Raw genomic sequence first — 57671 nt, forward strand, 5'->3', positions numbered from 1 at the left:
GTTCGGATCCGTGCCGGCGGCGATCCGGGTGATCCCGGTGCCATCCGGATTCATCACGAAGATCGACTTCGAGTCGTCGAAGGCGATCTTGGCCGGCCACGCCGGCTGTGCGTTCTTCGCCGGTTCCGGCGGTTGTTCGGACCCGGACCCGCAGCCCGCGGTCAGCCCCGCCACCACAAGGATGATCGCGGCGCCCCGCAACACACGGCTTCGTCTCTGACGCATGCCGCCCAACCTATCCGTTCCACCGAACAGCCGCCCCGCGCAACCTGTCAGAGGCCCAGGGCATCATCACAACCACCCAGACCGCTGCGGTCGTCTCGATACGTGGGACATGACCGAGGCGAAACGGCAGAAGGCGCCACGGTGGTGTCCCACTTGTCGGCCCGGAACGGAAAGGTGAACGCGCGGCGACGGTGATGTTGACTACCTGAGTCCGGAGTGGCCGCTCGGTGTGTCGGTCGTGTCTGTTGCAATAGCCCGCGTGGTGCGATCGGATAGCGCGGTGCGACTTGTTCGCCGGAACGCAGCGGCACCCGGGGCGCGGCTCTGGGGCGCTGAGGTGCGCGCGCTGTTCGAAGCCCATGCGGCCGAGGCGGCGGCGCGTCCGGGGTGGCGCCCGTGGCAGGTGCTCGGCGGGCCGGGCACCGGCAAGACCTCGCTGTTGATCGACTTGGCCGCCGAACGGATCGCGGCCGGCGCGGATCCGGAATCGGTGCTGCTCCTGACCCATTCCAAGCAGGCGGCGCGCGGCGTGCGCGACGCCATCACCGCCCGGCTGTCCGGGCCGGACGGGCTGGACGGCGGGGTGCCCGGCGCCACTCGGGAACCGCTGGTGCGGACGCTGCACTCCTACGCGTTCTCGGTGCTGCGACGGCACGCGCTGGTGCACGGCAACCCGCCGCCGCGTTTGCTGACCGGTGCCGAGCAGGATGCCGTGCTGCGCGAAATGCTGCGCGGGGACTTGACGGACATCGCCGACGGAAACGACGCGCTGTGGCCGCAGCGGCTGCAACCCGCGCTCGCCCTCGGCGGGTTCGCCGAACAGTTGCGGGATTTGATGTTGCGGGCCACCGAACGCGGCATCGGGCCCGAGGATCTGATCAAGCTCGGCCGGGAACACGGCAAGTCCGAATGGGTCGCGGCGGGCCGGTTCGCGGTGCGCTACGAGCAGGCGATGCTGCTGCGCTGGTCGGTCGGCGTGGAGGCCCCCGAGGCCACCGCCCCGGCGCTGGACGCCGCCGAACTCATCGGCGCCGCCCTCGACGCTCTCGCCGCCGACGCGAGTCTGCTGGCCGCCGAACGCAACCGCATCCGGTACCTGCTGGTAGACGACGCGCAGCACCTCGACCCGCAGGCCGCGCTGCTGGTCCGGGTGATCGGCACCGCCGCGCGCACCGCCGTCGTCGCCGGCGACCCCGACCAGGCCATCTTCACCTTCCGCGGCGCCGACTCCAGCTTCGTCGCCGATCTGGACGTCCCCGCCGAACGCCGAATCATCCTGCGCCGCAACCAAAGATCCGGAGCCACCGTGCACCTGGCGCTCGCCCGGGTCGCCGCCAAGTTGCCCGCCAGCGCCCCCCAGCGCTTCACCCTGCCCAACCGCGCCGACGAACCAGACGACGACGGCGCCACCGTCCGAGTCCGCGTCCTGGCCACCCCGGCCAAGGAAGCCGCACTGATCGCTGACCATTTGCGGCGCGCCCACCTCACGCACGGCGTGCCGTGGTCGAACATGGCCGTGATCGTCCGCTCGGTCCCCCTCTCCCTCGCCCCGCTCCGCCGCGCCCTGCTCGCCGCCGGCGTCCCGGTCCAGCAGCCCGCCCTCGACGTACCACTGGCCCGGCGGCGCGGCGCGGCCTGGATGCTGCTCGCGTTGCGCGCCCTGCTCGCCGCGGAACGGTCGCGCCGCGTGGCGACGGAGCTGTTCACCGCCGACGATGCACTGGACCTCCTCGGCGGTCCGCTGGGTGGCGCTGATCAGATCACCTTGCGCCGCCTCCGCCGCGGTATCCGCCGCAGCGTGCTGGAGTCGCAGCGCAAACCGCGCAACGGCGCGGGAAACGACGACCCGGAGAGGTCGGACGCCGATCTCCCGGACGCCGACCTGGTCGGTTCGGGGGATGACCGGTTTATCGCCGAGACCGATTGGCTCCGAGCCGACGATGATTGGACAGAGGAATCCGAGGGCGATGTAGCGCTGGACGGTTCTGAAGGCGATGCCGCGGCCGAAGGCGTCGCGGCGGCACCGCTGGATCGCGCGATTGCACGATCCGACACCGCTGAGACGGCGTCGGCACCGGACGGCGGTGGCAGTGCCGAGCCGACGGACGATACCGGCGACCGGTTGTCCGTGGATACCGGGCGCGATCCGGACGATGACGAGCCGGTCCGCGAGCCTGATTGGTTGCGAGTCGATTTCGAGGACGCCGCGGAATCGGGCTCGGCTCTGGAAAGCGCCGCGTCGGCGGATGATCGAGGCGGCCGAGGGGGTGAACCTGCGGCTGAGGTCGAGGACCCGGACTGGGGTTCCTATGATCCGGAGCAGTGGGTCAGTGAATCCGATTGGTACGGCGATGATTCGGACTGGGGTCTGGAGGTTGCCGAGCATGCTGACGACAGCAGGCGGGGGCGGCCGCCGGTGGTGCCGAGCGAGCCTGAGCGGCGTGCGGTCGAGATCGCCGAGGTTTCCGGGGTTGCGGCCGGGCTGACGTTGGATCCGGCCGCGCTGATCGAGTTGTCGTCGGCGGAAGTGCTGCGCGGCTTGCTGATCGGTGAGATCGATCGCGTCATCATGGACAAGCTGACCGATGTCGAGGCTCGGCCGTTGCGCCGGGTGCTCGACGCGCTCGATCGCGCGGCGAAGGCGCGCAAGGGCGGGTCGGGGCTCGAAGACGTGATGTGGGCGCTGTGGATCAGCTCGCAGTTGGAGCGGCGCTGGGTGTCGCAGTCCGAGCGCGGCGGTGCGGTGGGTATGCAGGCCGATCGCGATCTCGACGCCGCGGTCGGATTGTTCGACACCGCCGCCGCCTATGTGGACCGGTTGCCGCGGGCAAGTATCGAGGGATTCGTCGAATACCTTGTGCAGCAGGAGATCCCACAAGATACCGCCCCGTTGACCGCGCCGGGTGAAGCCGTGGCGCTGCTCAGCGCGCATGCCGCGGCGGGCCGGGAATGGGACGTGGTCGCGGTCGCCGCGGTGCAGGAGGGCATCTGGCCGAATACCCGCCCGCGCGGGACGCTGCTGCACACCGAGGATCTGGTCGATCTCACGGCGGGCATCGACCTGGGCGAACAGGTGAGCCGCGCCGCGCCGATCCTCGCCGAGGAACGCAGGTTGCTGCTCGTCGCTTGCAGTCGGGCTCGGCGGTCGCTACTGGTCACCGCGGTCGAATCCGTCTCGGGTGAACGGGATCTCGTACCCTCCCGCTTCCTGGCCGAACTGCTCGGCCACGACGACGACAGCGAACCCGGCGTACTCCCCATCGCGGATCCGGGACGCGCCTTGGTCATGCACTCCCTGGTCGCCGAATTGCGCGGTGTGGTCTGCGATCCCGAGTCCGACCCGGAGCGCCGCGCCCGCGCCGCGCACCAGCTGGCCCGGCTCGCGCAAGCCGGAGTGCCCGGAACCCACCCCGAAGACTGGTACGGCACAAGCGCTCTGAGCTCCGACGACTCCCTGTGGGCCGACGACGAGAGCGCCGTCGCCCTGTCCCCGTCCACCGTGGAATTGCTGCGCACCTGCCCGCTGCGCTGGGCGCTGGAACGGCACGGCGGCACCGACGGCGACAACCCGCACGCCGTCAAAGGCAACCTGGTCCACACCCTGGTCCAAGCCCTGGCGGGCCGCGTCCCCGAATCCCAGGTACGTGCCGCCCTCGACAAGGCCTGGCGCGCTATCGATCCCGGCACCGGCTGGCACTCCCGCCAGGAACTCCGCCGCACCGAAGCCATGCTGGAAACCTTCATGGCCTGGGTGCACAACACTCGCGGCGAACTCACCCAGGCCGGCATCGAAATCCCGGTCGACTGCGAACTCCCCGCCCGCTCCGCCGACGAACGCGGCGTCCGCATCCGCGGCCGCGTCGACCGCCTGGAACGCGACGCCCTGGGCCGCTTCGTCATCGTCGACGTCAAAACCGGCAAATCCCCGATCACCAAACAAGCCGCGGTCGACCACGCCCAACTCGCCACCTACCAGGTCGCCGCCGCCATGGGCGCCCTCGACGCCGCCCTCGGCGAAAGCGACAGCACCACAAACGATCCCAGCACAGCCAACGCCGATGCCGATGCTTCCGCCGCGCCCGCCGAAGCCGTCGCGACCGCTGAGGCCGCTGAGGCCGTCGCGACCGTCGATGCAGGCGCTCCTGCGGATCCCGCCGCCGCGACCCTCGACGCCGCCGCGACCCTCGACGCCAACGCGACCCTCGACGCCAACGCGACCGTCGATGCCGGCGCCGGCGCAACGCCTGATGCCGCCGCCGATGCCATCGAATCCGCTGACGTGCCAGTTGAGTCTGCGCCTGCCGATGGGCCGGAGGCCCAGCTGACCGCTGAACCCGGCGGTGCCCGCCTTGTCTACGTCGCCAAACCCAGCGCCAAAGAAGGCGCCACCCAACGCCTGCAACCCCCGTTGGACGCGGAAGCCCTCGACCAGTGGCGCACAACCATCCACGACGCGGCCGCATCAACGCGCGGCCCCAGCTACCTCGCTATGCGCAATGACGGCTGTCGCCACTGCGCCGTAGCGGGCTCCTGCCCCGTCCAAGACACTGGGCGGCAGGTGACCGACGAATGACCACGGTGACCCCGCGGCAGTTGGCCGAGGCGCTCGGGCTGCCGCCGCCGACGGATGAGCAGGCGGCGGTGATCGCCGCGCCGGCGGGGCCGACGTTGGTGGTGGCCGGGGCCGGGGCCGGGAAAACCGAGACCATGGCCGCTCGCGTGGTGTGGATGGTGGCCAATCGGCTGGTGCTGCCGGATCAGGTGCTGGGGCTGACATTTACCCGAAAAGCCGCACAGCAGTTGACTTCTCGTATCCGGACCCGGCTCGCACGCCTGGCGGGCGCGCCGCTGCTGCGGGAGCTGGATTCGACCGGGGACCTGCGGGCTCAGCTGGCGGGTGCCGAGCCGGAGATCAGCACCTATCACTCCTACGCGGGGAGGCTGCTGACCGAGCACGGGTTGCTGCTGCCCGTGGAGCCGTCGGCGACGCTGCTCACCCAGACACAGCTGTGGCAGCTCGCCCACCAGGTCGTTCGCAACTGGGATGGCGATCTCGACACCGACCGCACCCCGGTGTCGGTGACCGAAGCGGTGCTCGCGCTGTCCGGGCAGCTCGCCGAACACCTGGTGGAGGCAGAACAACTGGCCGAAGCGCACACCGAGCTGGAAAAGCTGGTCTACACGCTCCCGCCGGGCCCGCGCCAGCGCGGTGGACCCAGCCAAACCCTGCGCGGCATCCTCGACGTCCAGAAGGAACGCGTCGCCCTGCTGCCCTTGGTGCAGCAACTCGCGGACGCCTTGCGCCGCCGCGGCGCCCTGGATTTCGGCGCCCAGATGTCCCTCGCCGCCCGCCTCGCCGCCGAACACCACGAGGTCGCCGCCGCCGAACGCGCCCGCTTCCGCCTCGTTCTGCTCGACGAATACCAGGACACCGGCCACGCCCAACGTGTGCTGCTCGCTTCCCTTTTCGGCGGCCTTGGACCGCAAGCCGAAGGCGGACAACAACGGCTGGCGGTCACTGCGGTGGGCGACCCGATGCAGTCCATCTACGGCTGGCGCGGTGCCTCCGCCGCGAACCTGCCGCGCTTCGCCACCGACTTCCCGAGTGCACCCGGGATTCCCGCGCCCACGTTGCCGCTGCTCACCAGCTGGCGCAATCCGCCGGAGGCGCTCGCCGTCGCCAACCTGGTGGCGGATCCGCTGCGCCGCAGTGCGATCGACAAGGGCGGTGTGACTGTTGATGCCCTGCGGGCCAAACCTGATGCGGGCCAAGGCGTCGTCGAACTGGCATTGACCGAAACCGTTGCCGAGGAGCGGCAGTGGCTGGCGGAGAAGATCGCGGCGGAGTGGGCGGCACGGCGGGCGGCCGAAGAGCCGCCGCCGACCTCCGCGGTCCTCGTCCGCCGGAATGCCGATGCGTCACCGCTCGCGGAAGCGCTACGCGCACAAGGGCTTCCGGTGGAGATCGTCGGCCTCGGCGGCTTGCTCGCCACCCCGGAGGTCGCCGATATCGTCGCGACACTGCGCTTGATCGCCGAACCCGCGGCGGGCAGCGCCGCGATGCGCATCCTCACCGGCGCACGCTGGCGCATCGGTGTCGCCGATATCGCCGCGCTGGCCCGGCGCGCTCGCGATCTGTCGATCAGCCGGTTATCCGGCGGTGACTCGGGGGAGATCACCGACAGCGCCACGCTGGCGGAAGCGCTGCGTGAGGTCGCGCCCGAGCCCACCGAGCAGGCCGGTCTCGCCGACGCTATCGCCGATCCCGGTGACGAGGAGAACTATTCGGACTCCGGCTTCGCCCGTATCGAAGCCCTCGGTCGCGAACTCGGCGCGCTGCGGGAACGCAGCGGCCAGCCCTTGGCCGAACTCGTCGCCGACGTCGAACGCACTATCGGCGTGGGTGTGGAGACCCAGGCCCGCCGCGCGATGGCCGGAACCGGCGCGGGCCGCGAGCATTTGGACGCTTTCGCCGAGGTGGTCGCGGGCTACGCCGCCGATTCCGGCGCCTCACTAACCGGTCTGCTGTCCTTCTTCGCCGCCGCCGAATCCGTCGAAAACGGTTTGGAGCCAGGCGAAGTCGAAGTCGCGAAAGACCGCGTTCAGGTTCTGACCGTGCACGCCGCCAAAGGCCTGGAGTGGGAGATCGTCGCGGTGCCGCACGTGGTGCGCGGCGTGTTCCCCTCCGGCGCCGCGTCCGGCACCTGGCTCGGCGCGCTGGCCGAACTCCCGACGACGTTGCGCGGCGACCGCATTCAGGAAGACGCCGCCGAGGGCGTCCCGGTCCTCGACCTCGCCGACCTCTACGACCGCGCCGACCTGGAACGCGCCATCAAGTCACACAAGGAGGCGCTGGATCGCCGCCGCCTCGACGAGGACCGCCGCCTCTTCTACGTCGCGCTCACCAGAACCGAACGCGTACTCCTGGTTTCGGCACACCACTGGGCCGAAACCGGCTCGTCCCCCAAGGGCCCCTCCGACTTTCTCCTGGAACTGAAGCACGCCGCCGACACCGACGGCGGCCTCGACCTCGCACGCTGGGACGATCCCCCCGAACCCGACGCCGTCAACCCCTTCACCGACAACCCCGCCACCGCCGAATGGCCCCGCGACCCCCTCGGCAACCGCCGCGACCCCATCGAACAAGGCGCCGCCATGGTCCGCGCCGCCTTGGCCGAACTCCGCGCCCAAGCCACCCGCCCCCCGATCCCCGACACCACCGGCGACGTCGAAATACCCTCTGCACCAGCTGCACTCGCGGACCCCACGCGCACCGAGGCGGGGGGACCCGTAACTGGACCTACAGCCCCACAGAGCGCCCCGTGGAACGACAAAACCCCACGCCCCAGCCCAGCTACGCCCTGGGAGCGTGCCGAGCGCACCACTGTCTCGGTCCCGTTGCCCCCGAATTTCGTGCGCCCCGACGCACAAGCCACCGACCAGCCCTCTGCCTCAGGCGAACTCGCCACGCCGGTAGATCGCGATGACCTGCCCGCTCCACCAGAGGATTCCGAAGGTGCGCCGTGGGCGGATGTTCCTCCTCCGCCGGACGAGCTACTGCCGCCCCCGGACGATTTCGCGCACCCACTGGTCGAATTCGCGGCCTTCGACGACGTCCCGCCCCTGCTGGACGAATTCGCCCCGCTCCCGGACGATTTCATCCCTCCGCCGGACGACTACACCCCGCCCTCCGACCCGGATGACCCGGATGGCTGGGCCGCCGACGTCGACGCACTGCTCGCCGAATTCGAAGCCGATCAGGCGGCGGCGGAGGAAGTCGAACTGCCGGGGCAGATTCCGGCGACCGCGCTGGTGGAGATGCGGGCGGATCCGGCGAAACTCGCTCGCCGGCTGCGGCGTCCGCTGCCATTCCCGCCGAATCCGCTGGCGCGGCGCGGCACTGCCTTCCATGCCTGGGTGCAGCGCTGGTTCAGTGACAGCCGGCTGGTCGGGTTGGATCAGCTGCCCGGCGTCGGTGAGCTCGAAACCGCGGACGGGGGTGTGGATGCCGAGCTCACCCGGATGCAAGACGCGTTCCTGAACTCGCCGTGGGCGAACCGGAGTCCGGTCGAGGTGGAGATCCCGTTCGAAACCTCCATCGCGGGCACCGTCATCCGCGGTCGCATGGACGCGGTCTTCGCCGAGCCGGGCGGCGGCTGGGTCGTCGTCGACTGGAAGACCGGCGCGGTGCCGACACCCAGCGACGAACCGGCCGTCGCCATGCAGCTGGCGATCTATCGCCTGGCCTGGGCGCGCCTGATGGCCGCCCGCACCGGCGCGACCGAGGCCGCGATGCTGGAGAAGATCAGCGCTGCTTTCCATTACGTCCGCACCGGCCGCACCGTCGCCCCCGGCTACCTGCCCGGCCAGGCCGAACTCGCCGATCTCATTCGCGTCTCGGCGCCACCGCCCGCCCGATAGAACGCGGTGTCGTTTTCCCGCCGGATCCCGCACGCTGATTGCGTGAACCTGGGGGCATGACCGATTTCCGGATCCATCCGATCACCGAGCCCGGCGTCGACCCGGTCGCGATGCGGGCGAACGGCGGTGAACCCTTGCGCTGCTGCCTGCGCGACGCCCGCGCACAGGAAGACATCGTGCTGTTCAACTACGAACCGCCGCTGCCGGACAACCCCTACCGGGAGAGAGGCGCGGTGTTCACGCACGCGGCGACCTGCCCAGGTCCGGACTCGCGTTCCAGCTACCCGGCCGCTTGGCTAGACCGTCCACAAGTGTTGCGCGCCTACGATTCCCGCGGCTGGATCCGACCCGCGACCCGCGTCCACGACGGCACCGACGCGGAGGCGCAGCTGACCGCGGTGCTCGCCGAGCCGGGAGTCGTGGAAGTCCACAGCCGCAATGTCGCCTACGGCTGTTTCATGTTCCGCGTCACCGCGCCCGGCGACTCACCTTCAATGCCTGCGTGATCAACGGGATCTGTAGCGGAAGCCGCAGTACCGAGCCGACTTTCACCGCCCGCGGCGCCTTCTTGCTGTTCAGCATGTCCACTGTCATCTGGACGTTCGCCGGGAACACTGCGACGAAAAGCAGCGCCGCCAGCCGTCCGCCGAGGCTGCGGGTACGCGGGAGCGCGAGCGCGGTCGCCACACCGAGTTCGGCCACGCCAGAGGCATAGGTGTAGTTGCGTGCCTGCCCAGGCAGCTGCCGCGGCACTATCGAGTCGAACGGCTTGGGCATGACGAAGTGCAGCACCCCGCTCCCGAACAGCAGGGCGGCCAGGGCTAGCGCGGGACGTCGCCCGTTGTCGGTTTCGATCAGAGCCATGCCTCACCCTGACATTCGCGAGTGCTTCCCGTCGAGCCGCCTGCCCGCCTAGCCTCGAATCCATGCCACTCGGACATCTCGGCGTGAATGTCAGCGATCTGGACAAGGCCCGCTCCTACTATGACGAACTCCTGCCCAAACTGGGTTTCGAACCGTTCGTTTCCGGCCCGTCGGAATTCTCGTACCGGCCCGCCGACGGGAAGGTCGGCACCGTCCTCTTCTTCTATCAGGCCCTCGAGCCGGCCGACTACTCCCGGCACCGGGTCGGCTTGCAGCACATGGCCTTCATGGTGCCAACCCGGGACGAGGTAGCGGCGATCCACGACTGGGCCCGGGCCCGCGGCGACGAGATCATCGAGCCGCCACAGGAATTCCCGCAGTACCACCCGGGCTACTACGCGGTCTTCTTTCGCGGCCCGGACGGCTTCGTGCTCGAGGTCGTCTGCCACAAGGGCTGACACCCGCGCCACGGGGTATCGCGCCTCGACCGGGCATCTCGCCGTTCGCGCGGTAGGCTCCCGTGTCGTGCCGGAGCGAGATGTCAGGCCGGAGTTCGTCGGGAGCAGCGTCAGGGGTGGTGAGACCGGTGTTGAGTGAGTTCGAGGAGAACGCGAACAAGCGCGGTGTGTCGGCCCGCCCGCATTTCGCGCTGGTCGGTCTGCTGCGGATTCCCGAGGTACAGACCAGTCCGTGGACGCAGCTGATCCGCCGGGTGCTGTTCGCGATCGCGCTGCTGTTCACCGCGGCGACGGTCGTCTACATCGGACGGCACGGCTATCGCGACGTGTCCGAGGACGAGCTGTCGTTCCTGGACGCGTTCTACTACGCGACGGTGTCGCTGTCGACCACCGGTTACGGCGATATCTCCCCGGTGTCGCCGGCCGCGCGTCTGGCAAACATCGTCATCATCACGCCGCTGCGCGTGCTGTTCCTCATCGTGCTCGTCGGTACCACTCTCGGCGTGCTCACCGAACGTTCCCGGCAGGCATTCAAGATTCAGCGTTGGAGGCGCAGCGTGCGTAATCACACCGTGGTCGTCGGATACGGCACGAAGGGGCGGACCGCAATCGACGCCATGCTCGGCGACGCCGTGCAGCCGGCCGACATCGTGGTGGTCGACACCGATCCCGAGGTCTTGGACGCCGCCGCCAACGCGGGCCTGGTGACCGTGCACGGTTCGGCCACCCGCTCGGATGTGCTGCGGCTGGCCGGCGTGCAGAACGCGTCCTCGGTGGTCGTGGCCGCCAACCGTGACGACACCGCCGTGCTGATCACCCTGACCGCCCGCGAGCTGAACAAGGCCGCGAAGATCGTGGTCGCGGTGCGCGAGGCCGAGAACACCCACCTGCTGCGGCAATCCGGCGCGGATTCGGTCGTGGTGTCCTCCGAGACCGCGGGCCGGCTGCTCGGCGTCGCCACCACCACACCGAACGTCGTGGAGATCATGGAGGACCTGCTCACCCCGGAGCAAGGTTTCGCGGTCGCCGAGCGCGAGGTGGAGGCCTCCGAAATCGGCGGCTCACCAAGGCATCTCAGCGATATCGTGCTCGGCGTGGTGCGCGGCGGCACGCTGGTGCGGGTCGGTGAGCCCGAGGTCGACGCCATCGAGGCGGGCGACAAGCTGCTCTACATTCGCCGCACGCAGAAGTGATCACCCAGGGGTCTACCCTCGAAGCGTGTCGTTTCAGCTGAATGGTGTCCCCCTGCTCTCACGTTCCGTCGTCGATCGGGCCGAGGAGATCCGCGCCGACGAGCAAGCGCTGAAGGAAGGCTGGGCCCAGGCCCGGTTGCTGCGGGTGAACAAACGCGGCCAGGTCCGATTCCAGGACAGCGCGCTGGTGCTGGACGCGGCCACCGACCTGTCCGCCGAGCCCAGCCCGGCCGGGGTCTTCCTGGGGCTCGGGGACGGCAAGCACGTCTGGGCCGTCCGGGACAACGAGATCACCGGCACCCTGATGGACCTGCGGGTCGCCGCGAACGAGGTCGACGACTACACCGCGGGCCTGCTGTCCACCGCGATAGCCCTGCTGAACTGGCACGACAAGGCCGGCTTCAACGCTGCCGACGGCAGCGCCACGGTCGCGGCCAAGGGCGGCTGGTCCCGGGTCACCGAGGGCGGTTACGAGGAGTTCCCGCGCATCGATCCCGCGGTGATCTGCCTGATCCACGATGGCGGCGACCGCGTACTGCTGGCCCGCCAGCACACCTGGCCGAAGACGCTGTTCTCACTGCTGGCCGGTTTCGTGGAAGCGGGCGAATCGCTGGAGCGCTGTGTGGAGCGCGAGGTGAAGGAGGAGGTCGGCGTCGATGTGCGCGACATCCGCTACCTGGGCAGCCAGCCGTGGCCGTTCCCGCGCTCGCTGATGCTCGGTTTCGCCGCGGTCGGCGATCCCGAGCAGACGCTGGCGTTCTCCGACGGTGAGATCGCCGAGGCGTACTGGTTCACCCGCGCGGAGGTGCGCGAAGCGCTGGCGCTGGGCGACTGGTCCGCGCAGCAGGAGGGCACCCGCCTGCTGCTGCCCGGGTCCATTTCCATCGCCCGCACCATCGTCGAATCCTGGGCCGAACTCGATTCCTAGGACAGCGTCGCGAGATGCTGTTTGACGGCGGCCAGCGACGGGTTGGTCGCCGTGGAGCCGTCGGCGAACTGCACCGTCGGGACCACGTGGTTGCCGTTGTTGACGCTGCCGACGAACTCGGCCGAGGCCGGGTCCTGCTCGATATCGATCTCGACGTAGCTGATGCCCGACTCGTCCAGCTGCTTCTTCAGCCGCCGGCAGTAGCCGCACCAGGTGGTCGAGTACATCGTCAGATCAACCTTTGCGTCAGTCACGGACCCTTCAACGCTTTGTCTCGCCATCCTGTTCCTGGGTGCGGCCGGCCCGGTACTCCGTCACCAGCGGCCACAGGATCAGCGCGGCCAGCCCGCAGACCAGGCCGAGCGCGCCGATGCGCGGCGCGAAGACGCCGAGTCCCACGGCGGCCAGCGCGCACGGTATCGGCCAGGTCAGACTCCACCGCCAGCTCCGGGTCGTCCGCAGGCCGACGAAGGCGTTGATCGCGAAGTACGCGGCCGCGCCGCCGCACAGGGCCCAGCCGATGCCCGCGGTCAGATGTCCGGCGGAGTGGTCGATGGTGAGCCCGAGCCCGCCCGCGATGGTCGCGATCGCCCCGGTCAGGAAGCAGTGCATGACCATCACATGCCGACGCGGCACGCCGGTCTCGGCGCCGTTCAGCAACCGGCTGACAACGCCGTACAGCAGCGTCAACGCCCACAACCCCGCCAGGATCACGAAGGCCGCGAAGCCCAGCGCCAGCACCCGGACCGACCACGCGCCCGCGCCGACCGCGGCGATGACCGCGATCACGCCCTCGCCGAGCACGATGATCACGTACAGGCCGAGGCGCTCGCCGAGATGCACCGGGTCGGCGTGCAGCGCTTCGAGTTTCGGCACCAGGGACTCGTCGAAGTCCCGGACGCGGCGCATCCGCTTCAGGCGGCGGTCGAACTGATCCTGCACGCCCGCCAGCAGCCGTTCCCCGCTGATGACGAACATCACCACCAGGTCGATGGTCAGCCCGACCGCCCAGCACCAGTACTTCCACGGCTCCGGCACCCACAGCGAGACAACCCACGGCAACACTCCCGCGCCCATCTCGATGACCGGCCAGTCGACCACGACTTTGCCGCGCCCCCACAGCCACCCCGACCCGATCCGCACCACCACATAGACCGCTGCGAACGCGGTCGCGTGCCGCTCCGGCAGTCCCGCCACCGCCGCGGCCATCACCCCCAGCCCGAGCATCGCCGCCAGCATGAGCGGCACCCGGGTGTGATCCCGAGCGATGTTGCCGTACAGCATGATCACCGCCCACACCATCCAAAACGCAAGGTAGAGCACCGTATACAGCCCGAAATCCCCAAGCGTCGGGCCATGGTGCAACAGGTGCGTGAGCTGCTGGATCCCCGCCACGGCCACCAGATCGAAGAACAACTCCATCCAGGAGGCGTGCCGCTCCCGCGTGTCGTCCGCTTCCCGCGGCGTCTCGGTGCTCACACAGGTCAGTAAAGTCCCGGCCGGTCGGCTGCACCCGCCCGCCACGCCGGACGCCCGGACACCGATCTGTCCGGTGCGAAAAGGTCGACTCCACCTGCGCCGATAGGTAGAGTGAAGTGGTCACGCGAGTGATGCCGAGGGTGGTGGGACGCCGTTCCCTTTAAACGACGCCCCACCAGGTTGGGGATTTACCTAGTCAGCCCTCGGCGGACCAAGTGGTAAATGAGCGCCCCGGCGATTACGGCAGCCCCTGTGAGACAGAAGCAAACGCCGTAGTCGACCGGGGTATCACTCTTCACCCGGCGATGTTTCGCCATTCCCCACCACCTCCCTCCTGGGCGCGGCGTGGACCATGCTTGGCGTCTGCCCAGCTGGTGGACAACTCCAAGCCACCGCCCCTCGGGTGGAGGTGACGCCACTCTACGCAGATCAACCGACAGAATGCGTTGAAATACAGGCACTTTCGCGCGCAGCAGCAAACGGCTGGCGTGTCGCGGCTCCGGTGTGGCGCCGGCCGGTCTGTGGTGACGCGTCCAGCTGTCGGACCCGGCTGTCATGATGGTGCGCGTGCCACTCGACCTCGCTGCCCTGGATCCCGAGCAGGCCGCCGCCGTGAAGGCGCCGCGGGGGCCGGTATGCGTGCTTGCGGGGGCGGGGACGGGGAAGACGAGGACTATTACGCATCGGATCGCGCATCTGGTGTCGGCGGGGCATGTGAAGGCCGATCAGGTGCTGGCGGTGACCTTCACCGCGCGGGCGGCGGGGGAGATGCGCGGCCGGTTGCGCGAGTTGGGGCTCGGCGGAGACGCCAATCAGGTGCAGGCCAGGACATTTCACGCGGCGGCGCTGCGGCAGCTCAAGTATTTCTGGCCGCAGGTCGTGGGGGAGGTGCCGTGGCGGTTGCTCGACGGCAAGTTCCCGATCGTGGCGCAGGCCGCGCATCGGGCCGGGCTGTCGGGGGCGACCGAGAGCGTGCGCGACCTGCTCGGTGAGATCGAGTGGGCGAAGGGCACGCTGATCGCGCCGGAGGATTATCCGGCGGCGGTGGCCAAGCATCGGCGGGAGACACCGTTCGACCCGGCCCGGATCGCCGAAGTGTATTCGGCCTACGAGAGTTTGAAGACCTCGTCGGAGGGCCTGCTGCTGGACTTCGACGACCTGCTGCTGCACACCGCCGCGGCCTTGGAGGATTATCCAGCCGTTGCGGACGAATTCCGCAGCCGCTACCGCAGTTTCGTGGTCGACGAGTATCAGGACGTCACCCCGCTGCAGCAGCGGGTGCTCGACGCGTGGCTCGGCGATCGCGACGACCTGACAGTGGTCGGCGACGCGAACCAGACCATCTACTCCTTCACCGGGGCGACCCCGTCCTACCTGCTCGACTTCTCACGCCGCTTCCCCGAGGCGACGGTAGTCCGGCTGGAACGCGACTACCGCTCGACTCCGCAGGTGGTCTCGCTGGCCAACCGGGTGATCGGAGCCGCCTGCGGCCGGATCGCCGGCACCAGGTTGCAGCTGATCGGGCAGCGACCCGACGGCCCAGAACCGTTGTTCGCCGAGCACGACGACGCCCCCGCCGAGGCCGCCGCGGTGGCCGGGCAGATCAAGAAACTGATCGCCGGCGGCGTCCCCGCGGCGGAGATCGCGGTGTTGTACCGGATCAACGCGCAATCGGAGGCGTACGAGCAGGCGCTGACCGAGAAGGGCATCCCGTATCAGGTGCGCGGCGGCGAGGGCTTCTTCCATCGGGCCGAGGTCCGGCAGGCCGTGAGCGTGCTCCGCCAAGCCGCGTCCCGCGAGGATCTGCCGGTGGAGTCGCGCAGCGGCAGATCGCTCGTCACGCTGGTGCGGGCGGCGCTCGCCCCGGTCGGGCTCACCACCGAGGAACCCGCGGGCGCACAGGCTCGGGAGAAGTGGGAATCGCTGGTCGCGCTGGTCCGCCTCACCGAGGAACTGCTCGACGCGGACGAGGAACTCGACCTCGGCGGGCTGCTGCGCGAGCTGGCCGCCCGGGCCGAGGCCAGGCACCCACCGACCGTCCAGGGCGTCACCCTGGCCTCGCTGCACGCCGCCAAGGGCCTGGAATGGGACGCGGTGTTCCTGGTCGGCCTGGTCGACGGCACCATGCCGATCCAGCACGTGCTCGCCGCCGACGGCGCGGTCGCCGATGTCGCCGCCCTCGAGGAGGAACGCCGGCTGTTCTACGTCGGCGTCACTCGGGCCCGCGAACACCTGCGACTGTCGTGGGCGCTGTCGCGTAACCAGGGCAGCCGTCGCACGCGGCGGCGCTCCCGTTTCCTCAACGGTCTCGTCCCCGACGACTCACCCGCTTCCCGCATCGCCGCGCCGGTGGCGGAGAAAAAGGGCGGCGGGATTCGCCCGGCCTGCCGAGTGTGCGCGAAACCGCTGATCGGCACCTATGCCACCATGCTCGGCCGGTGCCGCCGCTGCCCGGCGGAGCTGGACAACGTGCTGCTGGAAGCGCTGAAGGAATGGCGCATGGAGAAGGCCGAAGCGCTGCGCGTCCGGGAGTTCGTCATCTTCACCGACACCACGCTGACCGCGATTGCCGAGCAATTGCCCGCCGACGACCGGGCGCTGGGCGCGATCGCCGGCATCGGCGCCAAGAAGATCACCGACTACGGAGCCGACGTCCTGGCCATCGTGGCCTCCCGGATGCGCAACCGCACGCTGTGAGAGGAATCTACAAAACCGCAGGTAGAAAATAGGTTGTCGGTTTCTCCGACATTGCATATGGTGGGAACACGCACCGGGAGGTAATCCCAGCGCGCACAGTTGACGGATCGAACGAGACAAGGAGGGAGGCAGACCAATGAACAGCAGCACAAGCACAAGAAGCTTCAGCGCTCTCAGCGTTGTGGCTGGTGCCGCCATGTCCGCCTCCCGGGGGATCTCCGCTTTGCAGGGGATCGGTCTGTCCGGCGTCAGCGCATTCGGAACCAAGGTCGACGTGACGGCGAAAGCTGTCTCGTTTACGCACCCGATTTGCGTCCAGCGACAGGCAGACAAGCCCAACGGGGCATGGCATCTGGCTGCTCAAGCAGCGCCGGGCGCCTTCGTCATCGATTCCGGTTATGAGCCGGTGGGCCACAACCCCGCCGCCGCCGGACCGGCAGCAGATATTGCGGCCGGCATCGATATGGCGAACCGCCTCCGCACCGCAGAAGACCCAGCGACCGTGATCAGAGATCGACACAGGTGTCGAATTAGGTAGGGGAAACCCCCACCTCCTGGCCACGGATCGCAACCCGCGAAACCGTGGCCATTGTTTTTAAGCGGCTCTTCAGCCGTTTGGAAGCGGTTTCGTGGAAAAAGTAACGAACCGCTGCAAACGAAACTGAAGGAGAACGACGTGTTCACCGCAGAGAAGTGGCCGGACGCCGCTACTGACGTGACATGCCGCACCATCGCTAGCGACTGCTTGCCAGGTCGCTCGAAAGGGTCGGCTCGGTCCACCCGTACCCGGGAGGCCACTGTGACCGTTCCTTGCCGTGCCGGAGATCCCGATCTCTGGTTCGCCGAGAGCCCGGCGCAGTTGGAGGAAGCCAAGACCCTGTGCGCTGCCTGCCCGATCCGTAAGGGCTGCCTGACCGCAGCCATCGACCGGGGTGAGCCCTGGGGCGTGTGGGGCGGTGAGATCTTCGACCAGGGTGTCGTGATCGCCCGCAAGCGTCCGCGTGGTCGCCCGCGCAAGGTCGCGGTCCCGGCATGAGTGGCGATAGGTCACTCATGCCGCGACTGACGGCATACCTCCCTCCGGTCCTCGCGGCCCCGCGGGCCCTTGTGGACCGCTGGCGTGCCCAGGAACGAGAAAGCATACGAACCGCCTCCCGCGTCGCCGGGTGGGCGGTTCGTTTGCGTTGTGCGGTAACGAGAATGGCGAGCGCGATCCAGCCGTCGGGGTGTCGGCTGGATCGAACTCGCAGTGCGGCAGCGGCTCTCAGCTGGTGAGTTCGCCGCGCTCCTCGCGCAATCCGGGCAGCCACTGGTTGGCCAGCCCCATGAACGGCAGCTCCGCGTCCAGCTGCGCCAGGATGCCCACGGACCCGCCGAGCACCCGGAAGATCATCACGTGCTCGGCCGGAAGCTGCATCGCCCGTGAGGTTTTCATCTCCGCGCTGGTGATGTCGGTGGCCTTGCCGGCCACCCGCTGCATCCACCGGCGGGTGAAGTGGAACGACTCGGTCCGGATCGGGTCGGTGAACGGCCGCAGGAAATCGGCGATCTCCCGGTGGGTGACCGTGCGGCCCGGGATGATCCAGCCGTTGTCGTAGAGCACCTGGGTGAGTTCGTCGAAGCGTTCCTCGACGGCCAGCCCCAGGATCTGCCCGAGGATCTTCGGGAAACCGTCCGGCAGCGGCGCACAGGCGCCGAAATCGATGACCGCGAGCCGGCCGTCGGGCAGCATCATGAAGTTGCCCGGGTGCGGATCGGCGTGCAGCAGGCCCGCGATCTCGGGCGAGGAGAAGTGGAACTCGCCCATCAGGCCGGCCACCCGGTTACGCAGCTCGTAGCTGCCCTCCGGATCGGCCGCGCCGTCGGCGATGATCTTGGAAACCGGCGTGCCGTCCAGCCATTCGGTGACGATCACCTTCGGCGCCCCCGCCACCACCTTGGGAATCACGATGCGTGGGTGGCCTTCGAAGGCCTTGGCGAAGGCCCGCTGGTTCCGCGCCTCGTTGCGGTAGTCCAGCTCTTCCTCGGTGCGCTCGGTGATCTCGGCCAGGATCGGCTTGACGTCCGCGCCCGGGATCACCGAGGCGATCAGGCCGGTCATGCGCGAGAGCGTCTTGAGATCGGCGCGCAGCGCCTCGTCCGCGCCGGGGTACTGCACCTTCACCGCGACGACGCGACCGTCGGACCACACCGCCTTGTGCACCTGCCCGATGCTGGCCGAGGCCGCGGGGGTGTCGTCGAAGGACTGAAACCGGTCCCGCCACTGGGTGCCCAGTTGCACGTCCAGCACCCGGTGCACGGTGGCGGTGGGCATCGGCGGCGCCGCGGCCTGCAGTTTGGTGAGCGCCTCGCGATAATGTTCGCCGAACTCCTCCGGGATCGCGGCCTCCATCACGCTCAGCGCCTGCCCGAATTTCATTGCGCCGCCCTTGAGTTCACCGAGGACGGTGAACAACTGCTCGGCCGCTTTCTGGTTGAGGTTGGCGTTGATTTCGGACTTGTCGCCGCCGGCCAGTTTCTTGCCGAACCCGACGGCGGCCCGCCCGGCGATCCCCAGCGGAATCTTGGCTAACTTGGCATTTCGGGATGAGCGACGGCGCACAATCTCAGACACGTACCCATCATGGCCGACGGACCCCCGAGTTTGCCATGGCAATCTCGAGACTCGTTGCTCACTCATCTGGTCCACCTGCGCAAACACTGTGGCATCCGCAGGCCGGATGCGGCGCCCAGCCCCGGCGCTCGATCCGATGCGAGTCCAAATCCAGTTCGAGCGTGCCGTCCAGGGTGCCCAAGGTCCGGGTGGCCGAGCAGGCCAAGATCGACTCCAGCTCGCCGAGCGCTAGCGCGGCGGTTGCCGCCACCGCCGCGGTCGAGGCCTGCCCGACCCGGCCGAGCAACTGCGCCGCCAGATGCGGCCAGGCCGGGTCGAGATCGGTGCGTGTCAGGTCGGCGCAGCGCAGGCAGCTGGTGCGGCCGGGCAGCACCAGCGGCCCGACGATGCCCTTGCCGTCCCGAATACGCACCGCCAGGTGCGGGATGCGGTGCAGCACAAGGTCGTTGGTGAGCCGCGGATCGATGACCACATCGTCGGTGAGCAGCACCAGCCCGCAGCGCCAGCCGCCGACCGGAGTGTCGGGGGTGTACCCGCGGGAGCGGACGGGACGGATCCCCAAGCGGCGCACGCCGATACAGAGGGCATCCGAGAGCGGGCCGGCGCCGTGCACCCGGATGGACCGGAGCCGCCCCGCGGATGCTTCGGGATGGACCAGGAGATCCGCCGCCGCGATCGCGTCCAAGAGCGCTTCCGCTTGCGCCGGTGGCACGCCGGATTCCTCGGCGAGCCAGAGGATCTGGGGGCGGGTGCGCATCCCGTCGAGCAGGCGCAGGAAGCTGAGCACGGTCGCGGTGTCGAGATCGGCGGGGTCGAGCACGACCGCGGTGTCCGGGTCCCAGCCCAGCTGCACCGCGCCGGAGGGCCGCACCAGGATCATCACCCGGGGGTGCAGCATGGGCCCGCAGGGTCCGTTGACGGCGAGAGGTGTCGATGTCATGGGCCGAGTATGGGCGGCCGGGACTACCTCGGAAACGGCGAAAACCCCTGTTACGCACAGGGGTTTCCGATTTTCACAGGACAGTGTCTAGGACGTGCCCGAGTCCTCGGGCTTGTCATCCGAACCGGGCGACTTCTTGCCGGGCTCGCCCTCGTGCTTGGCCGTGTCCCCCGAATCCCGTTCCCGGGCTTCGGTTTCGGCCAGCTGCGCCAGCGGGTCGTCGAACGCGCCGGTGCCGCCGCCGATCACCGAGTCGATGAAACCGGCCGGATGATCCAGATCGTTGGAATCGGGCAGCAGGTCCGGGTGCGCCCACACGCCGTCACGCTTCTCCATGCCCGCGTCGTCGGTGAGGCGTTTCCACAACGCCGCCGCCTCGCGCAGTTTGCGCGGGCGCAGTTCCAGCCCGACCAGGGTGGCGAAGGTCTGCTCGGCCGGACCGCCGGTGGCGCGACGGCGCCGCAGCGTCTCGGCCAGCGCGCCCGCGCCGGGCAGCCGATCGCCGACCGCCTCGGCGACCACGACCTGCACCCAGCCCTCGATCAGCGCGAGCAGCGTCTCCAGGCGTTCGAGCGCCTGCTTCTGCTCCGGGCTGGTCTGCGGTTCGAACGCGCCCTGTGACAGCAACTCCTGCAGCTTGGCCGGATCGCTCAGGGCCATCGGGTCGATGCCCTGCGCGGCCTCCTCGATGGCGGAGAAGTCCATCTTGATGCCGCGCGCGTAGCTCTCCACCGCGCCGAGCACCTGCTGGCGCAGCCACGGCACATGCCCGAACAGGCGCTGATGGGCGGCCTCGCGCGCGGCGAGGAACACCATGATCTCGCTCTCCGGCTGCTCCAAGCCCGCGCTGAACTCGGAGATCGCCGCGGGCAGCAGCGCCGCCGTGCCGGTGGGGCCGAGCGGCAGGCCGATATCGGTGGAGGTCAGCACCTCCTTGGCGAGCTGGCCGAGCGCCTGCCCGAGCTGCGAACCGAAGGCCAGCCCGCCCATCTGGCTCAACATGCCCATCATCGGCGCGGCCAGTTCCTTGGCCTCCTCGGGCAGCTGCGCGGTCCACATGCCGTTGACCTGCTGCGCCACCGGATCGCAGAGCCGCTTCCAGGTCGGCACCGTCTCTTCGATCCAGTCGTTCGCGGTCCAGGCGGCGGTCCGGGTCGCGCCCGCGGGCAGCGTGGTCGCGCCGTCGAGCCACAGCTCGGCCAGGTGCGCGGCGTCGGCGATCGCCTTGGTGGTGCTCTCGGTCACCGGCGGCACATCGGCGCCCAGCTGCTGGCGGGCCAGCCGCTTGGCCACGTCGTAGTTCACCGGGCCGGATTGCGTGCTACCCGGCTGCCCCATGCCGCTCAGCATCTGACCGAGCTGGGTCAGCATCTGGCCCAGCTGGGACGGATCGAAGCCCGCGCCCTCGCCGCCCATCGCGAAGCCGAACGGATTGCCGGCCCCGGGACCTTTGTTTTCGTCACCTTTGCGCGCGTCGTCGTCGTCACGGTTCGAGAAGCCGAACGGCATGTCACTCATGTCTCTCACGCTACTCGTCGGGCCTGGGTGGGTGCTGTTCGCGCACCGCGAAAGGCACAGTGCGAGCGGTCGACGCGCGGAGGCCGCAAATGGCTGCCTCTGCCGCCGTAGCGCGGGGTCTATCACTATGGTGGGCCTGGTGAATCGTCGGATCTGGACCCTGCTGGCCGCCCTAGTCCCGGTGCTCGTGCTCGGGGTGCTCGGCACTGTCATCACTGTGCCCTATGTCGCACTCGGCCCCGGCCCCACCTTCAACACCCTCGGTGAGGTGGACGGCAAGCAGGTGGTGGACGTGCGCGGCACCGAGGTCGATCCGACGACCGGGCACCTCAACATGACCACCGTCTCGGTGCGCGACGGCCTCAACCTGTTCGAGGCGTTCGGCTTCTGGGCCAGCGGCGAGCACGGCCTGGTGCCGCGCGCCGAGGTGTACCCGCCCGGAGTGCCGCGCGAGGAGATCGACAAGTCCAACCAGCAGGACTTCAAGGATTCCGAAGGCAACGCCGAGGTCGCCGCGCTGCACTTCCTGAAGCTGCCGACCGTGGTGCTGGTGCGCAAGGTCGGCGACGAAGGCCCGGCCAAGGACATCCTGCAAGCCGGCGACGAGATCGTCAGCATCAACGGCGCGCCGATCGCCGCGCCCAAGGATGTGGTCACCGCCGTGTCCTCGCAGCCGCCCGGCAGCAAGCTCAGCATCGTGCTGCGCCGCGACAACGCCGAGCAGACCGTCGAGATCACTCTCGCCGCCCGGCCCGACGACCCGGCCAAGGGCTACCTCGGCGTCACTCCGGCCGAGGGCGCGCGCCCGCCCATGCAGGTCACCTTCAATCTCGCCGACATCGGCGGCCCGTCGGCCGGCCTGATGTTCAGTCTCGCGCTCATCGACAAGCTGTCCCCGGGTGAGCTCGACGGCGGCAAGTTCGTCGCGGGCACCGGCACCATCGATCAGGACGGCAAGGTCGGCCCGATCGGCGGCATCCAATACAAGATGATGGCCGCGCGCGAAGCCGGCGCGGAAACCTTCCTGGTCCCGGCCGCCAACTGCGGCGAGGCCCGGGCGCGCACGCCCGAGGGCCTGCGGCTGGTGAAGGTCGAAAACCTGGACGGCGCAGTGAAATCCCTGGACGACATCAACGCCGGCCGTGAGCCGGTCAGCTGCGGCTGATCAGTCGTCGAAGCCTTCCTCGAAGGTGTGGTGCAGTGCTTCGAGCACATTCGGCGCCAGGTTCGGGTAGGTGCGCAGGTCCAGAGTCGGGAAGCTGTCGTCCTCGTCGGGCTTGATCTGCAGCAGCGCCAGCTGCATTCCCTCGCGCAGCACGCCCGCGAACAGGCGGGCGGCGCGGCGATCCGGGTGCGCGTGCGCGGCGGCGCGGGCCGCGGCGTCGGCGGCCTCGTGGTCGGCCAGGAGCGGGGTCAGCGCGTCGTCCAGGGTGCTTTCGGCGTCCGGCGGCAGCACCACGATCTCCTGGACCAGCACGCAACCGCGCACCGCGGGCGGCCAGGTGGTGGTGGCCAGGAACTCGTCGAGGGCCATGGATCCGCCGGTGATGTCGTCCGGGAACGCCTCCTGGGCAATCGGTGTCAGCTCGTTGCCCTGATCCAGCTGATCGAGCAGGCCGGGCTCGGCGGCGACCAGGTCGGCCGTGGGTACCAGCGCGAACATCTGCGGCGGCCGTCCCCAGCCCTCGGCGTCGGCGAATTCCGCTACTTCGCGGACGGCGCGGGACAGGACGAGTTCGGCGTGCAGGTCTGCGGTCACCGAAACATCCTCGCATCAGTTGCTGATGGGCGGACACAGACACTGCATGAGACCACCGGGCACCTTTCGGTGTCCGTTTCCGTAGAGTGGGCGCGAGACGGTCCGACATGTGTGGACCGCTGGAACATTCGGACTGCGGCGCCCACCGGTGACGGTGCGGGCGCCGCCGGATCTTGGAGCGTGGCATCGTGGGCATGCGGCCCCCAACCGGCTTGTCGTTGTCCCGCCGCAGCCGAGTGCTGCTGGTGGCGGCCATTGTTCTGGCGGCGCTACTGCTGCTCGGACCGCGGCTGACCGATACCTACACCAATTGGCTGTGGTTCGGCGAAGTCGGTTACCGGAACGTCTATCTGACCGTCTTGCGGTCCCGCATCATCCTTTTCGTGGCGATCGGGTTGTTCGTCGGTCTCGTCGTGTGGCTGGCGTTGCTGCTGGCCTACCGGACCCGGCCGGTGTTCGTGCCGGTGGTCGGGCCCAACGATCCGATCGCGCGCTACCGCACCACGGTGATGAGCCGGCTGCGGCTGTTCGGCGTCGGCATCCCGGTGCTGCTCGGCCTGCTCTCGGGTCTGGTGGCGCAGTCGAATTGGGTGACGTTGCAGTTGTTCCTCAACGGCGGCGACTTCGGCCAGACCGATCCGCAGTTCCATCTCGACATCGGGTTCTACGCCTTCGATCTGCCGTTCTACCGAATGGTGCTGAACTGGCTGTTCGTCGCGATCGTCATCGCTTTCTTCGCCAGTCTGGTCACCCACTACATCTTCGGCGGTCTGCGCCTGAGCGGCCGGGAGGGTGTGCTGACCAAGCCCGCGCGGGTCCAGCTCGCGGTGATCGCCGGAATCTTCGTACTGCTCAAAGCCTTCGCCTACTGGTTCGACCGCTACGCGCTGCTGTCCAGTGCTCGGAAGAAGGACACCTTCGAGGGCGGTTCGTTCACCGATATCAACGCGGTGCTGCCCGGCAAGCTGATCCTGCTCGCGATCGCGGTGATCTGCGCGATCGCCTTCTTCGCCGGCATCGTGCTGCGCGATCTGCGGGTGCCGGCCATGGCGGCGGCCCTGCTGGTGCTCTCCTCGATCCTGGTCGGCGCGGTGTATCCGCTGATCGTGGAACAGTTCTCGGTGCGTCCGAACGCCGCGGACAAGGAAGCCGAGTACATCGAGCGCAATATCGAGGCCACCCGGCAGGCCTACGGCATCACCAAGGACAAGATCGACTACAAGGACTACAAGGGCGAGAGCCGCAAGAGCCCGCTCGAGGTTCCGGTCGACGCGGCCACCATCGCCAATGCCCGGCTGCTCGATCCGAACATCCTCTCGCCCACGTTCACGCAGCTGCAGCAGCGAAAGAACTTCTACGGCTTCCCCGAGTCGCTGGATATCGACCGCTACAACATCAACGGTGAGGTACAGGACTACATCGTCGCGGCCCGCGAGCTGAATCCGCGTGCGCTCAGCGAGGGGCAGACGAACTGGATCAACCAGCACACCGTCTACACCCACGGCAACGGTTTCGTCGCGGCCCCGGCCAACCGGGTGAACAAGCCGCAGGCGGACGCGAACCAGGCGGCCAGCGGAGCCAGCGACAGCGGCTACCCGATCTTCATGGTCAGCGACCTGGCCACCGCGCCGGACCAGCAGCACATCCGAGTGGACCAGCCCCGCATCTACTTCGGTGAGCTGATCTCGCAGTCCAGCAGCGACTACGCCATCGTCGGCGGCACCGAGGGCCAGGCCCCGCGCGAATACGATTCCGACACCGCGTCCTACACCTACACCGGTGCGGGCGGGGTGCCGATCGGCAACTGGTTCAACCGGCTGGCCTTCGCGGCCAAGTACGCCGAGCGCAACCTGTTGTTCTCCTCGGCCATCGGCGAGAACTCGAAGATCATCTTCAACCGGAGTCCGAAGGACCGGGTCCAGAAGGTGGCGCCGTGGCTGACCACCGATGGCAACGCCTACCCGGCGGTGGTCGGCGGCCGCGTCAAGTGGATCGTCGACGCGTACACCACGCTGGACAAGTACCCCTATGCGCAGACCACCTCGCTGGAGGGCGCGGTCGAGGACAGCATCGATCAGAAGACCGGTCGCCTGCTACCCCGCAAGGAAGTCAGCTACATCCGGAACTCGGTGAAGGCGACCGTCGACGCCTACGACGGCTCGGTGACCCTGTACGAGACCGACTCCACCGATCCCGTGCTGAAGGCCTGGCAGGGCGTGTTCCCGGGCGCGGTCAAGCCGGAGAGCGAGATCTCCCCGGAACTGCGCGCGCACTTCCGCTATCCCGAGGATCTGTTCAAGGTGCAGCGCGAAATGCTGACCAAGTACCACGTGGACAATCCGCGAGAGTTCTTCACCACCAACGCCTTCTGGGCGGTACCGACCGATCCGACGATCGAGAGCCAGGGCAATACGTTCAAGCAACCGCCGTACTACGTGCTGCTCGGTGACCCGAAGACCAACAAGCCGGTCTTCAACCTGACCAGCGCCATGGTGGGCTTCGGCAACCGGCAGTTCCTGTCGGCCTACATCTCGGTGCGGTCGGATCCGGACGACTACGGCAAGTTCACGATCCTGCGCTTGCCTACCGATACCCAGACCCAGGGTCCGCAGCAGACGCAGAACAGCATGACGACCGCGGACGAGGTGTCGCGGGAGAAGACACTGCTGTCCAACTCGAACAAGATCAAGTACGGCAATTTGCTGACGCTGCCGATCGCGGACGGCGGCATCCTGTACGTGGAGCCGTTCTACAACGAGCGCAACACCGGCCCGAACACCTCGACCTTCCCGCAGCTGCTGCGCGTGCTGGTCAGCTACCGGGACTTCGCGGGCAGTGTTCGCGTCGGCTATGCCCCGACCCTGGCCGAAGCGCTCAACGAGGTGCTGCCCGGCGCCGGGGCGCTGGCTACCGCCTCCGGCGGCGACCCGGCCAACCGGCCGAAGCCGGGGACGTTGCCGCCCGCACCGGACACCACCCAGCCGCAGCCGGGTGCGCCGAATCCGCTGCCCGGCACGGTGACGCCGCCGACCGGTTCCTCGGCGGCCAAGGATGCCGCGGCCGCGGAGCTGAACCGGCGGATCGAGGCGGTGCGCACCGCGATGAAGACCGGCAACTTCGCCGACTTCGGCCGGGCGCTGGATGAACTGGAGGCCGCGGTGAAGGCCTACCAGGACGCCAAGTAGCGGAAACACAGAAACGGCCTCGCTGATCCCCAGTGATCAGTGAGGCCGTTCCTGTATGCACTGGACGCGGCGGGTTCGGCGCCACGCCCAGCGGGTCTTCTTAGTTGCCGCCCAGCGAATCGATGAGCGGGGCGTGCTGGTCCAGCAGCTGCAGGTACAGGTCCTTCACCCCGGCCTGCTCGGCGACATTGGCGCCGACGTTCTTGGCCTCGTCGACGGCGGCCTTGGGGGAGAACGGGATCGCGGCCTGGATGGCCGGGGCCGGTTCGGGCTCCGGCGCGGGGGCGGGCTCGGGCTCCAGACCCGAGGAGACGCCCGCGGTCAGGCGGCTGCCGCAGGTGGGCCAGGCGCCGACGCCCTGGGTGGCGAGCACGTTCTCCGCGACGCGGATCTGCTCGGCCTTGCTGGCGTTGTGGGCGTAGCCGGTGCCGCCGTTGGCCAGCCAGGTGGAGTGGCTGAACTGCAGGCCGCCGTAGTAGCCGTTGCCGGTGTTGATCCCCCAGTTGCCGCCGCTCTCGCACTGTGCGACGCCGTCCCAGTTGTGGGTGGCGGCCGCTGCGGTACCGGTGGCCAGTGTGAACGGGACGGCAACAAGGGCGCCGGTGACGGCCGCGAGGCCGAGGGCGCGGGCGTTGAACTTCCGGTTCTCAGACATATGTTTTCCCTCCCTGTGCCCACCTCCGCGACGGTGTCCGTCGTGGCCCTGCCCCCAGGAGTCGGGGATCCTCGAACCGCGGGACAGGGTCGCCGGCGTGCGACGGTTCGAGTTCTAGCCCATCCGCAGATTGCCTCCGGGCCGAGCACGACGGTAACGAACAAATCTCGGCAGATCACGTCTTGATAACATGCGAATTGCATGAAGCGAATAACGCGTTTAATGGCATTTGTGCAGGTCGGTAATGCCGCAGGAATGGATTCCGGACGGTCGGTTATAGCATCGTAATGTGTCGGGCGTCACAGGTAAATTGTGATGCGGGGCACGTTTGAATCGTGGTATCTAGATCGAATACGCGCGCACGCGGATTTGGAGGCATGCAAATCGGAAAATTCGGACTGAATTCCCCGGGGGCAACCCGAGGGTGCCGCCCGCGGCTCCGGGGGCGCGCTGGGCTGCCGGGTGCAAGATCGCCGATGCTCGACCGCTAGCCGTTCCGACCTGCGTAAACCCGCCCGGGGGTCGCTGATTTGCCATCCAGACGTAGACCTGTGTAATGTTGTGTTTACCGACGCGGGGTGGAGCAGCTCGGTAGCTCGCTGGGCTCATAACCCAGAGGTCGCAGGTTCAAATCCTGTCCCCGCTACTACAAGACCCAGGTCAGACAGTCTGACCTGGGTCTTTTTTATTGAGTTTCGTCGAGGAAAATGGTGATCGCATCGATCCGGCGGCTGCTCGCCGCGAAATCGACGAACGCGACCCCGCGCGCTCCCGCCAATTCGACCGAGGCCGAGACGGTGCGGCCGGCGGCGATCAGCTTGTCCCAGCGCATATTCCGCGTGCGATTGGTGAACTCCTCCACCGACACCGGGGTGCCCGCGGGCAACTCGAGGGCGCTGCCGTCGTCGAGCAACGCGCGCACCCGGCCGATATCGGTGGCCGCGGCAGCCGAGAATAGTTGTGTCACAGCATTTTTCCCGGCCTTGCCGACACTGCGGATCGCCCGCATCATGCCGAACATGCCGCCCACGCCCTGATTCGCGATCAATTGCGGGCCGAGTTTCGCCGAAGCGGTCAGGCCGCGAATTCCGGTGCGCAGCATCAGCTGCGTGACCATCGCGGTGAACTCCCAATGTGCCGCCAGCCGAACGATTTTCCAGCCGCCGTCGACCTCGGCGAGGTCGTACCGCAGGTGCATCGGCACCCGGACCATCGCACCGGTGGACATGGTGGTCTCGATGTACAGGTCGCGCACCACCGCCCGGCCGCCGACCAGGTCGCGATCGACGTCGAAGGCGATGCCGTTCGGCGCGATGAACGTGTCATAGAAACGCTCGATGGCCGCGCGTCCGACGTGCGGGCGGGCGCCGACCGGGTCGTTGACTTCGGCGTCCGCCGCGAACAGCGCGACCCAGGCGGATTTGTCGTGCGCGGCAACGGCTCGCGGTGAGGCGAGCACCGCCGCCAGCAGTGCCTCGGCGGTCGGGTTCAACGCCATGAGAGTTCCTTCGCGGTCGTGGTCCAGGACTGCGACCCATGGTAGAACATGTTCTAATTCACCTGCGGGATGTCTCACTTTTCAAGGATTTCGATGGACTGGTACACCGGGAACACCACCTACGACACCGTGCTCACGGTGGCCTTCGCTTTCGCGGCCTTCGTGCTGGTCGGAGGCATGTTCGCGCAGAGCCCGTACGGCCGGTTCGCCTCCACGAAGGTGGGCTTCAACCTGAACCCGAAACTCGGCTGGTGGTTGATGGAGATTCCCGCGACGGTGGTGTTCGCGGTGTTCTATCTGAGCGGCCCGAACCGGTTCGAGCCGGTGCCACTGGTGCTGGCCGCGATCTGGTTGCTGCACTATGGAAATCGCGGCTGGTTCTTCCCGCTGTCGATCCGGCAGGTGCCCGGCAAGCGCAGCAGCTTCAACGTCTCGGTGATGGCGGCGGGCATGTTCGTCACCACACTGCACGGCTACCTGAACGGGTCGTTCTTCAGTCACGACTATCTGAACCAGTACGGCACCGCCTGGCTGACCGACCCGCGATTCCTCGGCGGATTGGCCATCTACCTGGGCGGTTTCGCGCTGCTGGTGCGCTCGGAGTGGATCGTGCGCAATCTGCGCGACAAGAACAACCCGGGGGCGACCGAGTACAAGGTGCCCTTCGGGGGCGGCTTCAGATTCGTCACCAGCCCGGCCTATCTCGGTGAACTGCTCGCCTGGGCCGGATTCGCCTTGCTCACCTGGAATTTGGCGGGCCTGGTGATCTTCCTGATCACGGCGGGCAACCTGGTCCCGCGCGCGTTCGCCACGCACAAGTGGTACCGGGAGAAGTTCGCCGACTACCCGGCCGAGCGGAAAGCGTTGATCCCCTACGTCATCTGACCCCAGACCGCGCGGGACCCGGAGTCGCCGACACGATAGACCTGCACGGTCGCGGCGGCGCTCGCGCCGATCGTGAGCACGGCGATCACCCAGACCACCAGGCGGGCAAGCGGTTTGCCGCGCTGCTCGCGCCGGTGCAGCACCAGCAGCGCGGCCGCTGCGACCAGCAGCGGCACCGCGAAGTAGTTCATGGTGCCGCCGAGATCGATGTGCTTCTGCAGGGCTTCGGACGGCCCGAAACGCTCGGCGAACGTCTCACCGGCCTGAATGGTGACCGGCGTGAGCGCGGTCGTGACCGCGGCGAGCCCGACCGCCGGCCAGATCAGGCGCTGCCGCGCGGCGGGCCACACCGCGCACAGCACCAGGGCCAGGGCCGTCAGTGGCACGAATACCACGATGACGTGCACCAGCAGCACGTGCGCGGGCAAACCGTTGATCGTCGACATGAGGCGCTCCCAGTTCGGTTCGGCCTCAGTATCGCCGATCGGGCCGCTACCGCGCGGGATACCGCGTCGGCAATTCCGGCCCTCGGCCGGTGTCAGTTCATGGCGGGGTCGGGTAGCGCTCCTTCAGCGGCGCGCAGGCGCTCGCTGGTGCGGGTGAGCAAGTCGATGGATTCTTCGGAGAGACCGATGCTGCAGCGCACCAGGCGGCGCAGTGTGGGACTGGACAACTGTCGGACGAGGACGAGGTCGTGATCGCGGTCGTGGCCGCGATGGTCGAGATCCACAGGGGTACTCACAATCTGATTACTCAGGTGAAAAAGACGCTCAGGTAGTAGGCGCGTGGGAGTACGGAATTACTCCGCTAGGGGGATTCGGTCGCGGGCATGACATAGCCACAGCGACACGCACTGTCTCTCGCGGCCACGGGGGCCGCGAGCCGGAGCCGGTCGACGCCGGATCACGGCTCCTTGGTTTCGGGATGATCCGGTTCCCCGGCTTGATCGAGCTCGGGCGCGGGTTCGACGACCCGGTGAGCTCGCTTCGATCCCCAGCCGACCGCGGACTCGGCTCGGTTACGTTCGATCATGTGCGGATAGTGCAACTCGAACGCGGGACGTTCTGATCTGATGCGCGGCAGTTCGTAGAAGTTGTGCCGCGGCGGCGGGCAGGTGGTCGCCCATTCCAGTGAATTCCCGTAGCCCCAGGGGTCGTCCACGGTCGCGACCTCGCCGTAGCGGTAGCTCTTGAAGACGTTCCAGATGAACGGCAGCATCGAGGCGCCCAGCAGGAACGCGCCGATCGTGGAAACCGTGTTGAGCGTGGTGAATCCGTCGCCCGGGAGGTAGTCGGCGTAGCGGCGCGGCATGCCCTCGTTGCCGAGCCAGTGCTGCACCAGGAACGTGGTGTGGAAGCCGAGAAAGGTGGTCCAGAAGTGCAGCTTGGCCAGCCGTTCGTCGAGCATGCGCCCGGTCATCTTCGGGAACCAGAAGTAGATCCCGGCGAAGGTGGCGAACACGATGGTGCCGAAGAGCACGTAGTGGAAGTGCGCGACCACGAAATAGCTGTCGGTGACGTGGAAGTCGAGCGGCGGCGAGGCCAGGATGACACCCGACAGGCCGCCGAACAGGAACGTTACCAGGAAGCCGAGCGAGAACAGCATGGGCGACTCGAAGGTGAGTTGCCCGCGCCACATGGTGCAGATCCAGTTGAAGAACTTGACGCCGGTGGGCACCGCGATCAGGAACGTCATCATCGAGAAGAAGGGCAGCAGTACGGCTCCCGTGGCGTACATGTGGTGCGCCCAGACCGCCACCGAGAGCCCGCCGATGGATAGCGTCGCGTAAACCAGTGTGCTGTAACCGAATAGCGGCTTGCGGCTGAAGACCGGGAAAATCTCGGTGACGATGCCGAAGAACGGCAGCGCCACGATGTAGACCTCCGGATGCCCGAAGAACCAGAACAGGTGCTGCCACAGCAGGATCCCACCGGTCGCCGGATCGTAGATGTGCGCGCCCAGGTGCCGGTCTGCGAACAAGCCCATCAGCGCCGCGGTGAGGATCGGAAAAGCCAGCAGCACAAGCACACTCGTCACCAGGATGTTCCAGGTGAAGATGGGCAGCCGGAACATCGTCATGCCGGGGGCGCGCAGGCAGACCACCGTGGTGATCATGTTGACGCCGCCGAGGATGGTGCCGAGGCCGGACAGCACCAAGCCCATGATCCACAGATCGCCGCCGACGCCGGGCGAATGCTGGAAGTCGCTGAGCGGGGTGTATCCGGTCCAGCCGAAGTCGGCCGGGCCGCCGGGGGTGAGGAAGCCCGCCGTGGCGATGCTGGCGCCGAACAGGTACAGCCAGTAGCTGAAGGCGTTCAGGCGCGGGAAGGCGACATCGGGCGCGCCGATCTGCAACGGCAGCACGGCGTTCGCGAATCCGAAGAGGATCGGGGTCGCGTAGAACAGCAGCATGATCGTGCCGTGCATGGTGAAGAGCTGATTGAACTGCTCGGTGGAGAGGAAATGTAAACCGGGACGGGCTAATTCGGCGCGCATGAGCAGCGCCATCAGGCCGCCGATGAAGAAGAAGGTCATCGCGGTGGTCAGGTACATGACACCGAGCACCTTGGGATCGGTGGTGGTGATCATCTTCCACAGGTACGAGCCCTTCGGCCCGAGCCGGCGCGGAAAAGGCCGAATGACCTGTATGTCGGTAACTGCCATGGTGGTCGCCACCTTCCATCACCGCCGACCAGCCTGTGACGGGGATTATGCGCCTGTTCGATCACCGACATGCGCAGTTTGGGTCGAACACATGGGATTACCGGCTGACCAGCACCCACAGTATGAGGCCGATATCCGACCACGGTGTGATGTGGGACACCACCTCGGCTCGTAGCCTTGAGCTGCGCCGATGACGCGGTGCGGCGAAGCGACGGCGGGGGCCGAGATGAAGACATGGATCCGCTGGGCGGTCATCAACGGCGTGCCCGGGATGGTGCTCAGAGCGCAGGCGCGGCGGGGTAATCCGCTGGCCCAGTTCCTCACCGACCCGGCGGCCAAGGAAGACCCCTATCCGTTCGGCGACCGCATCCGGGCCCGTGGCCCGCTGGTCACGATGCCGTACTCCTATGTCTCAGCCGACTACGAACTGTGCCGAACCATACTGCGGCACAAAGACTTCGGTGTCACCGCGCCGGACGCCTTCGATCTGCCCAAGCCGGTCAAGCGGCTGATTCAAGCGACCGATCTGAAGATCGCCAGCCCGGTGGAACCGCCCGCCATGCTGATGGTGGACCCGCCGGTGCACACCCGCTACCGGAAGCTGGTCGCCCAGGCCTTCACCCCGCGCGCCGTCGCCCGGCTGCGGGACCGGATCGGCGAGGTCACCTCGGATCTGCTCGACGAGCTCGCCGAGCACGAAAACGCCGATCTGATCGGACAATTCGCGCTGCTGCTGCCGATCGCCATCATCTCCGAGATCCTCGGCATCCCCGCCGAGAAGCGCGACGAGCTGCTCGAGGCCGGGCATGCCGGGTCGCCGCTGCTCGATATGGGCATCTCGTGGCGGACCTTCCGGGCAGCCAACGACGCGCTGCGCGAAGCGCAGGACTATCTCATCGAACACATCGCGGAACTGCGCGCCGACCCGGGCGACAACATCCTCAGCGACCTGGCCACCGGCGGCGAGCTCACCGACACCGAATTGCTCTACAGCGCAGCGCTTATCGCGGGCGCGGGCTTCGAGACCACGGTGAATCTGATCGGCAACGGCATCATGGCGCTGCACCAGCATCCTGCGCAGCTGGCGCTCCTGCGCGCCGAACCCGCCCGCTGGCCCGGCGCCATCGAGGAGATCCTCCGGTACGACAGCCCGGTGCAGATGACGGCCCGAACCGCGTTGCGCGACCTCGAGATCGCCGGTGTGCGGATCGCCGAGGGCGAAATGGTGGCGCTGCTGCTCGGCTGCGCCAATCGCGATCCGAAGGTGTTCGACAAGCCGAACGTCTTCGACATCACGCGCGCGAACGCGCGGGAGCATCTGTCGTTCAGCAGTGGGGTGCACGCCTGCCTCGGCGCCAGCCTGGCCCGCATGGAGGGGGCGGTCGCGTTGCAGGTGCTCTACGACCGCTTCCCGGACCTGCGGGTAGCCGACGCGCCACAGCGCCGCGGGCTGCTGAATTTGCGCGGGTTCCAGCACATTCCGGTCTCGACCGGAGTCGGCGCCCGGGTAGCGGCGGGCTAGAGGGCCACCCGGGATCTCTCGATCAACGCCGCGCCCATTCTCTGCGCGCGGCGCGCGGCCAGCCGGTCGCCCTCGGCGGCGGAGACGATCGAGCCCTTCATCAGGATGTGCCAGGAGCGCGCGAAATCATCGGGGTCGTCCAAACCCGCTTCCTCGGCGCGGCTGCGGACCAAAGCCCGGATGGTCGCGAGGTGACCGATGCTGGCGATTCCCGCGGGATGGTCCGCGCCCATCTCGAGCAAGACGTTGACGAAGGTGCAGGTGTCGAAACCCTCGGTGGTGAACCATTCGTCGAACACATCGAAGATGGCGAGCAAGCGCTGCTCGGGAGTTTCGCCACGCAGGTGCGACTGCTTCTCGATGAACCCGAAGGTCCATAGCTTCTCGCGGCGCTCCAGGACGGCCAGCACCAGATCGTCTTTGGTGCGGAAATGCCGGTACAGCGTGGCTTTCGCGATACCCGCGCGCGCGATCACCTCGTCGATACCCACATCCCGGATGGCACGCCGCGTGAACAGTTCGTAAGCGGCTGACAGGATCCGTTCGCGAGCACCGACGACAGGGTCTTCGCGCGCAGCCATGAAACCAGCCTAAACCGCGGCAGGACGCCGCGGTTCAGGCCATCCGGTCAATGCCGCCGCGCTTCGGCGCGCTCGCGCGCGGCCTCGGCCCGTTCCCGTGCGGCTTCGGCGAGGTGAGCGCTGCGTTCCCGCGCGGTGTGCGCGAGTTCGGGTCCGCGTTCCCGGGCGGTGTCGGCCAGGTCCGCGCCGTGCTTCTGCGCGGACTCGGCGAATTCCAGACCCCGCTGCCGGGCGAGTTCGGCCAGTTCCGCCGCGCGCTCGCGGGCGATCTCGGCGAACTCGGCGCCCCGCTTCTTGGCGAGTCCGGCCCATTCGGAGCCGTGTTCCTTGGCGTACTCGGCCCATTCGCCGCCGTGCTCCTTGGCGTACTCGGCCCATTCGGAGCCGTGTTCCTTTGCCGTGGAGGCGATTTCAGGACCGCGATGCTTGGCGACGTCGGCGAGTTCGGCGCCGCGTTGCTGCGCGGTCTCGGCGAGGACGGCGCCCTTGGCCGCGGCGACTCCGCCCAGCTTCTGTGCCCGGACCGCCGCGTCGTGCGCCCGCTCCCGCAGCACCTCGCCGGTCTGCGAATCCGAGGACCCGGTGAACGGCATCGCCGCGGCGGCGGCCGCCGCGGCCTTGCGGCCACGCCAGCCCAGCGACGGCTTGCCCGCGGTGTCCGCGGCGGCGATCATCAGGCCGCCCAGCAGGCTGACGTCCTTGAGGAAGGCGGTCCGCTTGGCGTTCTTGCGGTCCGGATCTTCCTCGTCCCAGAAGTTCTGTTCGGTCACCGTGGCCGGCACGACGGTCGCGGCGAGCACGAGCGAGGCCAGGCGCGGCGCCTTGCCCAGAGCCAGCAGCACGCCCGCCGAAACCTGGGCGAACGCGTTGACCCGCACCACGGTGCCCGGATCGGCGGGCAGTTTCGCCGCGTATTTGTCCGGCAACGTGCGTTCACCGCGCTGGACCAGCGTGGCGGCCGTCTTCGCCCGTGGCTCGGGATGGATCAGGGTGTCGACCCCGTCGACAATGAACGTGGTCGCAAGCAGTGGTCGGGCAAGTCGGCGTAGCAGCATGGCGGGCAACCCTTTCCTCGGTGGCTTATTGGTCGGGTTCCCGCGCATTCTCCCGCCAAACACCAAGATCAACCGGCGGCGACACGGCTTCTACCTGCGCCGACTCCGGCGGGCCCGGTAGGGCGGCGAGAAATTCGGTGATGGTGGCGGTCACCGTGGCCGGATCCTCCATCATCGGCAGGTGCCCGCAGTCGGCCAGCACCACGCTGGTGTGCGGGTGCAGCGTGGCCGCGTCCAGCGCGGCGCCGGCCCGGGCGGACAGGATGCGGTTCTGCGCGCCCCAGATGGTGCAGATCGGCGGGAAGTCCGGGCCGGGGCGGAAGGCGTCCAGCGCTCGGAACGCCGGGAAATCCTGCACCAGCCGGTCCAGAGCGATCAATCGGCCCGGATCGCCCCATGGCCCGGTCAGCTTGGCGGAGTGCTGGAGTTTGCCGGCCCGTCCGCGCGCACCGAGCTGGTTGGCGACGATCATGCCGGCCACCGGAGCGGGCAGGGCGAGGCGGCGCGCCAGCGGAGCCAGGGGCAGTTTCGCCGACAGCCAGGCCAGCGGCGCCTGCTGCCCCCGGTACACGGTGTTCCAGGTGAGCGGATTGATCAGCACCAGCCCGCGGACCCGCGCCGCGGGCCGGGTGATGGCGTAGCTGAGCGAGAGGGCGCTGCCGAGGCAATTGCCGATGAGCACCACGTCGGTGAGGTGGTGCGCGTCCAGGAAGGCGTCGAGCATGCGGACGTAGTCGACCAGCCGGTATCCGGTTGCGGGACGCTGGGATTCGCCGTAGCCCGGCAGATCGAGCACGAAAACCTCGTAGTCCCGCCGCAATTCGGCGACCTGATCGTCCCAGATCCGCCGGGACGCGCCCGCGTTGTGCAGCAGCACAAGCGGTGGACCGGAGCCGGCACGGTCGTAGACCACCGTGCGTCCGTGGTGCGCGAAAGTGGCCACATCGCCTCCTTGCGATCGGGGAGGCCTCGTTGCGCCCCCGCCCTGCACACCACGGTAATCCGATTGCGCGCGCCCGGTCCCGATATGGCCGGGACCGAGCGTCGAGGCGGAATGCGTCAGGCGCCGGCGCGCAGGAAGCGGCCCGTTCGCCGCGTCCCGAGCAGCTCTGCCGCCGCCCCGTTTCCGAAGACGTACTCGCCATTGATCAGCACGGCGGTGACAGCGGCGTCGTTGCGGTTGACCATGCGGGACAGGTTGTCGAACTCGGGGACGGGAGCTTCGGCATAGGCCGCCACGGTGTCGTCGAGGTGGGCGGGATCGACGACGACCAGGTCCGCGCGGTCGCCTTGGCGCAGATCACCGGCGTCCAGGCCGTACCAGTCGGCGAGTTCGCCGGTGAGGCGGTGCACGGCGCGTTCCAGCGACAAGAAGGGCTTGCCCGCCTGCTCGGCCAGGTGCACCCGGCGCAGCAGCCGCAGGCCGAAGTTGTAGAAGGCCATGTTGCGCAGGTGCGCGCCGGCGTCGGAGAAGCCCAGTTGCACACCGGGATCGGCGGCGAAGCGGTCCAGGACTTCGGGGCGATGGTTGGAGATCGTGGTGTGCCAGCGCACTTTTCCGCCGTGCTCCACCACCAGGTCGAGGAAGGCGTCGACCGGATGCAGACCGCCGCGGTCCAGGCCGACCTGGCCGAAGGTCTTTCCGAGGACCGACGGGTCCGGGCATTCGACGATTTCGGCGTCGAAGAAATCGCGGTGCCAGACACGGGGACCGAACTTCTTGTCGTAGTCCTTGCGGAAGCGGCGGCGGTAGGCTTCGTCGCGCAACAACTCCCGGCGTTCGTCGAGCTGGTTGGACAGGTGCAGCGCCGCCGCGCCGGAACCGAATTCCTCGAACACCGGCAGATCGATGCCATCGGAGTAGACCTCGAACGGCACCGGCAGGTGCTGCCATCGGAAGTCGCCGCCGAGGGCGTTGATCACCTTCGCGATCAGCGGAAAGACATGCGCCACAGCCGGAATGGCCTTGATATCGGCCGCGGACAGCAGACTCACCTTCAGCGGTTCGCGGAACAGTCCGAGGCTGCTGGCCGCCATGGCGACCAAGCTCTGCGGTTTCGCTACATCCGGGCCGCCCTGGAGGGCGCGGCCGCGCTTGCGCAGAATCGCGTTGAGCCGGCGGCGTTCCCGGCTGGTCGCGTAGGTCGACGGAAGCGTCCGGGACCGGCACAGCTCACCGTCGACCTTGTCGAACATCAGCTGCTGCGAGGACATTCCGAGGAATCCGGCGTCCAGCGCCTCGGTGAGCTTGGCCGCCATCGCCGCCAATTCGGCCGCGGTGGGCCGGACATCGGACCGGGTGGCGCGGTCCAGACCGAGCTGCGCGGCCCGGATATCGGAGTGCCCGATGAACGCGGCGAGGTTGGGACCCAGCGGCAGCGCCTCGAGCGCCTGGACGTATTCGGCTGCGCTGGACCAGGTCTTGGTCGCGGTGACCGCCTCGATCACGTGCTTGCGGGGAATGGCCTCCACCCGGCCGAACAGGTCACCGGCGTCGGTGGCGCCGACGTGCACGGTCGACAACGAACACGAGCCGAGGAACACCGTGGTCATGCCGTGGCGTACGGACTCGGCCAGCGCCGGGCCGGTCAGCACCTCGACGTCGTAGTGGGTGTGGATATCGAGCATTCCGGGAAGCACCCATTTGCCGGTGGCGTCGATGACGTGCGGGCAGCCGGCTTCATCCAGCGGTTCGACCGAAACCGTGGCCACTCGTCCGTCGGTAATGCCCAGGTGGCGGAGCGCGGCGGGCGCGCCGGTGCCGTCGAACCAGCGGCCGCCCTTGATGATGGTGTCGTACATGGCTTCTCACACTTCGAGTCCGCTCCGCATGACCTTGCCGGTGGCATTGCGGGGCAGCGGGGTGGTGGTGATCCGCCAGCGGGCGGGCACCTTGTAGTACGCGAGCCGCTCCTTGGCGAACTCGGTCAACTCCAGTTCGGTTGCACCATCCGCGGATTCGACGACGACCAGTGCGGCGACCGACTGCCCGAGATCGTCGTCCGGCACGCCGAGGACCGCGCTCTCCCGGACCGCCGGATGCTCGTCGAGGACCTGCTCGACCTCGGTCGGATAGATGTTCTCGCCGCCGCGCAGGATGAGATCCGAACGACGACCGGACAATCGGAGCCGGCCCTGTTCGAGAACGCCGATATCGCCGGTGCGCAGCCAGCGGTCGGGCGTGATCGCGGCGGCAGTGGCCCGCTCGTCGTTCCAGTAGCCGAGCATCACATACTGGCTGCGGACACAGATCTCGCCTTCGACGCCCTCGCCTACGGGTTCGCCCGCGGCATCCCGGATTTCCAGACCGACGCCGATCACCGGGCGGCCGACGGTATCCGGGAACGCGGCCAGTTCCATGGGCGAGGCGATCGTCGCGGCCGTGGAGCATTCGGTCATGCCGTAGCTGGTGACCAGTGCGGTGCGGGCCACCGGCAGCTGTTCGCGCAACTTGTTCTGCAACGCCGCCGAGGAGGGCGCGGAGTTCAATGAGAACGCGGCCAGCGACGACAGATCGTATTGCGTGAGATCGACTTCCAGCATCCGGTGCGCCATGGTGGGCATGGCGCCCCAGTTGGTGATGCGCTCGGATTCGATGAGCCGCAACACCTTGTCGGCGTCGAACCCGCCCTCGTAGATGACGCAGGTATCGCCGGTCACCATGCGCGGGATCACCAGATTGTGCAGGCTGGCGATGTGGAACAGCGGTGAAGTGACCAGGAAGCGGCGGCTTTTGGGCGCGCCGTCGTCCTGACCGCCGGTGAAGGCGGCGGCCATCGCGTCGTTGAAGCGGTGATAGTCGATGACCGACAGCAGGTTTCGCTGGCTGTGTACTGCGCCTTTGGGGCGGCCGCTGGTGCCGGAGGTGTACAGGATGACCGCCGGATCATCCTCTGCGACCTCGGTTTCCGGGAGATCACCTGCGGCATCACGGAACTCCTCGATCAGAATCGGAAGGTTGCCCGCCATGGTCAGGACCGGAATCCGAACATCCAGCTCCGCCAGGCGTTCCGCACGCTTCGCATCGACGATGAGCACCTTGGGCTCGGCATGGTCGAGCCCATAGGCGATTTCGCGCGGCGTCCACCACGCGTTGTAGCCGACCGCGATCGCGCCGAGGCACTGTGCGGCCCAGAACGCGACAACCCATTCGACGCTGTTCGCGGCCAGGATGCCGACCCGGTCGCCCTTGCGTACGTCGTAGCTCTCCGCCAGCGCCAAGGCCAGCGCCGCAACCTCCGCGGCGTGATCGGCGTAGGTCAGCCGCCGGTCCGCGGTTACCAGGTACGCGCGGTCGCCCAGCGCTTTCGACGCTTCGAGGATCTCGGTCAGGGACTTCTTGCGGTCCTTGAGCACCGGGATCTTCGCGCCGAGCACCTCCTCGACGGTGATCTCGAACGGCCCACCCGGGCCGGTCAATCGCCCGGCGATCTGTGCCGCCATCGCCTGGATGTCAACAGGATTGGTCATACTTCTTCCTCATTCGATACACGCATGATCTGGTCTAGGGGACGAGTACCGCGCGGCCCGGGATCAGGCCTTTGTCCAGTCGGTCCAGCGCTTCGCGCCCGTCGGCCAAGTCGAAGCGTTCGACTTCGACGGTGAGCTTGCCGGCGTGGGCCAAGGCCACCGAGTTGATCAGGTCGGACTTGGTACCGCCGTAGGACTTTCGCACCGAGGCGCCCCAGGGCCACCCCGGTCCGCCCGCCGGACCGGCGGTGATTTCCGGTGCGCCGCCGCCCAATCCGATCATTCGGTAGGCGCCGTTCGGGGCGACGGATTCTACGGCCAGCCGCGCGGTCTGGTCGGTACCGACGAAGTCGAAGACGGCCTCGGCGCCGCGCCCGTCGGTACGATCCAGAATTGCGGTGGCAGTGGCGGTTTCGGAAAGCAGGACTTCGGCCGCGCCGCAGCGGGCCGCCAGCTCCAGCTTCTCCGCGGTGATGTCGACGGCGATCACGCGGGTGGCCGTGGTGGCCGCAAGGATCTGTACCGCGACATGTCCCAGCCCGCCGATCCCGATGACGACCGCGGTAGACCCCGGCCGCAGCCGGTCGCGGGCGCCTTCGATCGCGTGGTAGCTGGACAGCGCGGCGTCGGCGAGCGGCGCGGCCTGGAGAAAGTCCAGGTCGCCGATCGGCACGAACGAGCGGGCGGGGATGCGGATGTACTCGGCCATGCCGCCGTCGGGCCCGAGCCCGGGGCAGGGCGGCATCGCCACCCGGCCGGCCGCGAGACACACATTCTCGTTGCCGCTCACGCATTCCCGGCAGGTACCGCAGGACCAGCACAGGTAGACCAGACCGCGTTCGCCGACCGTCCGGCCGTCGACGTCACCGCCGATCGCCTCGATGGTTCCGGCGATCTCGTGCCCGAGGGTGAGCGGATCTTCCCGCAACTGGAACGGAAGGTGCAGCACATGCAGGTCGGAATGACAGATGCCGGCCGCCCCGACGCGCAGCAGCAGGTCGTTCGGCCCGATGTCGGGAACCGGAATCTCACGCAGCTCGAGGGTGCCGGGCCCGGTCAGCTGTAGCGCTCTCATGCGGTCACCGCCGCGTAGGTGGCCCGCAGGTAGGCGTCCGCCCGAGCGGACCCGATGATCCCGGGTTCCATCTTGTTCATGGTGTAGGCGAAGGTCATTCGGCGATCCAGGTCGTTGACGACGAGGGAGCCGCCGTAGCCGGACCACCAGCACACCCGGCCCTCCGGCACCTCCGGCGCGGTCTGCCGTTGCGGCAGCCCGTAGCCGATGCCGAACCGCAGCGGCACCATCAGGGCTTGGTCCAGGCCGTCGGATTGCTGTTCGAAGATGAGATCGATGGTCTTGCCGGACAGCAACTCCCGGCCGTCGCGGACGCCGCCGTGGGAGATCAGCGATTGCAACCGCGCGACCGAGCGGGCGTTGCCGTGCCCGTTGATCGCGCCGATCTCGGCCTGCTGCCATTCCGGCGTCGGGGTCATGGCCTCGACGTCGAGCAGCGGACTGGTCAGCGTCTTGACCAGGATGCTTTCCGGATCGAGCAGCGACATGTCGAATTCCAGTGCGGGCGGCGGGATCAGCCGCGCGATGCGGTCCCGATGTTCGGGACCGGTGCCGATGTGGAAGTCCGCGCCCAGCGGCCCGGCCAGCTCCGCGGCGAAGAAGGCGCCCAGGGTGCGGCCGGTGATGCGGCGGATCACCTCGCCGACCAGGTGTCCGTAGTTGAGGCAGTGATAGCCCGACGCGGTGCCCGGCGCCCACCAGGGCGGCTGGGCGGCCAGGCGCGCGGCGGCGGCTTCGGTGTCGTAGATGTCCTCGATCTCGATCGGCGGCTGCCAGCCGGACACTCCGGAGGTGTGGCCCAGGATGTGCCGGATCTCGATGTCGCCCTTGCCGTTCGCCTTGAACTCGGGCCAGTAGTGCGCCACCTTCTGGTAGACGTCCAGCTCGCCGCGATCGACGAGCAGCAGCGCGGCGAGCGCGGTCATCGTCTTGGTGAGGGAGAAGACGTTGACGAGGGTGTCCGCCGTCCAGGGCCGGGTGCGTTCCAGGTCGAGGTGACCGCCCCAGAGGTCGACGACCGGTTCGCCGTCGAGGACGACGGCGATCGAGGCGCCCAGCTCCGCGCCGGAGGCCAGCTGATTCGCCAATTCCGCACGGAGACCGGCGAACTGATCGGTGCAGGTGCCTGTGGTCGATGTCATCGGTCTACTCCGCCGGCTCGAGAACGCGAACGGGGACCGGCAGCGCGTGCCCCGCGGCCGCGGCGCGCTTGGCGCCCCGGTCCATTTCCTTGATCATGTCGCGCACATACGGTTCGAATTCGATCTGGATCGTGTGCCGCGGGGAGTTGTAGTAGCGCTCCCGCTTGGCCTGCTCGTCCGCCTCGATGGTCGCGCGCATTTCCGGCTCCGTGGGCGGTCGATACCGGCCAGTGAGATAGGCCGCGACCAGCTTGCTCTGCTGCTCGGCGAAGTTCACCAGGGTCGGAAGCGGCTGGGCCAGACCGAGATAGAACAGGTTGTCCACGTCCGGCTTCATCATGTGTTTGAACAGGGGTAGTCGATTGTCCTTGTCGGGCAACAGTTCCGGGTCGGCGAAGAACGGGAAGCTGATGTGATACCCGGTGGCGCAGACGATCACGTCCGCCTCCTCGGTACTGCCGTCGGCGAAGCGCACGCGCGAACCCTCCAGCGCGGTGATCGCCGGTTTGAAGGCGATGTCGCCGCAGCCCGCGCGGTAGAGGAACTCCTCGCTGGCCGAGGGATGCGCTTCGAACGGCTGGTGATCCGGTTTGGGCAGACCGTAGAACTCCATGTCCCCGCGGAACTTTCGCACGAAACGCTGCCGGAGTTTCAGGCCGACCTTGCGCGGCATCCAGGCGGGCATGCTCCGCTTGTCGCCGACCGCGCCGTTCACATACTTCGGCAGCACCCACACCCCGCGCCGGGCCGAGACGATGAGCTTCTCGGCGAGGTAGCGCCGGGACAGCTCGGAGGCGATATCGAGCCCGGAGTTGCCCATCCCGACCACCACGACCTTCTTCCCGCGCATGTCCACCGGGTCGAACGGGTCGTTGTAGGCGTGGCTGTGCATCAGCACGCCGTCGAATTCGCCCGGGTACTCCGGTGTCCGGGGATCCCAGTGGTGCCCGTTGCAGACGATCAGCGCGTCGTAGCCGCGGGCGCGGCCGTCGCCGGTAGTGATCAGCCAGGACCCGTCCGGCTGCCGCTCGGCCGCGGTCACCTTGGTGTTGAAGGTGATCTTGTCGCGCAGGCCGAAATGGTCGACGTAGTTCTTGAAGTACTCGAACAGTTGCGAGTGATGCGGGAAATCCGGCCAGTCCGCCGGCGCCGGGTAGTCCTCGAAAGCCAAGCGGAACTTGGACGTATCGATGTGCAGGCTCTGGTAGCAGGCCGACATGCCGTTCGGATTCTTGAAGTACCAGTTTCCGCCGACTTCGTCGGAGGCCTCGAAGCAGTCGAACGGAATGCCGTACTCCTGCAGGCGTTTCGCGGTGGTGATCCCGGACGGCCCGGCGCCGATGACGCACACCCGGGGGAGATCCACGGGGACGGCAGCCGGCGGAGCCGGCGGGGAGGGTGAGTGCTGTGGAGTCAAGTCAGTGATCCTCATCTGAAAGCCGACGTCACCGCGAGCTGTGGGCTCCGGAGTGACGTAGGCAACAAGCTAACACTGGCTAGACGCACTGTCTAGTGAATGACATGATGTCCACTGTGACTAAGGCGAACCTGCGTGACGAACAGAAACTGCAGACCAGGGCCAAGCTGATCGACGGCGCGAAAACCCTGTTCAGCGCGCAGGGTTACGCCTCGGTGCGGGTCGACGACATCGCCGCCGCCGTCGGCTGTAGCCGCGCCACCTTCTATCTGCATTTCACCGGCAAGCTCGACATCCTGCGCGCGGTCGCCGAACAGAGCACCGCGCCGAGCGCGCTGCACTTCTACGAGGATCTGGACCGGGTGCTCGACACCGATTCGCGGGTGGAGTTCGTGGCCTGGGTGACGCGGGCGATCGAATGGTTCCAGGAGTACAAGGATCTGTTGCCCGCCTGGGACGAGGCCACCGCGCTGGAGCCCGAGTTCCGGGAGATCGCCAAGCAGGGCATCCTCGCCTTGCCCAATGCCATGACCTCGTATCTGGCGCGCTGGCCCGCCGACCGCAAGGACGAGGCCCGGTTGCGGGTGGAACTGCTTGTGGCCCAATTGGAACGGTTCTTCACCCGCTGGGCCATGCAGGGCACGATCGATGTCACCGCGGCGCAGGCGGCGGAGGTGCTCACCGATATTTGGTTCCCCGCGTTGCGGGCGCCGCGTTAGCCGGAAAGTGGCAGGATCTCCGGTACGCCGCCGTCGGGGGTCTTGGTCAGCGTGGTGAAGACGCCGTCGCGGGGCATTGTCAGCTCGACGGCGACCGGAAACGATTGCCGGGGCGCCGAGGCGCAATCCGGATGGCACACGCTGCGCGATTCCATGCCGCGGCCGGAGGCGGCGGTGTCGGTCCAGCTGTCCCAGGTGATCCGGTCGATGATCATGTTGCTGTCCGCGCAGCTGAGGACGATCGCGGCGGGGCGGATCTGGGGCTGGCGCAGGCAGTTCAGCAGCGCGACGGCTGGGACGGGCGGGGGTGGCGTCGAGGTCGTGTGCTCGGTCGCGAATTCGTGCTGGCCCACCATGTCGGCCTGCGCGATGGCGTCGTCCTGGTCGCGCCCGCACGCCGGGATCGCGACGACCACGGCGATGACCAGGGGCGTGACGCCGGCGATCCTGCGCATGGCACTTCTCCTGATGGGTTCGCGTCGGACAGTGGCTCGAATGTAGCTGAGAGTTTGCTGAAGGTGGGGATATGTGAGTGGGCAACTTTTCGGACAAGAGTGCGGATGCCCGATTTGGCAACGCGGTGCAAATCTGTCGGTGCCGTGCGGCATCATCTGTGCACGCAGCCTTGTACGAGAACCGCAGTCAGTCACGAAACCGCTCGGAGTGCACCATGCCGTCCCCCAAGACCAAGCCCAAGCCATTGTCGGACACGGAGATTGAGCAGATCGCCACGGACATCGCGGGCGGCCGCCCGCCGATGGTGTGGTTCACCGCTGCCGCGGTCGGTGTGCCCGAGGGCCGGTCCGGCAAAGTGGTGGCGCTCGGCGACCCGTCCGACGGAGATTTCCTTCAGGTCCGTCCGACCGGGTCCAAAGATGTACTGTCCTTTTCTCCCACCGAAGTGACGTTGACCAAGCCGCCGCGCAACCCGGAAAAGGCGGTCAGCTCGAGAACTGCTCAGCCGAAGTCGACAACCAGGAAGGAATCCACTGTGACCCAGCCGTCGACCATGTCGAGCGCTGCGAACCAGCCCGCCCCTGCCCCGGTGGCAGACAGTTTGAAACCGATTGGCGCGCATCCGGAATCGAGCGAGGCGGGCGCCGACGCCAAGGCCGCGGCGAAGCCGGCCGCCAAGGCGCCGGTCAAGTCCGCCGCGGTGCGCAAGGCGAAGGCCCCCGAGGTCACCGTGACGCTGAACGGCACCTCCGACGGTGAGTGGACCGTCGAGGTGATCAACGGCAAGAAGCGCACGGTGCGCGGGCTGCCGGTGCAGAGCTCGGCGGTGGCCCAGGCCGCGAAGATCCTGCATCCCGAAGTCGCCGAGGTGGTTTCCGGCATTCTGGACGCGGCCCGGCAGGTACAGGAGCAGAAGGTGGCCGCGTTGCAGGCCGAACTCGAACAGGCGCGTCGGCTGCTGGACGACCTGGCGGATTGAGCTGAGCGGTTAGACCGCGGTACTCGTTGTCCGGGAAGCCGGGCGCCAACTCCGGCGCCCGGCTTCCGCGGGTGCGGAGGCCGGTGTGGCGACGCCACGGCGCGGGACCGGCTGCTGGGTCTTCCAGGTGCTGGCTGGGGTGGCGGTGTGGCGCATGTCGTCGTGGAAGGCGTATCCGAGCGCGTATTCCTTCGCGTGGTACATCGCCGAATCCGCTTCCCGGATCAAGTCGTAGATGCTCGCGTCGGACGTGCGCGGGCCGGTACAGGCGATACCGACGCTGGTGGTGATCGGCACTTCGCCGGCGCTCAGCTCGAACGGCCGCACGAACGCCCCCAGTAGTCGCTCGGCCAGCATCGCGGCCTCTTGGCGGCCCAGCGGGGCCAGCACCACGAACTCGTCGCCGCCGTACCGGGCGACCACGTCGTCGCGGCGCACCACCCGCCGGATCCTGGAGGCGGCGTTGGCGATCAGCTCGTCGCCGACCGCGTGCCCGTAGCTGTCGTTGACGCCCTTGAAGCCGTCCAGGTCGATGAACAGCAGGCACAGCGGTTGCCCGGCCCAGTGCTCGCTGTTGCGATTGAGCGCGCGCAGCAGCGCGGACCGATTCAGCAGACCGGTGAGCATGTCGTGGTCGGCCTGATATTGCGCGCGCCGCTCGCTGCGCTGGCTGCGCTGGATCGCCCGCTCGCTGCGCACCAGCACCCCGATGAGCAGCAGCGCGAACAACGACGACACCACCACCCGGTCCACCGTGCCCAGGCTGGAACCGACCACCGGCACCAGCGAGGCCACGATCAGCGCGACCGCGATGAAGCTGGCGCGCTGGCGGGAATGGTGCGGATGGATGCGGCGCGGGCCGCCGATGCTCGTCATCGTGGGGTGCAGGGCCGCGAAGCCGACGGTCGCGTAGCCCACCAGCAGCGGCGTCACCAGCACCTCGTGCCCGATGGTGGCGGTGCCGACGGTGTCCAGGCTGTAGCCGAGATCGCCGACCAGCACCGCGAACAGCGCCAGATGCAGCAGGCGCAGCGAGGTCTCCGACCGGCCCGAGGTCGCCATCGAATGCGCGACCAGGGTGAGCAGCAGCGCGTCCAGCACCGGGTAGGTGGCGGCGGCGACGGTGTTCATGGTGGGCGCGCCCGCCTGCAGGATCGGCGAGATCAGGAAGGTCCAGGACGCGAGCAGCGCACCCAGTCCGATCAGCGTCGAATCGAGCAGCAGGTCGTAGTTACCGCGTACCTGGCGCGGCCGCAGCCACAGCGTCGCGGCTACGCCGATGCCGAAATAGCCCGCCAGGGTGAACATGTCGTCGAACGGGCTGACCGAGTCCGAGGTGAATTCCCGCAGCGCGGTGCCGATGGCCGAGAGCACCGCCGAGACCGAGATCAGGTACCAGGGCAGGGGCTGGGCAGGGCGGTGCCGGCGCAGGCCGATCGCGATCATGAACTGCGCGCCGCCGACGACTACCAGCATGGCCAGCAGTGCCAGCGCCGGGAAATCAACGAAAAGCGGCAGCGCGATCAGCGCTGCCATTCCGATCGCAAGCAGCACGCACCAGGGCGTCCCGAAGAGGGACGGCTCGCTCGTCGACTGCTCTTCGCTGACTGTCATCAGCCCCCCTTGGTCGCTCCATCCTCGGTGAACAGCGCGGCGTAATAGGTTTGTGAATCCTGCACCGCGACTTCGACGTTCGCCTGCTGATCGAGCACCACCCGAATTCGGTCGATGATCGATCGATGAGTGTTGTTGTACGAGCAGATGTCCCAACCGACCGCACCACGATCGGCCACCAAAACTTGGACAGCTGATTTGATCATGGCATGAAAGGCCGCCCCTTGTCGCGCACTTGGGGTCACAAGGGTGAAACCCGCATAGTAGATCGCGTTGCGGGCAGCGTGCTCGGGAAATCGGGCACGGAAGTAGTCCGGGCTGATCCAGGGCACGGTGTCCAGGTGATTGGTCAGCGTGGTGAGCCCGATCGGTTCTCCGGATGTGGTGCGCGCCACATGCTTTTGTATGCGGGGGTCGACCATCTCCTCATGGAATTCTTCGGGGTGGAGCACCTGCCGGGCAATCGCCCGGGTGCGCATCGGGCCGAAGGCATCCTCGTAGAGCTGATGGAACTGCTCGATCTGGTCCTCGGAAATCTTGGTTTCGATGGTGACGTGCAGCTCGGGCTCGGTCATGTCAGCTCCACGGCGTCGTGTGATACGCGGCCAGCACCAGCGCGCAGGCCGGATCACCGGTGCATACCGTGTCGGTGATCGAAAGCTGGATGGGCCCAAAGTTTTCCGGGCGATTGACGGTCATATCGTGCAGGCTGGTCCGGATCAAATGGTCGACCTCCTCGGGCGTCTCCGCTTCGTGTTCCACGAAAAGTCCTGCGCCGGAGCCATCATCACGCAAAACCCAGCCGATGCCTGCGGCCGCGGACACCCCGACCTCGGTCGCATGCTGCACGGCATAGACACAGTAGAGCCGATCACCCCAAGCGATCGGCTTGCGAACACGCTGCCCACATTCGAGCACGGCGCGCGGTGGGATCACAGAGGAAAGCCGAATCAAGTTGGCATCACCCACTCCCAGCTCACGCAGTGCCGCATCGAAGGCCGACATGATGGTCGGCCCGACCCCGGTCGCGGCGCCGATCTCGATCGTCAGTGGTGCCCCTTCGTCGGTGGGTGCGCCGGTATGGGCAGCGCGAATCCGGTCCAGGGGCGGGCGTAGTCGTCGATCGATCCACTGCAGCCCGAGTAAGCCGCTGCGTGGGGTTGTGTGAATCATAGTGCCCTCCCACTGAAACATCCGACCCATTTTGCAGGTCGTTTTTGCGTCAAAATGACTGTGCGTCACGATCCTCGATCCCGCACGGGGAGTCGGGGAATTCCATGCTCACCCGGCGTGTCGCCCAGTGGTGCTCCGATGTCGTTGCCGCCGTGTGGTTTTCGTGTGGGATTGATCACTTCATCGGACGGTTGTTCGAACGGTGCGGGCGGTGCTGGGGCCTCACTAACCAACTGACCAGCCTTATCGCTGAATGTGGCCTTGCGGCGCGGCGCGGTCGCGCACAGTAGATGGCAGCCGACAATGTCCGGCGGGAACCGCACTCGCAGGACCGTGCTCGACGCCAGGTTTCACCGCCAGGAGGGACGACGCTGTGCCGCTTGCCGACTCACCCGTGTTCGTGACCGCATCCACCCAACCACTGGCCGACGGGCAGTTGCGGCTGGACGCCGCGCCGGTCGACTACGCGCTGGTCGCCCTGTATTTCGTCTTCGTCCTCGGGATCGGCCTGCTGGCCCGGTCCCGGGTCTCCAACAGCATCGACTTCTTCCTCTCCGGGCGGTCGCTGCCGGCGTGGGTGACCGGTCTGGCGTTCATCTCCGCGAACCTCGGCGCGGTCGAGATCATGGGCATGTCGGCCAACGGCGCCCAGTTCGGCTTCCCGACCTTCCACTACTTCTGGATCGGCGCGGTGCCCGCCATGCTGTTCCTCGGCGTCGTGATGATGCCGTTCTACTACGGCTCCAAGGTGCGCAGCGTGCCGGAGTTCATGCGCCGGCGTTTCGGTACCGGCGCGCATCTGGTGAACGCGCTGAGTTTCGCGATCGCCCAGGTGCTCATCGCGGGCGTGAACCTGTACCTGCTCGGATCCATTCTGAACGTGCTGCTGGGCTGGCCGCTGTGGATCTCGGTGGTCGTCGCGGCGGTGATCGTGCTGTCCTACATCACCCTCGGCGGGCTCTCGGCCGCGATCTACAACGAGGTGCTGCAGTTCTTCGTCATCGTGGCGGCGCTGCTGCCGCTCACGCTGGTCGGCCTGCACCGGGTCGGTGGCTGGGACGGGTTGAAGGACAAGGTGTCCGGGTCGCCGGGCGGCGCGGCGCAGCTGAGTTCCTGGCCGGGCAATGAGCTCAGCGGATTCACCGACAACTTCCTGTCGGTGCTGGGCATCGTGTTCGGGCTCGGTTTCGTGCTGTCGTTCGGCTACTGGACCACCAATTTCGTCGAGGTGCAGCGCGCGCTGGCGACGCATTCGATCTCGGCGGCGCGGCGCACGCCCATCATCGGCGCCTACCCGAAGATGTTCATCCCGCTGATCGTGGTGATCCCCGGCATGATCAGCGCGGTGCTGGTGCCGCAGATGGCGGAGTTCAAGCAGGCCAAGGCGGCGGATCCGGACTACAGCGGCGACGTCAAATACAACGACGCGCTGCTGTACCTGATGAAAGAAGTCCTGCCCAACGGGTTGCTCGGCGTCGGCCTGGCCGGTCTGCTCGCCGCGTTCATGGCGGGCATGGCGGCCAACATCTCCGCCTTCAACACCGTGTTCAGCTTCGATCTCTGGCAGCAGTACGTGGTCAAGGAGAAGCCGGATCACTACTACCTGACCATCGGCCGGCTGGCGACCGTCGGCGCCACCTTCGCGGCGATCTTCACCGCGATGATCGCCGGCAACTTCAGCAACATCATGGACTACCTGCAAACGTTGTTCAGCTTCTTCAACGCCCCGCTGTTCGCGACGTTCATCCTCGGCATGTTCTGGAAACGGATGACCCCGACCGCGGGCTGGATGGGCCTGGTCTGCGGAACCCTGTCCGCCGTCGCCGTTTTCCTGATGCACGAGAACGGCGTGTTCACGCTGTCCGGGCAGGGCTCGAGCTTCGTGGCCGCGGGTGTCGCCTTCGTCGTCGACATCGTGGTCAGCGTCGCGGTCACCATGGTGACCCAGCCGAAGCCCGCGGCCGAACTCGTCGGGCTGGTCTACTCCGAGACGCCCGAGGAGATGCGCACCGACCCCGAACAGGCCTCGCTGCCCTGGTATCAGCGCCCCGTCCTGCTCGCCGGGATCGCGCTGGTGCTCGTCATCGTCCTCAACGTGCTCGCCGGATAAAGGAGTCCCGCAATGCTTTTCGACATCCGCACCATCGTCGGCGCGCTGCTGGCCCTCTACGGCATCATCGTCACCATCACCGGGCTGGTCGCCAACACCGCCGCGGAGAAGGCCAAAACCGGCGACTGGAACATCAACCTGTGGGCCGGTCTCGGCATGCTCATCACCGGCGCCCTCTTCATCGCCTGGGCCGCCCTGCGCCCGGTCGTCCCGGACCAGGTACAGGCGAAACCCGACGACCCGCTCACCGCACCCGACCCGCGCGAGTCCGACCCCTTCGACAACCGGTAACCGCCGACGCCGAACTGCCCTACGTAGTACCCTACGTGTATGAAGTCGAAGACGAGCGTCTATCTCGACCCGGAGCAAGCGGCTCGGCTCAAGAAGGCCGCCGAGGAGGCCGGGCGATCGGAGGCGGAGCTCATCCGGGAAGGAATCGAGCTCGTGCTGCTGCGCGCCCACAACGTCCGACGGAGCCGGCCGTGGCCGTCGTTCGACTCCGGCGACCCGAGCTTCGCCGCCAATAGTGCGGAGTTGCTCGGCGAAGCGTACGGGCAGTGAGCTTCTTCATCGCCGATACCTCGGCCATCATCGCTGCCTACGATCGTGCCGCGGAGTTGCACGACCGGGCTCGGGATCTCCTCTCGACATCGGTGGCGGTGGTATCGCCATTGGTACTCGATGAGATCGACCATCTGCTGATCGCGCGATTCGGCAAAGACCGTCGCATCGCGGATCTGGTCCTCGATGATCTGTTGACCTCGGCGGAGGAAGGCGCGGTCCTCATACCCGCGATCAACCGTGACGACCTGCGTGTCGCTCAAAAGCTGATCGAGCAGTACCGCGGACTTCGGCTGGATCTTGCGGACGGCGTCAGCGTTGTTCTGGCCGAGCGTTATCTGACCAATGATGTCTTCACCCTGGACGAGAAGGATTTTCGAGCCGTCCGGCCACTCACTCCCGCGCATCGGTCGTTCCGGCTTCTTCTTCAGGACGACCAGTAGGAGTTGCGTGCAACCGCGCGAAAGGCCCCGCCCGTGGTCTCGGGCGGGGCTTTCGCGTTGTGCTACTTGGCGGCCGGTGGGTTGAAGGGCTGGTTGATGGTGGTGACGTACTGGATGACAGCGCCGATCGCGACCGGGGCGGTGATGAAGATCTGGCCCGCGATGGTGCCGATCGCGCCCATCGCTGCCGCGCCGCCGAGGCAACCGGCGACGGCGGCCGGGACGAACGGCCCGAACAGGCCGACGACGGTGCCGCCGACGATGACGCCGCCCAGCAGGCCGCCGAGTACGCAGCCGACCGCCGCGCCGCCGAGGCCGCCGATCAGGGTGGCGATGCTGGCGCCCAGGGAGATGGTGCTGGTCATCCGGCTCCAGGCGGCCTGTTCGCGCTCGTATTCCGACTTCCAGGGGGCCTTGTCTTCGAACGGCAGCGCGACCGGCTGGTAGCTGGCGTGCGCCAGGTCGACCTGCGGGGTGAGGGTCGCGTGCCGCCCGGAAATGTCCGCGGCGATGGGGAATTCGAACTCGTCGATGCGCAGCTTCAGGGGCATTCCCGCGACGACGGTGCCGTCGGCGGCCTTGATCTTGAAGACCTCGTCCTCGACCACCAGTGAGCCCGCGTCGGTGTCGATGATCGAGGAGGTATCCGTGGTGCGAGCGGTGAAGCCGACGGATTCCGGAGTGGGAGCGGCGGCGCTGGTGCCCGCGGCGAACCCGGTGGCGACCGTGACGAACGCGGCGGTCAGGGCGATTTTGTTGAGCCTCATCAGTTTTGGGTCTTTCGTATCAGGGCGCGGCAGTACGCCGGCGGTGCGGAAGGCGTCGCCGTTGCGTAATGCGCTGTGCGAGTTGGGGAGTTAGACGGTGGTGGCGCGGTTTCGTTGCACCAATCCGACGAGCACGTCGACGATCAGGAATGCGACCAGGCTGAGCCCGACCAGCGGTGCGAACCAGCCGATACCGGCGGCTGCCAGTACGAGCGGCACCGTGATCCAGGGCGAGGTCTTGCGCAGCACGCCCCGGCGCGGCGCCCGGCCGAACGCCGAACCGCCCCGCGTGGGCCTGCGCTGCCACCACATCCGGTAGCCGTAGCAGATCACGAAGATCAGCCCGATCATCGCCGCGAGCAACAGCAACTGGTTCGGCAGGCCGAACAGCAGGCCCATGTGGAAGGCGATGCCCCAGTTGGTGAGCTTGGCCATCAGCGGCCAGTCGGCGAAGGCGAGCCGGTCGGTGACCTGGCCGGTGCTGCCGTCGACGGCGACCGCGTCGACGGTGTAGGTGCCCGGCAGACGCCGTTCCTTCACCACGAACGCCTGGCCGGGCTTGGACGGAACGCTGATCTCCGACCCCTGGGTGATGCCGTCGGCGCGGGCCACGGCGTACACCACGTCGAGCTGGCCGATCCGCTGCTCCGGGTTCTCCGGCTTGGGCATCTCGTGACCGGCGTGGTGGTGGTCGCCGCCGGAAGCCGGTGCGGGCGCGGCCGATCCGGGCACCTGCGCGCTCACCACCGGCGTGGTCCAGCTCAACTGCTCACGCAGCGCGGTGACGTTGGCGCCGGCGTAGGTGGACCAGGTCATACCGGTCGCCGCGATCAGCAGCAGCACCGGCAGCGTCCAGAGGCCGATGGCCCCGTGCCAGTTCATGGTCTTGGCGCGGCCGGGCTTGGCGCGGTCCGGCGTCAGCAGCCACTTGGCGGAATTCCGCTGGCGACGGCCACGCACCCGGCGGACCCACAGCACCAGCCCGGCGAGCGCGATGATCCAGAGCCACGACGCCGCGAGTTCGGCGTAGAGGCGGCCGGTTTCGCCGAGATGCAGGCTGCGGTGCAGCTGGTCGATCCAGGTGCGCAGCTCCAGCGCGCCCGAGCTGCCGTAGACGACGGAGTCGCCGACCGGTTGCGCGGTGTAGGGGTTGACGAACACGGCGCGGCGTTCGGATTCGCCGAGGGACGGATCGTTGAAGATGACCCGGGTGGTGTCCTGTGCGCCGGGCGCGGGAGCGACCGCGACCAGTGCGAGGTTCGGCTGTGTCTTGACGGCCGCGCTGACCTGCTCGGCCAGCGGCTTCGGGGCGCCCTGTGGCTCGACCTGCAACAGGTCTTTCGAGGTGAAGTTCTCCAGGGTCGGTGAGATCGCGTAGAGCGCGCCGGTGACGGCCGCGATCAGGATGAACGGCGCGACGAATACGCCTGCGTAGAAGTGCAGGCGCATGGCAAGGGCTTGCCAGCCGTTGCGCGTGGCGGACTTACCCGAACCCGCGGGTTCAGGTGGGAACGCCGACGTGTCGGCGGGGAGAGTTTCAGTTGTACTCACGGTCTTTTCGCTTCGTCAGGTTGGATACCCGGCGCGCGTCGGCAAGCCACAGCAGACTCGGTTCCCAGCACTGTGGGGGACTACGGGCAGACCGGGGCGCTTCACGATGCCCGTCGGTCCCAGGCAACAGTGGCGCCTGAGTGCACGACAGGAGGACGCGGGCGCAGCACGAGTGGCTGCTACCGGGTGTGGAGGAAATTCAGACGAGAGCGATGCGCGGCGGACCCCGGGTCCGCAAGGTCTCGGCCGCGAGAATGCGCAGGATGACGCGATCGCGATGCGTGGTCCGCAGGGGAGCGGGCTCGGGCAGAACCGGCATGCGATACAGCGCGGGCAGCACCCGCGCGAGCACCGCGGTGCCGATCCGATAGGCCGCTTCCGCGCCGCGGATGACGAGCGCGGCCAGGCAGGCGGCGACGACGTGCGCGGTGAGCATGGTGGGGGACAGTTGGGCGTCACCGTGATGCAGGTGCCCGGAGCTGACGCCCATGGTGAAGTGGCCGAGCAACTGACCCGCGACCAGCGCGGCGACCAGTCCACCGGCGGTGTCACGCAGTGGCGCGATACCCGCGACCAGCGCTCCGACCACCGCCGAGGCCGCGGCCAGCAGCACCAGGGTGGTGCCGCCCGGCGTCATGCCGCCGGAGGCCCAGCCGTGCGCGGCGAGGGAGATCGCCCCCGAGATCGATCCGGCCGCCCCGCCGCGCACCCGCGCGACGGCGCCGCGGGACTCCGCGGCGGTCCGGCCGAACTGTCTACTCACCCGCTGATGATAACGGACCGTTCACCGGCGAAATCCCGCCCGGACAGATCTGTGAAAACCGGCGATGCCCAGCAATTTCCGTCCGGAAATTCCGTGCTGCTGGGGGAGCGCCTCAGGTCCGGTCCGGCCTGGGATGAATCGGCAGATCGTAGGTGCGGTGGACGCTGCTGCGTCCACCGCCGAGGTCCGCGCCGTACACATGCAGCGTGATCGCTGTGTCGTTGCCAGGGTTGCGCACCTGGTGGATATCGCCGGGCGGAGCGAATCCACTGACCTCGCCGGTGCCGTTCACCGACTGCCCGAGCATGGTCAGGTGCGTGCCGTCGTCGCGATAGAGCGTCTCCTCTTCCACTCCTTGCAGGACGGCGAACGCGCACCACGCGATGTGGTCGTGGATGGGCGTCACTTGCCCGGGCCGCCAGATCACCGCCTGGATCGAGAACAGCTCCTCGGTATGCAGGACGACCCGTCCGATCCCGGCGTCGGAGCCGAGGCGTTCGTCCGCGGTGAGGATCTCGATCCCGGGAGAGCTGTCCCGGAGCGCTCCGGCCACGGCGGTCGCGACGAGGTGCGGGTCGCCCGCGCGCAGGGCGGGCCGGATGCCGTCGATGAGCCGGGACAGGCCGGGGCGGGTCGGAGTCAGAAGTTCCATGCCTTCGAGCGTGCGCGCTCGAGATCCATAGGTCTAATGCCAATCTCCTTGGGAGAACATAGATATCGTTGATGAATGTTGGACGTGGGACGCCTGCGGGTGCTGGTCGCGGTGGCCCGCACCGGCTCGGTCACCGCCGCCGCGCGGGAACTGCACTTCTCCCAACCCTCGGTGAGTCACCACCTGGCCCGGCTGGAGGCGGAGACGGGCGCGCAGCTGACCCAGCGCGTGGGTCGCGGCATCCGGCTCACCGAGGCGGGCCGGTTGCTCGCCGACCGTGCCGCCGAGATCCTCGGGCGCCTCGACATCGCCGCCGGTGAATTGTCCGCGCACGTCGGGCTGCGCGCCGGAAAGGTGCGGGTAGCCACCTTCGCCTCGGCGATGCTCGTGCTGATGCCGCGGGTCGCCGAACGCCTCGCCCGCGAGCACCCGGGGCTGGAGCTGGAGTTGACCGACACGCATCCGCCCGAAGCGCTGCACATGCTGCGGGTCGGCGAGGTCGACGTGGCGCTGGCCTACCGCAACGAGCACGCCGTCGAAGACTCCGGCGTCCGGCTGACCTACCTGCTCGACGATCCGACCTGCCTGCTCATCCGCCGCGGCGACGCCCGCGATTCCGTTGCCGCACACCGGGATACGAGCTGGATCGCCGGGTGCGAGCGCCAGCGCGACAACCTGCTGCGGGTGTGCGCCGACGCGGGCTTCACCCCGCGGATCACCTGCACCACCGACGATATCGCCACCAAACAGGCGCTGGTCGCGAGCGGCGTCGGGGTCACGTTGATCCCGCGGCTCGCCCTCGACGCGTACCAGCACCCCGGCGTCGCCGCCTTCGAAGTGCCGGACTCCGCCCGCCACATCTACGCCGCCACCTACGGCGAACCGCCCGATCCGCCCGCCACCCGAGCGCTGCTGGCGGCGCTCGACGCCGTCACGCGACAGCGCCCGCACTCGGAATGAGTACGGGCGCCGCGGGTTCGGACGATCAGGCTTCGACGTCCATCTCGATCAGCGGCTTGCGCAGCAGCTTGCCGGTCGCGTTGCGCGGCAGCTCGTCGAGGAAGATCACCTCACGCGGCACCTTGTACCGGGCCAGGTTCGCGCGCACATAATCCTTGAGCTCCTGGGCGTCCCGCTTGGACTCCGGGCTGGGCACCACGACCGCGCGCAGGCGCTTGCCGTATTCGCGGTCGTCCACGCCGACCACGGCGGCCTCGAAGATGTCCTCGCGGCCCGCGAGCAGGTTCTCCACCTCCAGCGGGAAGACGTTCTCGCCGCCCGAGACGATCATGTCGTCGTCGCGGCCGTCGATGTAGAGCAGGCCCTCGGCGTCGAAATGCCCGACGTCGCCGCTGGACATCAGGGTGCCGACCATCTCCTTGTTACGGCCGTCGGTGTAGCCGGAGAAGGCGAAACCGTTGTCCACGAAGATGGTTCCGGTGACGTTCGGCGCGGTGATCGGCTTGCGGTTCTCATCCAGCAGCGAGATCCGGATACCGACCGGCGGCTTGCCCGCGGTGGTCGGCGACTTGCGCAGTTCCGCCGGGTTGGCGACGGTCATGACCGCGCACTCGGTGGAGCCGTACAGGTTGTAGAGGCTGTCGCCGAAGTAGTCGAGGCTGCGGGTGACGACGTCGGGCGCGATCGCCGAGCCCGCCGCGAAGATCACCTTGATGGTGCGCGGATCGTACTTGGCCAGTACGTCTTCGGGCAGGTCCAGAATGCGCTGCAGCATGGTGGGCACCACGATCAGCGAATCCGCCTGGTGCTTCACGATATTCGCCAGCGTCTGCTCGGGATCGAAGCGGCGCTGCTGGAAGACCACCCGGTTGCCCAGCGCCAGGCCGAGGGTGAACTGGGACAGGCCGGTGCCGTGGAAGATGGGCGCGGCCATGATCATGGTGCCGCCCTGGGGCAGCGGCACCCGGTCCAGGAACTGTGCCGAGGCGATCGGGCTGACCCGGTCGCGCGGTGCGCCCTTCGGCGTGCCGGTGGTGCCGGAGGTCAGGATGATCATGCCGCCCGGCTTCTCGGGGGCGGGGTGGGTCGCGGTGGACTGGCCGGCCGACACCGATTCGATGGTCGGAATCGAGGGATCGGCGTTGTCCTTGGCGTCCACCCAGGTCAGCACCCGCGGGATCTCGGCGGGGATGGCGCTCATCAGGTCGAAGAACTCGCTGTCGTGCAGCACCGCCTTCACCTGCTCGCGGGCGGCGACGTCGGCGAACTGCGGCTTGGCGAAACCGGTGTTCATCAGCACCGCGCGCACGCCGAGCTTGCCGGCGGCGAGCAGGCTCAGCACCATGCCGCGGTGGTCCCGGGCCAGCAGGGCGATCACGTCACCGGGCTGCAGGCCCTGCGCGGCCAGGCCGCGGGCCAGGGCGCTGGACTGCTCGTCGAGCTGCCCGAAGGTCAGTTCACCGCGCTCGTCCACGATGGCCGCGGCCTTGGGGGTGCCCTGGGCGGCGTGCATGACCACGCCCGCGAACGGGCCGAACTTCAGGACATTGATCGCGGATTTGGCGGCGTGATCGAGCCGGAGCGGATTGAACAGCCCCCGCTTGCGCATGACATTGACGCCGGAAGCTAGGTCGCCCACCTTGCGGGCAGTGCCGGACAGAGACATCGAGAAACAACC

The 57671-nt window shown here is 68.0% G+C and carries 50 protein-coding genes and 1 tRNA gene (1 of these 51 cut by a window edge); 21 read left to right on the top strand and 30 right to left on the bottom strand.

Going from position 1 to position 57671, the window contains the following annotated elements:
- Positions 1-225, bottom strand: partial view of a hypothetical protein gene (locus AB0M14_RS24540; protein ID WP_364998589.1) — the 5' portion only. It extends 666 nt beyond the left edge of the window; the window shows 225 of its 891 coding nt (coding positions 1-225); it begins with the start codon at positions 223-225; its stop codon lies beyond the left edge, outside the window.
- 262 nt (positions 226-487) lie between these two features.
- On the opposite strand from AB0M14_RS24540, the gene AB0M14_RS24545 reads away from it, so the two are divergent.
- Genes AB0M14_RS24545 through AB0M14_RS24555 form a run of 3 tightly spaced genes read left to right on the top strand, consistent with a single transcriptional unit; the run spans position 488 to position 9152 of the window.
- Positions 488-4798 (top strand): PD-(D/E)XK nuclease family protein, encoded by a 4311-nt coding sequence (locus AB0M14_RS24545; RefSeq protein ID WP_364999063.1) that lies wholly within the window; start codon positions 488-490, stop codon positions 4796-4798.
- Positions 4795-8646 (top strand): UvrD-helicase domain-containing protein, encoded by a 3852-nt coding sequence (locus AB0M14_RS24550; protein WP_364998590.1) that lies wholly within the window; start codon positions 4795-4797, stop codon positions 8644-8646. Before AB0M14_RS24545 ends, AB0M14_RS24550 begins: the two co-directional genes overlap by 4 nt.
- A 56-nt stretch (positions 8647-8702) precedes the next feature.
- Positions 8703-9152, top strand: a complete 450-nt coding sequence (locus tag AB0M14_RS24555) for a DUF1203 domain-containing protein (RefSeq protein WP_364998591.1) — start codon at positions 8703-8705, stop codon at positions 9150-9152.
- Here AB0M14_RS24555 and AB0M14_RS24560 read toward each other — a convergent pair.
- On the bottom strand, positions 9115-9510 hold the full coding sequence (locus AB0M14_RS24560; RefSeq protein WP_364998592.1) for a hypothetical protein: 396 nt from the start codon (positions 9508-9510) through the stop codon (positions 9115-9117). The two genes, AB0M14_RS24555 and AB0M14_RS24560, sit on opposite strands and share 38 nt — an antisense overlap.
- Before the next feature lie 62 nt (positions 9511-9572).
- On the opposite strand from AB0M14_RS24560, the gene AB0M14_RS24565 reads away from it, so the two are divergent.
- From AB0M14_RS24565 to nudC, 3 genes are all read left to right on the top strand, one after another.
- On the top strand, positions 9573-9968 hold the full coding sequence (locus AB0M14_RS24565; RefSeq protein WP_364998593.1) for a VOC family protein: 396 nt from the start codon (positions 9573-9575) through the stop codon (positions 9966-9968).
- A gap of 128 nt (positions 9969-10096) precedes the next feature.
- Positions 10097-11161, top strand: coding sequence for a potassium channel family protein (locus AB0M14_RS24570; RefSeq protein ID WP_364998595.1), 1065 nt, complete (start codon positions 10097-10099; stop codon positions 11159-11161).
- Between the two features lie 25 nt (positions 11162-11186).
- Positions 11187-12089 (top strand): NAD(+) diphosphatase, encoded by a 903-nt coding sequence (gene nudC / locus AB0M14_RS24575; protein ID WP_364998597.1) that lies wholly within the window; start codon positions 11187-11189, stop codon positions 12087-12089.
- Here the strand turns inward: nudC and AB0M14_RS24580 are convergent.
- Together AB0M14_RS24580 and AB0M14_RS24585 are read right to left on the bottom strand one after the other, a co-directional pair.
- Positions 12086-12370, bottom strand: a complete 285-nt coding sequence (locus tag AB0M14_RS24580; protein ID WP_364998599.1) for a mycoredoxin — start codon at positions 12368-12370, stop codon at positions 12086-12088. The two genes, nudC and AB0M14_RS24580, sit on opposite strands and share 4 nt — an antisense overlap.
- Positions 12351-13568, bottom strand: a complete 1218-nt coding sequence (locus AB0M14_RS24585; RefSeq protein WP_364998600.1) for a low temperature requirement protein A — start codon at positions 13566-13568, stop codon at positions 12351-12353. Before AB0M14_RS24585 ends, AB0M14_RS24580 begins: the two co-directional genes overlap by 20 nt.
- A gap of 555 nt (positions 13569-14123) precedes the next feature.
- Between AB0M14_RS24585 and AB0M14_RS24590 the strand changes: the two genes are divergently transcribed.
- From AB0M14_RS24590 to AB0M14_RS24600, 3 genes are all read left to right on the top strand, one after another.
- The gene (locus tag AB0M14_RS24590; protein WP_364998602.1) at positions 14124-16265 is read left to right on the top strand and encodes an ATP-dependent DNA helicase UvrD2; all 2142 of its coding nucleotides are present in this window, start codon (positions 14124-14126) and stop codon (positions 16263-16265) included.
- A 136-nt stretch (positions 16266-16401) separates the two neighbouring features.
- Complete coding sequence (locus tag AB0M14_RS24595; RefSeq protein WP_364998604.1) at positions 16402-16803, top strand: hypothetical protein; 402 nt, start codon at positions 16402-16404, stop codon at positions 16801-16803.
- Positions 16804-17010: 207 nt separating this feature from the next.
- A complete protein-coding gene (locus AB0M14_RS24600) occupies positions 17011-17301 on the top strand; it encodes a WhiB family transcriptional regulator (RefSeq protein ID WP_364999064.1) in 291 nt (96 codons plus the stop codon).
- 228 nt (positions 17302-17529) lie between these two features.
- On the opposite strand, the gene AB0M14_RS24605 is transcribed toward AB0M14_RS24600, so the two are convergent.
- From AB0M14_RS24605 to AB0M14_RS24615, 3 genes are all read right to left on the bottom strand, one after another.
- Complete coding sequence (locus tag AB0M14_RS24605; protein WP_364998606.1) at positions 17530-18879, bottom strand: AarF/UbiB family protein; 1350 nt, start codon at positions 18877-18879, stop codon at positions 17530-17532.
- Between the two features lie 58 nt (positions 18880-18937).
- Complete coding sequence (locus tag AB0M14_RS24610) at positions 18938-19819, bottom strand: TOMM precursor leader peptide-binding protein (RefSeq protein ID WP_364998608.1); 882 nt, start codon at positions 19817-19819, stop codon at positions 18938-18940.
- Between the two features lie 87 nt (positions 19820-19906).
- Positions 19907-21337 (bottom strand): zinc-dependent metalloprotease, encoded by a 1431-nt coding sequence (locus AB0M14_RS24615; protein ID WP_364998609.1) that lies wholly within the window; start codon positions 21335-21337, stop codon positions 19907-19909.
- Between the two features lie 139 nt (positions 21338-21476).
- Here AB0M14_RS24615 and AB0M14_RS24620 point away from each other — a divergent pair, with 139 nt between their 5' ends.
- A complete protein-coding gene (locus AB0M14_RS24620; RefSeq protein WP_364998611.1) occupies positions 21477-22502 on the top strand; it encodes a PDZ domain-containing protein in 1026 nt (341 codons plus the stop codon).
- Here the strand turns inward: AB0M14_RS24620 and AB0M14_RS24625 are convergent, their stop codons facing one another.
- Positions 22503-23096 carry a PPA1309 family protein gene (locus AB0M14_RS24625; protein ID WP_364998612.1) on the bottom strand — a complete coding sequence of 198 codons (594 nt, stop codon included), beginning with the start codon at positions 23094-23096 and terminating at the stop codon, positions 22503-22505. It abuts the gene before it with no gap.
- A 188-nt stretch (positions 23097-23284) separates the two neighbouring features.
- Between AB0M14_RS24625 and AB0M14_RS24630 the strand changes: the two genes are divergently transcribed.
- Positions 23285-26281: a UPF0182 family protein gene (locus tag AB0M14_RS24630; protein ID WP_364998614.1), complete on the top strand. Its 2997-nt coding sequence runs from the start codon at positions 23285-23287 to the stop codon at positions 26279-26281.
- Between the two features lie 100 nt (positions 26282-26381).
- Here the strand turns inward: AB0M14_RS24630 and AB0M14_RS24635 are convergent, their stop codons facing one another.
- A complete protein-coding gene (locus AB0M14_RS24635) occupies positions 26382-26936 on the bottom strand; it encodes a transglycosylase family protein (RefSeq protein WP_364998616.1) in 555 nt (184 codons plus the stop codon).
- 572 nt (positions 26937-27508) lie between these two features.
- On the opposite strand from AB0M14_RS24635, the gene AB0M14_RS24640 reads away from it, so the two are divergent.
- Positions 27509-27582: transfer RNA gene (locus AB0M14_RS24640), tRNA-Met, on the top strand.
- A 39-nt stretch (positions 27583-27621) separates the two neighbouring features.
- Here AB0M14_RS24640 and AB0M14_RS24645 read toward each other — a convergent pair.
- Positions 27622-28434, bottom strand: a complete 813-nt coding sequence (locus AB0M14_RS24645) for a nuclear transport factor 2 family protein (protein WP_364998618.1) — start codon at positions 28432-28434, stop codon at positions 27622-27624.
- 93 nt (positions 28435-28527) lie between these two features.
- Between AB0M14_RS24645 and AB0M14_RS24650 the strand changes: the two genes are divergently transcribed.
- The gene (locus AB0M14_RS24650) at positions 28528-29319 is read left to right on the top strand and encodes a 3-oxo-5-alpha-steroid 4-dehydrogenase (RefSeq protein WP_364998620.1); all 792 of its coding nucleotides are present in this window, start codon (positions 28528-28530) and stop codon (positions 29317-29319) included.
- Here AB0M14_RS24650 and AB0M14_RS24655 read toward each other — a convergent pair.
- From AB0M14_RS24655 to ctaD, 3 genes are all read right to left on the bottom strand, one after another.
- Positions 29307-29765 (bottom strand): DUF2231 domain-containing protein, encoded by a 459-nt coding sequence (locus AB0M14_RS24655; protein ID WP_364998621.1) that lies wholly within the window; start codon positions 29763-29765, stop codon positions 29307-29309. The genes AB0M14_RS24650 and AB0M14_RS24655 overlap by 13 nt on opposite strands.
- Before the next feature lie 92 nt (positions 29766-29857).
- Entirely contained in the window at positions 29858-30061 is a 204-nt protein-coding gene (locus AB0M14_RS24660) for a hypothetical protein (protein ID WP_364998623.1), read from the bottom strand.
- Positions 30062-30222: 161 nt separating this feature from the next.
- Positions 30223-31983 (bottom strand): cytochrome c oxidase subunit I, encoded by a 1761-nt coding sequence (ctaD, locus tag AB0M14_RS24665; protein ID WP_364998625.1) that lies wholly within the window; start codon positions 31981-31983, stop codon positions 30223-30225.
- A gap of 226 nt (positions 31984-32209) precedes the next feature.
- Between ctaD and AB0M14_RS24670 the strand changes: the two genes are divergently transcribed.
- Positions 32210-33505, top strand: coding sequence for a cytochrome P450 (locus tag AB0M14_RS24670; RefSeq protein WP_364998627.1), 1296 nt, complete (start codon positions 32210-32212; stop codon positions 33503-33505).
- On the opposite strand, the gene AB0M14_RS24675 is transcribed toward AB0M14_RS24670, so the two are convergent.
- The 8 genes from AB0M14_RS24675 to AB0M14_RS24710 all read right to left on the bottom strand — a co-directional run bounded on the left by AB0M14_RS24675 (position 33502) and on the right by AB0M14_RS24710 (position 43245).
- Positions 33502-34086 carry a helix-turn-helix domain-containing protein gene (locus AB0M14_RS24675; protein ID WP_364998629.1) on the bottom strand — a complete coding sequence of 195 codons (585 nt, stop codon included), beginning with the start codon at positions 34084-34086 and terminating at the stop codon, positions 33502-33504. The two genes, AB0M14_RS24670 and AB0M14_RS24675, sit on opposite strands and share 4 nt — an antisense overlap.
- A gap of 47 nt (positions 34087-34133) precedes the next feature.
- Positions 34134-35141, bottom strand: coding sequence for a DoxX family protein (locus AB0M14_RS24680; protein WP_364998631.1), 1008 nt, complete (start codon positions 35139-35141; stop codon positions 34134-34136).
- 25 nt (positions 35142-35166) lie between these two features.
- The gene (locus AB0M14_RS24685) at positions 35167-36084 is read right to left on the bottom strand and encodes an alpha/beta hydrolase (protein ID WP_364998633.1); all 918 of its coding nucleotides are present in this window, start codon (positions 36082-36084) and stop codon (positions 35167-35169) included.
- Positions 36085-36200: 116 nt separating this feature from the next.
- Positions 36201-37943 (bottom strand): amidohydrolase family protein, encoded by a 1743-nt coding sequence (locus AB0M14_RS24690; protein ID WP_364998634.1) that lies wholly within the window; start codon positions 37941-37943, stop codon positions 36201-36203.
- A 6-nt stretch (positions 37944-37949) separates the two neighbouring features.
- Positions 37950-39611 (bottom strand): class I adenylate-forming enzyme family protein, encoded by a 1662-nt coding sequence (locus tag AB0M14_RS24695; protein WP_364998635.1) that lies wholly within the window; start codon positions 39609-39611, stop codon positions 37950-37952.
- A gap of 34 nt (positions 39612-39645) precedes the next feature.
- Positions 39646-40686, bottom strand: a complete 1041-nt coding sequence (locus tag AB0M14_RS24700) for an NAD(P)-dependent alcohol dehydrogenase (RefSeq protein ID WP_364998637.1) — start codon at positions 40684-40686, stop codon at positions 39646-39648.
- Positions 40683-41828 carry a serine hydrolase domain-containing protein gene (locus tag AB0M14_RS24705; protein WP_364998639.1) on the bottom strand — a complete coding sequence of 382 codons (1146 nt, stop codon included), beginning with the start codon at positions 41826-41828 and terminating at the stop codon, positions 40683-40685. The genes AB0M14_RS24700 and AB0M14_RS24705 overlap by 4 nt, the downstream gene beginning before the upstream one ends.
- A 4-nt stretch (positions 41829-41832) precedes the next feature.
- Positions 41833-43245: an NAD(P)-binding domain-containing protein gene (locus AB0M14_RS24710; protein WP_364998640.1), complete on the bottom strand. Its 1413-nt coding sequence runs from the start codon at positions 43243-43245 to the stop codon at positions 41833-41835.
- Positions 43246-43352: 107 nt separating this feature from the next.
- Between AB0M14_RS24710 and AB0M14_RS24715 the strand changes: the two genes are divergently transcribed.
- A complete protein-coding gene (locus AB0M14_RS24715; protein WP_364998641.1) occupies positions 43353-43964 on the top strand; it encodes a TetR/AcrR family transcriptional regulator in 612 nt (203 codons plus the stop codon).
- On the opposite strand, the gene AB0M14_RS24720 is transcribed toward AB0M14_RS24715, so the two are convergent.
- Positions 43961-44419, bottom strand: a complete 459-nt coding sequence (locus tag AB0M14_RS24720) for a hypothetical protein (RefSeq protein WP_364998642.1) — start codon at positions 44417-44419, stop codon at positions 43961-43963. The genes AB0M14_RS24715 and AB0M14_RS24720 overlap by 4 nt on opposite strands.
- A gap of 77 nt (positions 44420-44496) precedes the next feature.
- On the opposite strand from AB0M14_RS24720, the gene AB0M14_RS24725 reads away from it, so the two are divergent.
- Positions 44497-45399 (top strand): DUF6319 family protein, encoded by a 903-nt coding sequence (locus AB0M14_RS24725; RefSeq protein WP_364998644.1) that lies wholly within the window; start codon positions 44497-44499, stop codon positions 45397-45399.
- Positions 45400-45408: 9 nt separating this feature from the next.
- Here the strand turns inward: AB0M14_RS24725 and AB0M14_RS24730 are convergent, their stop codons facing one another.
- The 3 genes from AB0M14_RS24730 to AB0M14_RS24740 are packed head-to-tail and all read right to left on the bottom strand — an operon-like array spanning position 45409 to position 48207.
- Positions 45409-47013: a GGDEF domain-containing protein gene (locus AB0M14_RS24730; protein ID WP_364998645.1), complete on the bottom strand. Its 1605-nt coding sequence runs from the start codon at positions 47011-47013 to the stop codon at positions 45409-45411.
- On the bottom strand, positions 47013-47588 hold the full coding sequence (locus tag AB0M14_RS24735) for a hypothetical protein (RefSeq protein WP_364998646.1): 576 nt from the start codon (positions 47586-47588) through the stop codon (positions 47013-47015). Before AB0M14_RS24735 ends, AB0M14_RS24730 begins: the two co-directional genes overlap by 1 nt.
- 1 nt (position 47589) lies before the next feature.
- A complete protein-coding gene (locus tag AB0M14_RS24740) occupies positions 47590-48207 on the bottom strand; it encodes a pyruvoyl-dependent arginine decarboxylase (RefSeq protein ID WP_364998648.1) in 618 nt (205 codons plus the stop codon).
- Between the two features lie 379 nt (positions 48208-48586).
- Here AB0M14_RS24740 and AB0M14_RS24745 point away from each other — a divergent pair, with 379 nt between their 5' ends.
- Genes AB0M14_RS24745 through AB0M14_RS24760 form a run of 4 tightly spaced genes read left to right on the top strand, consistent with a single transcriptional unit; the run spans position 48587 to position 51300 of the window.
- On the top strand, positions 48587-50296 hold the full coding sequence (locus AB0M14_RS24745) for a sodium:solute symporter family protein (RefSeq protein ID WP_364998650.1): 1710 nt from the start codon (positions 48587-48589) through the stop codon (positions 50294-50296).
- 12 nt (positions 50297-50308) lie between these two features.
- Positions 50309-50587, top strand: coding sequence for a hypothetical protein (locus AB0M14_RS24750; RefSeq protein ID WP_364998652.1), 279 nt, complete (start codon positions 50309-50311; stop codon positions 50585-50587).
- Between the two features lie 39 nt (positions 50588-50626).
- Positions 50627-50857 carry a ribbon-helix-helix domain-containing protein gene (locus AB0M14_RS24755; RefSeq protein ID WP_364998654.1) on the top strand — a complete coding sequence of 77 codons (231 nt, stop codon included), beginning with the start codon at positions 50627-50629 and terminating at the stop codon, positions 50855-50857.
- Positions 50854-51300, top strand: coding sequence for a PIN domain-containing protein (locus AB0M14_RS24760; protein WP_364998655.1), 447 nt, complete (start codon positions 50854-50856; stop codon positions 51298-51300). Before AB0M14_RS24755 ends, AB0M14_RS24760 begins: the two co-directional genes overlap by 4 nt.
- 62 nt (positions 51301-51362) lie before the next feature.
- Here AB0M14_RS24760 and AB0M14_RS24765 read toward each other — a convergent pair whose 3' ends face one another.
- From AB0M14_RS24765 to AB0M14_RS24780, 4 genes are all read right to left on the bottom strand, one after another.
- On the bottom strand, positions 51363-52067 hold the full coding sequence (locus AB0M14_RS24765; RefSeq protein WP_364998656.1) for a hypothetical protein: 705 nt from the start codon (positions 52065-52067) through the stop codon (positions 51363-51365).
- A 90-nt stretch (positions 52068-52157) separates the two neighbouring features.
- Positions 52158-53618, bottom strand: a complete 1461-nt coding sequence (locus AB0M14_RS24770; protein ID WP_364998658.1) for a PepSY-associated TM helix domain-containing protein — start codon at positions 53616-53618, stop codon at positions 52158-52160.
- A gap of 199 nt (positions 53619-53817) precedes the next feature.
- Positions 53818-54381 carry a hypothetical protein gene (locus AB0M14_RS24775; RefSeq protein ID WP_364998660.1) on the bottom strand — a complete coding sequence of 188 codons (564 nt, stop codon included), beginning with the start codon at positions 54379-54381 and terminating at the stop codon, positions 53818-53820.
- Positions 54382-54493: 112 nt separating this feature from the next.
- Complete coding sequence (locus tag AB0M14_RS24780) at positions 54494-55033, bottom strand: cysteine dioxygenase family protein (protein WP_364998662.1); 540 nt, start codon at positions 55031-55033, stop codon at positions 54494-54496.
- A gap of 75 nt (positions 55034-55108) precedes the next feature.
- On the opposite strand from AB0M14_RS24780, the gene AB0M14_RS24785 reads away from it, so the two are divergent.
- A complete protein-coding gene (locus AB0M14_RS24785) occupies positions 55109-55993 on the top strand; it encodes a LysR family transcriptional regulator (RefSeq protein ID WP_364998663.1) in 885 nt (294 codons plus the stop codon).
- Between the two features lie 25 nt (positions 55994-56018).
- Here AB0M14_RS24785 and AB0M14_RS24790 read toward each other — a convergent pair whose 3' ends face one another.
- Positions 56019-57659 carry an acyl-CoA synthetase gene (locus tag AB0M14_RS24790; protein WP_364998665.1) on the bottom strand — a complete coding sequence of 547 codons (1641 nt, stop codon included), beginning with the start codon at positions 57657-57659 and terminating at the stop codon, positions 56019-56021.
- Positions 57660-57671: the final 12 nt, after the last annotated feature.

Origin of the sequence: Nocardia sp. NPDC051832 (assembly GCF_040681285.1) — a bacterium.
Lineage (GTDB): Bacteria > Actinomycetota > Actinomycetes > Mycobacteriales > Mycobacteriaceae > Nocardia.

What these genes read in the sequence shown, in the direction of transcription:
- AB0M14_RS24550 (WP_364998590.1), top strand. Translation starts at nt 4,795, where the DNA reads ATGACCACGGTGACCCCGCGGCAGTTGGCCGAGGCGCTCGGGCTGCCG.
- AB0M14_RS24555 (WP_364998591.1), top strand. Translation starts at nt 8,703, where the DNA reads ATGACCGATTTCCGGATCCATCCGATCACCGAGCCCGGCGTCGACCCG.
- AB0M14_RS24560 (WP_364998592.1), bottom strand. Translation starts at nt 9,510, where the DNA reads ATGGCTCTGATCGAAACCGACAACGGGCGACGTCCCGCGCTAGCCCTG.
- AB0M14_RS24565 (WP_364998593.1), top strand. Translation starts at nt 9,573, where the DNA reads ATGCCACTCGGACATCTCGGCGTGAATGTCAGCGATCTGGACAAGGCC.
- AB0M14_RS24580 (WP_364998599.1), bottom strand. Translation starts at nt 12,370, where the DNA reads ATGGCGAGACAAAGCGTTGAAGGGTCCGTGACTGACGCAAAGGTTGAT.
- AB0M14_RS24590 (WP_364998602.1), top strand. Translation starts at nt 14,124, where the DNA reads ATGATGGTGCGCGTGCCACTCGACCTCGCTGCCCTGGATCCCGAGCAG.
- AB0M14_RS24595 (WP_364998604.1), top strand. Translation starts at nt 16,402, where the DNA reads ATGAACAGCAGCACAAGCACAAGAAGCTTCAGCGCTCTCAGCGTTGTG.
- AB0M14_RS24610 (WP_364998608.1), bottom strand. Translation starts at nt 19,819, where the DNA reads ATGACATCGACACCTCTCGCCGTCAACGGACCCTGCGGGCCCATGCTG.
- AB0M14_RS24615 (WP_364998609.1), bottom strand. Translation starts at nt 21,337, where the DNA reads ATGAGTGACATGCCGTTCGGCTTCTCGAACCGTGACGACGACGACGCG.
- AB0M14_RS24635 (WP_364998616.1), bottom strand. Translation starts at nt 26,936, where the DNA reads ATGTCTGAGAACCGGAAGTTCAACGCCCGCGCCCTCGGCCTCGCGGCC.
- AB0M14_RS24645 (WP_364998618.1), bottom strand. Translation starts at nt 28,434, where the DNA reads ATGGCGTTGAACCCGACCGCCGAGGCACTGCTGGCGGCGGTGCTCGCC.
- AB0M14_RS24650 (WP_364998620.1), top strand. Translation starts at nt 28,528, where the DNA reads ATGGACTGGTACACCGGGAACACCACCTACGACACCGTGCTCACGGTG.
- AB0M14_RS24655 (WP_364998621.1), bottom strand. Translation starts at nt 29,765, where the DNA reads ATGTCGACGATCAACGGTTTGCCCGCGCACGTGCTGCTGGTGCACGTC.
- ctaD (WP_364998625.1), bottom strand. Translation starts at nt 31,983, where the DNA reads ATGGCAGTTACCGACATACAGGTCATTCGGCCTTTTCCGCGCCGGCTC.
- AB0M14_RS24670 (WP_364998627.1), top strand. Translation starts at nt 32,210, where the DNA reads ATGAAGACATGGATCCGCTGGGCGGTCATCAACGGCGTGCCCGGGATG.
- AB0M14_RS24675 (WP_364998629.1), bottom strand. Translation starts at nt 34,086, where the DNA reads ATGGCTGCGCGCGAAGACCCTGTCGTCGGTGCTCGCGAACGGATCCTG.
- AB0M14_RS24680 (WP_364998631.1), bottom strand. Translation starts at nt 35,141, where the DNA reads ATGCTGCTACGCCGACTTGCCCGACCACTGCTTGCGACCACGTTCATT.
- AB0M14_RS24690 (WP_364998634.1), bottom strand. Translation starts at nt 37,943, where the DNA reads ATGTACGACACCATCATCAAGGGCGGCCGCTGGTTCGACGGCACCGGC.
- AB0M14_RS24695 (WP_364998635.1), bottom strand. Translation starts at nt 39,611, where the DNA reads ATGACCAATCCTGTTGACATCCAGGCGATGGCGGCACAGATCGCCGGG.
- AB0M14_RS24700 (WP_364998637.1), bottom strand. Translation starts at nt 40,686, where the DNA reads ATGAGAGCGCTACAGCTGACCGGGCCCGGCACCCTCGAGCTGCGTGAG.
- AB0M14_RS24705 (WP_364998639.1), bottom strand. Translation starts at nt 41,828, where the DNA reads ATGACATCGACCACAGGCACCTGCACCGATCAGTTCGCCGGTCTCCGT.
- AB0M14_RS24715 (WP_364998641.1), top strand. Translation starts at nt 43,353, where the DNA reads ATGTCCACTGTGACTAAGGCGAACCTGCGTGACGAACAGAAACTGCAG.
- AB0M14_RS24720 (WP_364998642.1), bottom strand. Translation starts at nt 44,419, where the DNA reads ATGCGCAGGATCGCCGGCGTCACGCCCCTGGTCATCGCCGTGGTCGTC.
- AB0M14_RS24730 (WP_364998645.1), bottom strand. Translation starts at nt 47,013, where the DNA reads ATGACAGTCAGCGAAGAGCAGTCGACGAGCGAGCCGTCCCTCTTCGGG.
- AB0M14_RS24735 (WP_364998646.1), bottom strand. Translation starts at nt 47,588, where the DNA reads ATGACCGAGCCCGAGCTGCACGTCACCATCGAAACCAAGATTTCCGAG.
- AB0M14_RS24740 (WP_364998648.1), bottom strand. Translation starts at nt 48,207, where the DNA reads ATGTTTCAGTGGGAGGGCACTATGATTCACACAACCCCACGCAGCGGC.
- AB0M14_RS24750 (WP_364998652.1), top strand. Translation starts at nt 50,309, where the DNA reads ATGCTTTTCGACATCCGCACCATCGTCGGCGCGCTGCTGGCCCTCTAC.
- AB0M14_RS24755 (WP_364998654.1), top strand. Translation starts at nt 50,627, where the DNA reads ATGAAGTCGAAGACGAGCGTCTATCTCGACCCGGAGCAAGCGGCTCGG.
- AB0M14_RS24765 (WP_364998656.1), bottom strand. Translation starts at nt 52,067, where the DNA reads ATGAGGCTCAACAAAATCGCCCTGACCGCCGCGTTCGTCACGGTCGCC.
- AB0M14_RS24780 (WP_364998662.1), bottom strand. Translation starts at nt 55,033, where the DNA reads ATGGAACTTCTGACTCCGACCCGCCCCGGCCTGTCCCGGCTCATCGAC.
- AB0M14_RS24785 (WP_364998663.1), top strand. Translation starts at nt 55,109, where the DNA reads ATGTTGGACGTGGGACGCCTGCGGGTGCTGGTCGCGGTGGCCCGCACC.
- AB0M14_RS24790 (WP_364998665.1), bottom strand. Translation starts at nt 57,659, where the DNA reads ATGTCTCTGTCCGGCACTGCCCGCAAGGTGGGCGACCTAGCTTCCGGC.